Annotated in this window: 34 protein-coding genes, 3 tRNA genes and 2 pseudogenes; 26 read left to right on the plus strand and 13 right to left on the minus strand. The window is 70.1% G+C overall.

Annotated features, from left to right (window positions below):
• The first annotated feature begins 225 nt into the window (after positions 1-225).
• Together KGQ19_RS20230 and KGQ19_RS20235 are read left to right on the plus strand one after the other, a co-directional pair.
• The gene (locus KGQ19_RS20230) at positions 226-1,080 is read left to right on the plus strand and encodes a spermidine synthase (RefSeq protein WP_212010762.1); all 855 of its coding nucleotides are present in this window, start codon (positions 226-228) and stop codon (positions 1,078-1,080) included.
• Positions 1,081-1,205: 125 nt separating this feature from the next.
• Entirely contained in the window at positions 1,206-2,363 is a 1,158-nt protein-coding gene (locus tag KGQ19_RS20235) for an acyl-CoA dehydrogenase family protein (protein ID WP_212010763.1), read from the plus strand.
• Positions 2,364-2,476: 113 nt separating this feature from the next.
• Here the strand turns inward: KGQ19_RS20235 and kynU are convergent, their stop codons facing one another.
• Both kynU and pip read right to left on the minus strand, forming a co-directional pair.
• Entirely contained in the window at positions 2,477-3,748 is a 1,272-nt protein-coding gene (kynU, locus tag KGQ19_RS20240) for a kynureninase (RefSeq protein ID WP_212010764.1), read from the minus strand.
• 110 nt (positions 3,749-3,858) lie between these two features.
• A complete protein-coding gene (gene pip / locus KGQ19_RS20245; RefSeq protein ID WP_230419015.1) occupies positions 3,859-4,821 on the minus strand; it encodes a prolyl aminopeptidase in 963 nt (320 codons plus the stop codon).
• On the opposite strand from pip, the gene KGQ19_RS20250 reads away from it, so the two are divergent.
• Complete coding sequence (locus KGQ19_RS20250; protein WP_212010765.1) at positions 4,820-5,173, plus strand: hypothetical protein; 354 nt, start codon at positions 4,820-4,822, stop codon at positions 5,171-5,173. The genes pip and KGQ19_RS20250 overlap by 2 nt on opposite strands.
• 108 nt (positions 5,174-5,281) lie before the next feature.
• Positions 5,282-6,181, plus strand: coding sequence for a TIGR02452 family protein (locus tag KGQ19_RS20255; RefSeq protein WP_212010766.1), 900 nt, complete (start codon positions 5,282-5,284; stop codon positions 6,179-6,181).
• Here KGQ19_RS20255 and KGQ19_RS20260 read toward each other — a convergent pair.
• A complete protein-coding gene (locus tag KGQ19_RS20260) occupies positions 6,136-7,530 on the minus strand; it encodes a GH1 family beta-glucosidase (protein ID WP_230419018.1) in 1,395 nt (464 codons plus the stop codon). The genes KGQ19_RS20255 and KGQ19_RS20260 overlap by 46 nt on opposite strands.
• A gap of 32 nt (positions 7,531-7,562) precedes the next feature.
• Here KGQ19_RS20260 and KGQ19_RS20265 point away from each other — a divergent pair, with 32 nt between their 5' ends.
• Positions 7,563-8,219 carry a TetR/AcrR family transcriptional regulator gene (locus tag KGQ19_RS20265; protein ID WP_212010768.1) on the plus strand — a complete coding sequence of 219 codons (657 nt, stop codon included), beginning with the start codon at positions 7,563-7,565 and terminating at the stop codon, positions 8,217-8,219.
• 55 nt (positions 8,220-8,274) lie between these two features.
• On the opposite strand, the pseudogene KGQ19_RS53450 reads toward KGQ19_RS20265, so the two are convergent.
• From KGQ19_RS53450 to KGQ19_RS20275, 3 genes and pseudogenes are all read right to left on the minus strand, one after another.
• A pseudogene (locus KGQ19_RS53450) lies at positions 8,275-8,391 on the minus strand (malonyl CoA-ACP transacylase); the annotation flags it as partial.
• Positions 8,392-9,000: 609 nt separating this feature from the next.
• Positions 9,001-9,240 (minus strand): annotated as a pseudogene (locus KGQ19_RS53455) (DUF7158 domain-containing protein); the annotation flags it as partial.
• Complete coding sequence (locus tag KGQ19_RS20275) at positions 9,168-13,559, minus strand: glycoside hydrolase family 38 N-terminal domain-containing protein (RefSeq protein WP_212010770.1); 4,392 nt, start codon at positions 13,557-13,559, stop codon at positions 9,168-9,170. The gene KGQ19_RS20275 and the pseudogene KGQ19_RS53455, both read right to left, overlap by 73 nt.
• A gap of 62 nt (positions 13,560-13,621) precedes the next feature.
• Between KGQ19_RS20275 and KGQ19_RS20280 the strand changes: the two genes are divergently transcribed.
• The 3 genes from KGQ19_RS20280 (at position 13,622) to trxA (ending at position 15,606) form a co-directional block, all read left to right on the plus strand.
• The gene (locus KGQ19_RS20280; protein WP_212010771.1) at positions 13,622-14,719 is read left to right on the plus strand and encodes a LacI family DNA-binding transcriptional regulator; all 1,098 of its coding nucleotides are present in this window, start codon (positions 13,622-13,624) and stop codon (positions 14,717-14,719) included.
• A 116-nt stretch (positions 14,720-14,835) separates the two neighbouring features.
• Positions 14,836-15,165 (plus strand): nucleotide pyrophosphohydrolase, encoded by a 330-nt coding sequence (locus tag KGQ19_RS20285; protein ID WP_212010772.1) that lies wholly within the window; start codon positions 14,836-14,838, stop codon positions 15,163-15,165.
• 48 nt (positions 15,166-15,213) lie between these two features.
• The gene (gene trxA / locus KGQ19_RS20290; RefSeq protein WP_212010773.1) at positions 15,214-15,606 is read left to right on the plus strand and encodes a thioredoxin; all 393 of its coding nucleotides are present in this window, start codon (positions 15,214-15,216) and stop codon (positions 15,604-15,606) included.
• A gap of 92 nt (positions 15,607-15,698) precedes the next feature.
• On the opposite strand, the gene KGQ19_RS20295 is transcribed toward trxA, so the two are convergent.
• The gene (locus KGQ19_RS20295) at positions 15,699-16,598 is read right to left on the minus strand and encodes a LysR family transcriptional regulator (protein WP_212010774.1); all 900 of its coding nucleotides are present in this window, start codon (positions 16,596-16,598) and stop codon (positions 15,699-15,701) included.
• Positions 16,599-16,729: 131 nt separating this feature from the next.
• Here KGQ19_RS20295 and KGQ19_RS20300 point away from each other — a divergent pair, with 131 nt between their 5' ends.
• On the plus strand, positions 16,730-17,899 hold the full coding sequence (locus KGQ19_RS20300) for a YeiH family protein (RefSeq protein ID WP_212010775.1): 1,170 nt from the start codon (positions 16,730-16,732) through the stop codon (positions 17,897-17,899).
• Between the two features lie 137 nt (positions 17,900-18,036).
• On the opposite strand, the gene KGQ19_RS20305 is transcribed toward KGQ19_RS20300, so the two are convergent.
• Entirely contained in the window at positions 18,037-18,330 is a 294-nt protein-coding gene (locus KGQ19_RS20305) for a hypothetical protein (protein WP_212010776.1), read from the minus strand.
• Between the two features lie 71 nt (positions 18,331-18,401).
• On the opposite strand from KGQ19_RS20305, the gene KGQ19_RS20310 reads away from it, so the two are divergent.
• The 8 genes from KGQ19_RS20310 (at position 18,402) to KGQ19_RS20345 (ending at position 24,705) form a co-directional block, all read left to right on the plus strand.
• Positions 18,402-19,034, plus strand: a complete 633-nt coding sequence (locus KGQ19_RS20310; protein ID WP_212010777.1) for a TetR/AcrR family transcriptional regulator — start codon at positions 18,402-18,404, stop codon at positions 19,032-19,034.
• 146 nt (positions 19,035-19,180) lie between these two features.
• Entirely contained in the window at positions 19,181-19,975 is a 795-nt protein-coding gene (locus KGQ19_RS20315; RefSeq protein ID WP_212010778.1) for a fumarylacetoacetate hydrolase family protein, read from the plus strand.
• A gap of 25 nt (positions 19,976-20,000) precedes the next feature.
• Positions 20,001-21,485 carry a glutamate--tRNA ligase gene (gene gltX / locus KGQ19_RS20320; RefSeq protein ID WP_212010796.1) on the plus strand — a complete coding sequence of 495 codons (1,485 nt, stop codon included), beginning with the start codon at positions 20,001-20,003 and terminating at the stop codon, positions 21,483-21,485.
• A gap of 123 nt (positions 21,486-21,608) precedes the next feature.
• Positions 21,609-21,680, plus strand: a tRNA-Gln gene (locus KGQ19_RS20325).
• Between the two features lie 120 nt (positions 21,681-21,800).
• Positions 21,801-22,625 carry a hypothetical protein gene (locus tag KGQ19_RS20330; protein ID WP_212010779.1) on the plus strand — a complete coding sequence of 275 codons (825 nt, stop codon included), beginning with the start codon at positions 21,801-21,803 and terminating at the stop codon, positions 22,623-22,625.
• Positions 22,626-22,754: 129 nt separating this feature from the next.
• Positions 22,755-22,830: transfer RNA gene (locus KGQ19_RS20335), tRNA-Glu, on the plus strand.
• Between the two features lie 294 nt (positions 22,831-23,124).
• Positions 23,125-24,384 (plus strand): DUF1266 domain-containing protein, encoded by a 1,260-nt coding sequence (locus KGQ19_RS51960; RefSeq protein ID WP_212010780.1) that lies wholly within the window; start codon positions 23,125-23,127, stop codon positions 24,382-24,384.
• 248 nt (positions 24,385-24,632) lie between these two features.
• A tRNA-Glu gene (locus KGQ19_RS20345) sits at positions 24,633-24,705 on the plus strand.
• A 62-nt stretch (positions 24,706-24,767) separates the two neighbouring features.
• On the opposite strand, the gene KGQ19_RS20350 is transcribed toward KGQ19_RS20345, so the two are convergent.
• Positions 24,768-25,646, minus strand: coding sequence for a hypothetical protein (locus tag KGQ19_RS20350; RefSeq protein WP_212010781.1), 879 nt, complete (start codon positions 25,644-25,646; stop codon positions 24,768-24,770).
• A 211-nt stretch (positions 25,647-25,857) separates the two neighbouring features.
• Here KGQ19_RS20350 and KGQ19_RS20355 point away from each other — a divergent pair, with 211 nt between their 5' ends.
• From KGQ19_RS20355 to fxsT, 7 genes are all read left to right on the plus strand, one after another.
• Positions 25,858-27,717 carry a RyR domain-containing protein gene (locus tag KGQ19_RS20355; RefSeq protein ID WP_212010782.1) on the plus strand — a complete coding sequence of 620 codons (1,860 nt, stop codon included), beginning with the start codon at positions 25,858-25,860 and terminating at the stop codon, positions 27,715-27,717.
• A gap of 11 nt (positions 27,718-27,728) precedes the next feature.
• The gene (locus tag KGQ19_RS20360; protein WP_212010783.1) at positions 27,729-28,208 is read left to right on the plus strand and encodes a hypothetical protein; all 480 of its coding nucleotides are present in this window, start codon (positions 27,729-27,731) and stop codon (positions 28,206-28,208) included.
• A 108-nt stretch (positions 28,209-28,316) separates the two neighbouring features.
• Positions 28,317-28,457, plus strand: a complete 141-nt coding sequence (locus KGQ19_RS20365) for a hypothetical protein (protein ID WP_212010784.1) — start codon at positions 28,317-28,319, stop codon at positions 28,455-28,457.
• On the plus strand, positions 28,454-30,724 hold the full coding sequence (locus KGQ19_RS51965) for an FxsB family cyclophane-forming radical SAM/SPASM peptide maturase (RefSeq protein ID WP_212010785.1): 2,271 nt from the start codon (positions 28,454-28,456) through the stop codon (positions 30,722-30,724). The genes KGQ19_RS20365 and KGQ19_RS51965 overlap by 4 nt, the downstream gene beginning before the upstream one ends.
• A 116-nt stretch (positions 30,725-30,840) precedes the next feature.
• The gene (locus KGQ19_RS20375) at positions 30,841-31,449 is read left to right on the plus strand and encodes a toll/interleukin-1 receptor domain-containing protein (RefSeq protein ID WP_212010786.1); all 609 of its coding nucleotides are present in this window, start codon (positions 30,841-30,843) and stop codon (positions 31,447-31,449) included.
• Positions 31,446-32,651, plus strand: a complete 1,206-nt coding sequence (gene fsxC / locus KGQ19_RS20380) for an FxsC protein (protein WP_212010787.1) — start codon at positions 31,446-31,448, stop codon at positions 32,649-32,651. Before KGQ19_RS20375 ends, fsxC begins: the two co-directional genes overlap by 4 nt.
• Entirely contained in the window at positions 32,648-36,523 is a 3,876-nt protein-coding gene (gene fxsT, locus KGQ19_RS20385; RefSeq protein ID WP_212010788.1) for an FxSxx-COOH system tetratricopeptide repeat protein, read from the plus strand. The genes fsxC and fxsT overlap by 4 nt, the downstream gene beginning before the upstream one ends.
• Here the strand turns inward: fxsT and KGQ19_RS20390 are convergent.
• Complete coding sequence (locus KGQ19_RS20390; RefSeq protein WP_212010789.1) at positions 36,511-37,503, minus strand: alpha/beta fold hydrolase; 993 nt, start codon at positions 37,501-37,503, stop codon at positions 36,511-36,513. The two genes, fxsT and KGQ19_RS20390, sit on opposite strands and share 13 nt — an antisense overlap.
• Positions 37,504-37,733: 230 nt before the next feature.
• Positions 37,734-38,783, minus strand: a complete 1,050-nt coding sequence (locus KGQ19_RS20395; protein WP_212010790.1) for a LacI family DNA-binding transcriptional regulator — start codon at positions 38,781-38,783, stop codon at positions 37,734-37,736.
• A gap of 182 nt (positions 38,784-38,965) precedes the next feature.
• Between KGQ19_RS20395 and KGQ19_RS20400 the strand changes: the two genes are divergently transcribed.
• Positions 38,966-40,378, plus strand: a complete 1,413-nt coding sequence (locus KGQ19_RS20400; protein WP_212010791.1) for a ricin-type beta-trefoil lectin domain protein — start codon at positions 38,966-38,968, stop codon at positions 40,376-40,378.
• Positions 40,375-42,549: a pectate lyase-like domain-containing protein gene (locus KGQ19_RS20405; RefSeq protein ID WP_230419020.1), complete on the plus strand. Its 2,175-nt coding sequence runs from the start codon at positions 40,375-40,377 to the stop codon at positions 42,547-42,549. The genes KGQ19_RS20400 and KGQ19_RS20405 overlap by 4 nt, the downstream gene beginning before the upstream one ends.
• A 75-nt stretch (positions 42,550-42,624) precedes the next feature.
• Here KGQ19_RS20405 and KGQ19_RS20410 read toward each other — a convergent pair whose 3' ends face one another.
• Both KGQ19_RS20410 and KGQ19_RS20415 read right to left on the minus strand, forming a co-directional pair.
• The gene (locus KGQ19_RS20410; protein WP_212010793.1) at positions 42,625-43,473 is read right to left on the minus strand and encodes an SDR family NAD(P)-dependent oxidoreductase; all 849 of its coding nucleotides are present in this window, start codon (positions 43,471-43,473) and stop codon (positions 42,625-42,627) included.
• 145 nt (positions 43,474-43,618) lie between these two features.
• On the minus strand, positions 43,619-44,389 hold the full coding sequence (locus tag KGQ19_RS20415; RefSeq protein ID WP_212010794.1) for a peptidylprolyl isomerase: 771 nt from the start codon (positions 44,387-44,389) through the stop codon (positions 43,619-43,621).
• Positions 44,390-44,548: the final 159 nt, after the last annotated feature.

The raw sequence follows: 44,548 nt of genomic DNA on the forward strand, positions 1-44,548 counted from the left end.
GACCCCGCACCGGTCCGGCACCGGCTTCGGCGTCGTGGGCCGCGCCCCTGCTCGCGCGGCCCACGACGTCGTCCCCGCCGGCCCGGTCTGACTGCGGTGTCGAACCTTGTGTCTGTGATAGCCGAATTGGGAGGCTAATACCGAAAAGTCCCTCTATCGAGTGGCGCAACGCCACCCGACCTCGGTAAGGCCTCCGGAGGCCGTCGGCCGCCTAGACTTTCGGGCATGCCGCGCGCCAAGACCCCGCAGGAGCCCGCCGACGACGACCAGCCGGACGGCCCGGAGCTGTTGCGCGACCTGGACCGGCGCAACGCCTACCAGCTGATGATCGGCGGCACCCCGCAGTCGCACGTCGATCTGGACGACCCGACGTACCTGGAGTACGAGTACATCCGCCAGATCGCGCACCTGGTGGACCTGGTCGCCGACGAGGGCGCGCCGCTGCGGGTGCTGCACCTGGGCGGCGGCGGCCTGACCCTGCCCCGCTACGTCGCCGTCACCCGCCCGGGCTCGGGCCAGCAGGTCGTGGAGATCGACGGCAAGCTGCTGGACTTCGTCCGCACCAAGCTGCCGCTGCCGCGCAACGCGCGCGTGCGGCTGCGCACCGGCGACGCCCGCGACGTGCTCGGCCGGGTCCCGGCGGGCGCGTTCGACCTGACGGTCACCGACGTCTTCGCCGCCGCCCGCATCCCGAAGCACTTCACGTCGACCGAGTACGTGGCCCTGTCCAAGCGCGCGCTGCGCCCGACCGGAGTGCACCTGGTCAATCTCGCCGACGGAATAGCCGGTACGAGCCTGGCCTTCACCCGCCGCCAAGTCGCCACCGCGAAGGCGCACTTCGCGCACGTCCTGCTGCTCGCCGACCCCGGCATCCTGCGCGGCCGCAAGTTCGGCAACATCGTGCTGATGGCCTCCGACGCCCCGCTCCCGGTGGCCGGCCTGGTCCGGCGCGCGGCCTCCGACCCGTTCCCGAACCGGGTGGTGCGCGGTCAGGAGCTGGACGACTTCCAGGGCGGCGCCAAGCCGGTGACGGACGCCGACGCGGAGGCGTCGCCGGAGCCGCCGGCCGACGCGTTCTAGGCCGGCTCGTTCTAGGGCGTCCCACCGGAGGCCCACCGGCCGCACCGGCGCCGACTCCCGGCCCGGCACCAGCAGGTCGCCGCCCGGCCATGGCCTTTTGCCATACCCGCCGGTAACTTAGCGCCATGCGCCGCACCGTCTACACCGAAGACCACGAAGCCTTCCGCGCCATGCTGCGCGATTTCATCGCCAAGGAGGTGGTGCCGGTCTACCCCGAGTGGGAGCAGGCCGGACACCCGCCGCGCGAGTTCTACCACCGCCTCGGCGAGCTCGGGGTGTTCGGGATCGAGGTGCCGGAGGAGTACGGCGGCGCCGGCATGAGCACGTTCAAGTACCAGTCGATCGTGATCGAGGAGACCACGCGCGCCGGGGTGAGCTTCGGGACGACGACCGTGCACGTCGGGCTGATCCTGCCCTACCTGCTGGCCTACGCCACCGACGAGCAGAAGGCGCGCTGGCTGCCGAAGTTCATCTCCGGGGAGCTGATGACCGCGATCGCCATGACCGAGCCCGGCACCGGCTCGGACCTGGCCGGGATCCAGACCACCGCGAAGCTGTCCGAGGACGGCCGGCACTACGTGCTCAACGGCGCGAAGACCTTCATCACCGGCGGCGTGCTGGCGGATCTGGTCCTGGTGGTGGCGCGCACGGCGCCGGCCACACCGCAGGACCGCCGGGGCGGGCTGTCGATCCTGTGCGTGGACACCAAATCGCCGGGGTACTCGGTCGGGCGCAAGCTGGACAAGATCGGGTTGAAGACCTCTGACACCGCCGAGCTGGCCTTCACCGACGTGCAGGTCCCGGTCGAGAACCTGCTCGGCGAGGCCGGCAAGGGCTTCAGCTACCTGACCCACAACCTGCCGCAGGAGCGGCTGGCGATCGCGGTCGGCGGCTACGCCTCGGCGTCGGCGGCACTGCGCTTCGCGCTGGACTACGTCCGGGAACGCACGGTCTTCGGCACCTCGGTGGCCTCCTTCCAGAACACCAAGTTCGTCCTGGCCGAATGCGCCACCGAGGTCGAGGCGGCCGAGTGCATGATCGACCGCGCGCTGGAGCTGCACGAGGCCGGCGAGCTGTCAGTGGCCGATGCCGCGAAGGTGAAGCTGTTCTGCACCGAGGTGGCCGGGCGCGTCATCGACAAGTGCCTCCAGCTGCACGGCGGCTACGGCTACATCACCGAGTTCCCGATCGCGCGGCTGTACGCGGACACCCGGGTCTCGCGCATCTACGGCGGCACCAGCGAGGTCATGAAGACGATCATCGCGAAGTCGTTGGGCTTGTAGCCGCACGACACCGGGCCACACGTCACTGTGGCCACATGTCACTGTGGCCACATGTCACTGTGGCCACATGTCACTGTGGCCACATGTCACTGTGGCCACATATCACTCTGGCCTCACGTCACTTCGGTGCGCGTCGGGTCGATCTGCTCGTACGCCTTCGTCTCGACGATCCGGCGCATGGCGTCGAAGGCGTCCCACACGTCCACGAACCGCGTCGTGGACGGGGCCATGCCCAGGCGGACCCGGTCCGGCTCCCGGAAGTCCGGGATGACGTCGTGCTGCTCGATCAGCGCGCGGCAGATCCGGTACGCCTCGGGGTGCCGCACCGAGATGTGGCTGCCGCGGACGGCCGCGTCGCGCGGGCTGCCGAGGCTGAAGCCGATCGGGGCCAGCCAGGCGTCGAACAGCTCGATGGCGAACTCGGTGAGCGCCACGCCCTTGTCCCGCAACGGCTTGATGCCGGCCTCGGCCAGCACCCGGGCCCCGGAGTCGACCAGCGAGACCCCGACGACCTGCGGCGTGCCGACCAGGAAACGGCTCGCGGAGGCCACCGGGTCGTAGCCCTGGCCCATCGCGAACTGGTCGCGCTGGCCGTACCAGCCCCAGATCGGCTGGCGGACGGCGTCGATCAGCGAGGCGTTGGCGTAGAGGAACGCCGGGGACCCGGGGCCGCCGTTCAGGTACTTGTAGGTGCAGCCGACGGCGAAGTCGGTGCCGGTGGCGTCCAGTTCGATCGGGACCGAGCCCGCCGAGTGGCACAGGTCCCACAGCGCCAGAGCGCCGGCATCGTGCACCACCTGGTTCACGGACGCCAGATCGGCCAGCGCCGAGGAGCGGTAGTCCACCTGCGAAAGCGAGACCAGCGCGGTGCGGTCGTCCAGGACCGGGCGGAGCTGGTCGGCGGTCGGGCCGAGCAGTTCGTCGAACTCGACCAGCTTGAGCTCCAGGCCCCGGGCGGCGGCCAGGCCCTCCAGGACGTACCGGTCGGTCGGGAAGTTGTTGAGATCGCTGACGATCACGGTCCGGTCGGGACGCGCGTCGAGGGCGGCGGAGGCCAGCTTGTAGAGGTTCACCGACGTGGAGTCGGAGACCACGACCTGTCCGGCGGCGGCGCCGAGGAAGTGCTGTCCGAGGAAGTCGCCGACGGTCTGCGGCAGCGTCTGCCAACGCTCGTTCCAGGACCGGATCAGCCGGTCGCCCCATTCGCCGGCCACGACTTCCTGGACCCGGTCCAAGGAGGCCTTGGGGAGCCGGCCGAGGGAGTTGCCGTCGAGGTAGATGAGCTTTTCGTCGGGGATGACGAACTGGGTACGGAGCGACGCCAAAGGGTCGGTCGCGTCCCGGTTCTCCGCGTCATTGCGGGGGTGAGCTGTGGAGTCGGACACGTGATCAGACTAGGCGAGGGTGTCCGCGCGGGGAATGGGGGCTCGCGGGGCACTGAGGATTCGGGTGGGCGACCGGTGGCGGCCGGCCGCCCCTGGTGGGAGTCATCGGATTACCGCTTCGAGAACTCCTCCGTCGCCTCGTTCAGCGCCTGCCCCATGGCCTGGCTGCCGGTGTGCCCGGAGTCCTCGATGACCACGAGCTTGGCGTCCGGCCACGCCTGCGCCAGCTCCCACGCGGTGTATACGGGACTGCCCAGATCGTGGCGGCCGTGGACGAGGACCGCCGGGATGCCGTGCAGCTTGTGCATGTCGCGCAGGGTCTGGCCCGGCTCCAGCCAGGCGTCGTTGCCGAAGTAGTGCGCGCAGATGCGGACGAAGGCCAGCCGGTCATCGCCGACGAAGTCCTCCTCGTAGGCACCGGGCTTCCCGTTGCTCTCCAACGAGATCACGGCATCCTCCCACCGCATCCACTCGTCCGCCGCCGCTTCGCGCACCGCGCGGTCCGGGTTCTCCATCAGCCGGCTGTACGCCTGCACCAGGTTCCCGTCGCGCTCGGCCTCGGGCACGTGGTTGCGGAAGCGGTCCCAGGCCTCGGGGAAGATCCGCCGGACGCCGTGGTAGAGCCAGTCGGTCTCCTCCGGGCGGGTCGAGGTGACCGCCGGGATGATCATCTCGGTCACCCGCTCCGGGTGCGCCTGCGCGTAGACCAGGGCCAGGCTGGCGCCCCAGGAGCCACCCTTCACCAGCCACTTCTCAATGCCCAGATGCTCGCGCAGGAGCTCGATGTCGCGGACGAGGTGGTGCGTGGTGTTGACGGACATGTCCGTCGCCGGGTCGGACGCGTGCGGCGTGCTGCGCCCGCACCCCCGCTGGTCGAAGCGGATCACGCGCCACTTCTCGGGGTTCCAGCCCCTGGTCGGCCCGACCATCGAGCCGGCGCCGGGGCCGCCGTGCAGGTTCACCGCGGGCTTGCCGTCCGGGTTGCCGAGCTCTTCGTAGTAGATCTGGTTCCCGTCACCGACGTCGAGATATCCGGTGGCGTAAGGACCCATTGGCGGGTAGGAAATAGACATGGACGCGATCGTAGACCAGGGCAGCGAATCCGCACGCGGATCGCGGGACTGGAAGAACTGGTTCGCGGCCTACGACGACCCGGAATCCCCGCTGGTCAAGCGGCTGGCCACGGTCCAGCAGGGCATCCGGCGGGCGCTCGACGAAGCACCTTCAGGCGTGATCAAGGTCCTGAGTCTGTGCGCCGGCGAGGGACGGGACCTGATCCCGGTGCTCGCCGACCACCCGCGCCGCGCATCTGACCGCGCTGGGCGGCACCGCGATCTGGACCCGCCACCGGCACGATCCGGCCGTCATCCCGAGAATCCACGGCTGGTTCGGCGAAGCGGGCTTCTCCGATCTGTGGGAATCTGACGCGGATCTGCCGACCGTCATTTACGTCGCCGCGAATCGGCAGGAGCGGGAACCCGCTCCTCTTCCCGACGACCGCAAGCTTTTCACCTTCGTTCGATAGAACCATTCATGGGGATTTACAAAAGCGTCGCTCTTGAGAACGAGAGCATTGTCGCCGCAGGTCATTATGTGGACGCGCGTGGCGCCCGGGTGGATCTGGCCGCCGATGTGGCCGCGGCTTGCCAGGGGACTCGGTCCTACGACCCCGGCCAGACGCTGCGACTGTTCAACGACCAGACGCACCAGGCCGCCGGCGCACCGCGCCACGAAACAGCCTTCGAAGTCACCGACGAGACCAGCACTCAGGCCGGTCAGCGCTTGGTGCTCGCCGAGGGCGCGACCGACGTCGCGATCCTGAACTTCGCCTCGGCGCGCAACCCCGGCGGCGGGTACCTCGGCGGCGCGCGGGCTCAGGAGGAAGACCTGTGCCGCAGTTCCGCGTTGTACACGACACTGCTTGAGGCTCGTGACTACTACGACGCGCATCGGGCGAATCGCGATACCCGGTACAGCCATCGCGTCATCTTCTCCCCCGCTGTTCCGGTCTACCGTGACAGCGCCACGCGGCTGCTGGACACGCCCTATCAGATCTCTTATTTGACGTCGCCGGCTCCGAACGCCGGAGCGCTGGCCCGGCACGAGCCGTCGGCCCTGGACGAGGTCGAGGGTCTGCTCACCGAGCGTGCGGGGCGGGTGCTCGCGGTCGCGGCACACCACGGCGTCCAGACGCTGGTGCTCGGCGCGTGGGGCTGCGGCGTGTTCCGCAACGATCCGGCGACCGTGGCGCGGGTCTTCCACAGCTATCTCGCGGGCGGTGGCGTATTCGAGGGCAGATTCGCTCGAGTCGTGTTCGGCGTCTATGACACCTCCTCAGCGAGGACAACGCTGGGAGCGTTTCAGACAGCCTTCGCGGACCTTGTGTCTCAGTGCTCTGCTGCCAACTCGGAGAGCCTGTCGCGCAGCCAGTAGTAGGAGTCCTTCGGCGTGCGGGTCTGCGTCTGGTGGTCGACGTGGACCAGGCCGAAGCGCTGGTGGAAACCCTCGGCCCACTCGAAGTTGTCCAGCAGGGTCCAGGTCAGGTAGCCGCGGACGTCCACGCCGGCGGCCATCGCCTCGGACAGGGCCCTGATGTGGCCGTCGAGGTAGGCGATGCGGTCCGGGTCGGCCACGCGGCCGGCGACCAGCTTGTCGTCCACCGAGGTGCCGTTCTCGGTGATGTAGATCGGCGGGAGGGCGGCGCCGTAGCGGTCGGCGAGGCCGACGAGCACTTCGCGCAGGCCGTCAGGAACCACCGGCCAGTCGAAGGCGGTGCGCGGGACGCCTTCGATCGGCAGGTCCTGGAACGGCAGGCCGTGCTCGGGGCCGGGGGCGGCGACGCGGGTCGGGTTGTAGTAGTTGATGCCGAGGCCGTCCAGGGGCGCGGCGATGGTCGCCAGGTCGCCGTCGCGAACAGTGCCGTTCAGGTCGGGGCCGGTGCCATAGGCCGACAGGTCCGGGTAGGTGCCGAGCAGGATCGGGTCGTTGAACAGGCGGTTGTGGAGGGTGTCATACGCCTCGGCGGCCTTGATGTCCTCCGGCGCCCGGCTCGCGGGCCAGACCGGCGTGCAGTTGTTGGCGATCATCACCTTCCGGGCACCCGCGGCTCGCAGGGCACTGACGGCCAGGCCGTGCGCCAGGAGTTGGTGGTGTGCGACCGGGATGGCGTCGGTCATCAGCGCGCGGCCGGGCGCGTGGATGCCGAAGGCGTAGCCGTAGGCGAGGTGGATGAACGGCTCGTTCAGCGTGATCCAGTGCTCGACCCGGCCCGCCAGCCGGTCGGCGAGGAGGGCGGCGTACTCGGCGAAGCGGTAGGCGGTGTCGCGGTCGAGCCAGCCGTCACGATCCTCCAGCGCCTGCGGAAGGTCCCAGTGGAACAGGGTCGGGAACGGCGTGATCCCCTTCTCCAGCAAGGAATCCACGAGCCGTTCGTAGTACGCCAGACCAGCCGGGTTCGCAGGCCCCTCGCCGTCAGGCTGGATCCGCGTCCAGGCCACCGAGAAGCGGTAGGCGTTGACGCCGAGCTCCGCCATCAGCGCTACGTCCTCGGCACTGCGGTGGTAGTGGTCGCAGGCGACGTCGCCGGTCTGGTCGTCCCGGACAGCCCCCGGCCGCCGCACGAAGGTGTCCCAGATCGAGACGCCCTTGCCATCCTCGCTCGGCGCCCCTTCGATTTGGTAAGCGGAGGTGGATGTGCCCCAGTGGAAGCCGGCGGGGAACGACGGGAGCGGGGTGTAGTCGGTCACAGCGGGGCCACCTCCGGGAGGACTAACATGAGTCATCCTCAGGTTAGCGGGCGAGGGAGAATAGGGGAATGGAATCCACGACCGAGACCGCGACGGGACTCCGGCGCCGCCCCATGCAGCGGCGCAGCGCCGAGCGCTACGAGCGGATCCTCAACGTGTGCGCCGAACTCCTCGACGAGCTCGGCTTCGCCGGCCTGACCACCACCGCGGTCGCCAAGCGCGCCGAAGTCCCGATCGGCACCGTGTACCAATTCTTCGCGGACAAGAGCGCCCTGGTACACGCCCTAGCCGCACGAAACCTCGAGAACTACATGGGCCGCCTGGAGCACCGCTACAGCGAGGCGGTGCCAAGATCGGTAGAGGCGGTCGTAGACGTCGCCATCGACGAATTCGTGGACATGCGCCGCACCCAACCCGGCTTCGGCGTCCTGGACTTCGGCGCCGGAAGCGAATGGTCGGAGGCGGACCCCCGCGACCTGTACCTCCTGGACGAGAACGTCGAGAACAACACCGCAGTAGCACGCCGTCTACGAATGCTGACACCCTTCCTGGACTCCTCCCGCGCCGACACCGCCGAGATCGAGCTGGCACTGCGGGTGACGATGGAAGCCGCGGACGCGGTGCTGCAACTGGCCTTCCGGACCGATCCGGAAGGGGACGCGGGACTGATCGCGGAGTGCAAGAAGCTGCTGGTGGCTTATCTGGGGCCTTATTACGTGGGCTGATGCCGGCACAGCTAGGACCGAAGGCCGCAACGAGCTTTGAAACCCACAGCCAGCGCTAGTGCCGATGCGTATTGTCGGGCTGCGAGGGATCACCGGGATGCTCAAAGCCCGGCGCGTACGCGACAAGCGCCCGGCGGCGCTGGTCGAGCCAGCGGTTGAAGGCGGCCAGGCGGGTCGGGTCGGTGGCGTCGGTGCGCGGGGCGGGCTCGGCGGGCCGGACTTCGGTTGCGGTGACGGTCGCGAAGTGCCAGCCGAGGCCGGTGCGGACCGGGCCGACACGGGTGCCGGGCGGCAGGGCGCGGAGCTCGGCGGCGAGGGTGGCCGGGATGTCGTCGAGGGTGGTCCAGCCCAGGGAGACGTCCGGGGCGGTCGCCGCCTCGAACGCGGTGCCGGCGACGGTGTGTGTGACGCGGTACCAGGTGCGGGTGCTGGTGTGTGGCGCGGCAGTGCTCGGCGCCGCGGCTGTGCTCGGCGCGGCGGGCGGGGTCGCGACAGTGACGAGGTTGTAGAGGGCTGACATCTCCGGGGCCGTCGACCAGGCGGCGGCGTTGATGGAGCCCAGGTGCAGGGACTCAGCTTGGGTGAGTGGCCGAGGCGGGGCAGGCACATCCGCCAAGCGCAACGAGCCGGGCACTGGCACTGGCTGGTCGGCCAAGTCCGCAGCCGCCGGAAGTCGCTCTTCCTCGGCGCCCCGCACCCGAGCCGACTCCACCCGACAAAGCTCCTCGGTCAGCAGCACCTGCGCCGTCCATCGCAGAAACTGCCGATCCTCCTTGCTCCCCACCGCCGGCAGGCGCGCGGCCAGGCGCCCGGTGCGCAGCTCGCGGACCCGGGCTTCCAGACGCTCGCGCGGGATCGGCGTGCCGTCGACCCAGCCGATCACCGCTGCCTCGCGTTGTGCTTGCGCGGCGGCAGCGGCGTCGCTGTGGTGGTGCTCGTGCGCGTGCGTCACCGCACCACCACAGCCATCGCCGCCGTGTACTGCGCGCGCCCGAACCACATCAGCTTCACCATCGCCCACCAGTGCCCGGGTTCGGCGCCGGCGGGAATGGCGACCTCGAACTCGATCTCGGTCTCAGCGCCCGGCTCGACGCTGAACGCCTGGGCGTAGGGCCCGATGAAGTCCCACGTCCCCCACGGGCTGACCGGCATGGCTTCGCCGTCAATGCGGCCGCGGGTGCGGTTGGCCAGGCCGACGCGCAGGGTGGTGCGTTCGCCGGGCGACAGTTCGAGCTGCCCGGTGGTGGAAGTGATCTCCAGGCCGGTGGGGCGTGCGGTTTCGCTCTTGGTGCCCTGGGTTTGGACGCCGAGTTCGATCTCGGTCTCGGGGGACGTCGCGGGCGGCGCGTACTCCGGGGCGTCGATCAGAACGCTGATGACGTCCTCGATCGTCGACTCCCCCACCGCGAGCTGCACGCGCACGAAGTACATCCCCGGTGCTGCCGCGGCGGCGTCCGCGGGGGTCACCGTCAGCGGGAACACCGTGTGGCCGCCGGGTTCCAGCGCCACGGGACGCGACTCCGGCTCGACGTGCCAGCCGTCGGGTGCGGAAACCGTCAGCATGCCCTCGAACGTGGTGTCCGTGTACTGACTCGCCACCGCGACCGACACTTCGCCGCCGCTCCACCCCGCGCCCGCGAACCTGCCGGTGAGCGCGGCCGGGGTGGCGGCGACCGACACCGGCAGGAAGCCCATCGGCGCCGGCCCCCGGTTGTGCAGCCAGTACCGCGAGTAGACCGGCTGCGCCGGCTCCGTCGCGCGGCCGAGCACCGGAGCCAGGCCAGAGGACCCAGAGCCCTGATGCGGCACGACGATCGCCGTCGAGATCTGCGACCCGCCCAGCTGCACCGAACCCGCGGCGCGCACCTCGCAGCGCCTGCCGCACTCCTCGAGCAGGTCGGCGCGGTCGCTGGACAGCACGCCCAGGGGGCTGCGCACCGCGACGGTCTGGCCGGTGCCGTTGGCCTCGACCAGCCGCACCATGAAGCCCAGTTCCGGGGACGCCTCCAGCGCCGAACCCACCGACTCCGGGTTCCCGGCCGGCTTGACCGCCGTCACCTGTGCGGCGCGCTCCGGCGTGACCGAGAGCAGCGCGTGCCGGGCCGGCAGTGCGCCGCGGTGCGCCCTCTCCTGCCGGGCCAGCATCGGCGTCGAGAAGGCCGCGCCGGACGCGACCAGCCCGACCGCGCGCCAGTCTCCCGCGCCGCTCACCAGCGCGTAGTCGAAGTCGTGGGTCCAGTGCTGGAGTTGGAACGCCGAGTCGTCCGGCATGCGGCGCAGCGGCGGGTCCAGCCAGACGCCCGACGGCCAGCCGGTGCACGAGCGCATCAGCGACAGGTGCAGCGCGCCGGAGGGGTCGACGGCGAAGCCGGGCAGGCCGTTGTTGATCAGGCCGACGGTGTGGTCGTCGAGCAGCGCGGTGTCGGCGGGGCCGGCGGTGACCGCGCGCAGGGAGGTGTCGGCGGCGAAGGCGGACGCGGCCTCGTGCACCCGCTGCGCCGTGTCCTCCGGACGCTCGCCGGCGATGATCAGGACCGGCAGTGCCCGCGCGGCGCGCAGGTCGGCGTTCGGCACCCACGCCTTCTCGACCGGGAGCTCGGCCGGGATGAAGAAGCGGGCGTGCCCGTCGTTCTTCATCAGCAGGTCGAACTCCTGGCGGACCGAGGGGTCGCAGTGTTCGAAGACCTCGGCGGCCAGCGGGTTGGTGTCCGGCCCGCCGATCACGATGCGCAGGTCCGGCAGGTTGGAGTCGACGTGCAGCCAGCCGTAGCGGGCGCCCTCGGCGGTGGTGGTGGTCGCGGTGACGCCGATCCGGGCCAGCGCCACGACCAGGTCGCGGATCGGGTCGGCGTGCCGGTCCAGATCATCGGCCACGACCTCGGCGATCGAGATCGCGACCTGGCCGAGTTCGGCTTCGGCCCGGTCGCTCAGCCGCAGGGTCGCGGTGCTGCCGAGCGCGAAGAAGGTGTTCGCCGGGTTGTCCAGCGTCCACGGCGCGACGGCCACGTCCGAGTCCGGCAGCGCGAAACCGCGGCCGATGACGGCACCGGCGACTTCGGAGACGGGGCGCGCGCCGGGGACGTCGCAGGGGAACTTGACGCGCAACAGCCGGTCGGCGCCGGTGAAGTCCAGGACCCGGGTGCGGAAGTCGACGCGGTCCAGGCCGTGCCAGAGCGTGATGCGCTGCTCGTAGTCGACCTCGCCGACGGTGCCGGTGACGACGTAGCGGCGGCCGAGCGGTGATTCCTCGGCGCGTACCGAGGTGGCGGCCGCGGCGGCCGAGCCCAGGACGGTCCCGTTCGGGACCAGGTGCCACGGGCCCTCGCCGAACTCGGGGTGCTGCGGGTACTCCTCGCTGACCCGCAGCTCGTTGCCGATCTCGCCGGGCTTGAGCAGCTGACGGCCGGTGGCCAGTTCGCGGATGCCGCTCAGGCCGCCGCCGCGGGCCGGGTCGACGGCGATTTCGAAGTACTCGTTGGCGATGGACGCCGGGAGCTCGGCGATGTCTTTCCAGACAACACTTTCAGTGTCGGCCCCGTTGTCGGCGCCGTACTCCACGAACCAGCTCCGCCACCCCATCCCCGGCACCCCGGCGGCGACGAAAGCCACATCGACGTGCGCGCCGTCCCGGGCCTGGATCACGAACGGCACCGCGGCGCCTTCGTCATCGGTGAGCCGCAGCGCGTCGGCGCCGACGCCCTCGGGCAGCCGCAGCCTCACCCGCACCACATCGGTCCGCTCGAACGCCAGGGTGTTGAACACCCCGACCGTCCCGTTCCCGGCCCCGCCGTAGGTCTCCACGTTCCGGAAGATCGCCTCCAGCGCCGCGTCCCGGGCCTCGACGGCCAGGTCGTGCGCCTCGCGCCAGCCGGTGACCAGGTCGATGTAGACCTGGTCCGACTCCGAGCCGGTGATCGCGTCGTGGTGCGCCCCGTACGCCAGCTGCCGCCACACCTTGTCCAGCGCGGCGCTCGGGTAGCGGCCGTAGCCCAGCAGCGAGGCGAACGTGGCCAGCTTCTCGGCGTCGGCCGCCGCGGTCTCGGCCGCGCGCTGGGCCTGCTTGGTGTCGATGTACGACACGTCCTTGCCGGTGTAGACCGGGTTCATGTCCCGGGTCTGCGGGCTCGGCCGGACGCCGCGCTCGGCGAGTTCGGCGTGCACCGCGGCGAAGAAGTCCCGGGGCAGGCCGGTGACGAAGCGCGGCCAGACGTAGCGCGCGTTCCAGTCGCGGTGGATGGCCGTGACCCACTTGTTCGGCGGGGTGTAGTCGGTGCCGACCGGCAGCAGCGTGTTGCGCGTGGCGGCGGCCTGCTTGAGCCCCAGGAACAGGTCGTAGACCTTCTCCTCGGCCTCCTCCAGCGTCGCCGAGGAGTCCATCCACCAGCCGGCCGAGTAGTGGTTCGGCATGTAGTGGGTGACGACGCCCTGCCCGGACGGCGAGATCCACTCGAACTCTGCCGGGAACTGCATGTTCTGCACGTCGCCCTGGACGCCGTCGAACTTCGTCAGCATCGGGCCCCACTGGTGGTACGGCCCGCGCGCCCAGGACGTGGAGCTCAGCCCGGCGTCGGCGACCAGGCCGGGGAACTGCGGGTCGTGGCCGAAGACGTCCAGCTGCCAGGCGGTCTGCGGGTCGGCGCCCATGATGTCGCGCTGGTAGCCGATGCCGTAGACCAGGTTGCGGATCGTGGTCTCCAGCCCGGTGAGGTTGGTGTTGGGCTCGTTGTAGGTACCGCCCATCACTTCCACCCGCCCGGTGGATATCAGTTCCCGGAGAAGCGCGCGATACTGCGGGTAGACGTCCCAGAACGGCTTCAGATAGTCGACCTCGGCCAGCACGAAGCTGTAGTCGGGGTCGGCGGCGGCGAGATCGAGGTGGGCTTTGACGAGATGGAACGCGTTGTTCTCCCAGACCGGGCGCGTGCTGCCGTCGTTGCCCTGCAGTTCCCAGGTCTGGGTGTAGCCGGCTTGGGTGTTCCACCAGACGGGGTCGTAGTGGAAGTGCGAGACCAGGTACATCGTCCAGCCCGGCTCGGCCACCGTGATGCTGACCTGCTGTTCGGCCAGGATCTGGCCGTCGGCGCCGAGCACTTGCAGCTGCCCGGTCAGGGTCTGGCCCGGGGCCGCGTCGGCCTCGACCGTCATCGGCAGCTCGACGACACTCTCCCCGTCTCCCGGGGCGAGTTCGCAGGCTGCTCGCACCTTCAGAGCGAGAAGCGATACAGTCACCGCACCGTCGGTGACGGCCCGCTCGAGCACGACCCGTAGGACTTGACGCGGTTCCGTATCGGTTCCGACGAAAAGCTCCGTCGAGTCCGCGGACTTGATCTGGACGGCCACGGCCCCTCCTTGAAACCCACCCGAACGAGCAACTAAAGCGCTAAAGCAGCTGGGAGTCATTAATGCCCACCTCTGGCAGCGGTGTCAACAAGCCTGGTGCCGCCGCGGGTCATGGACGGGCGGCGGGCGTCGGAAAGAACAAGACCCGGCTCACCATCGCCGACATCGCCCGCGAGGTCGGGGTGTCGCCGAGCGCGGTCTCCTTCGCGCTCAACGGACGCCCCGGTGTCAGTGAGGCTACCCGGACGCGGATCCTTCAAGCCGCCGAACGTATGAACTGGCATCCGCACAGCGCCGCGCGCGCCCTCGGCGGGGCCCCGGCCGGCGCGGTCGGGCTGGTCCTGGCCCGGCCCACCCGGACCCTCGGCGCCGAGCCGTTCTACGCGCAGCTCATCTACGGCATGCAGTCGGTCCTGTCCGCGCGCTCGGTCGCCCTGCTGTTACAGGTCGTGGACGACACCGACGCCGAGTTGGTCGTCTACCGGCGCTGGGCCGGCGAGCAGCGGGTGGACGGGCTGCTCATCGTGGACCCGCAGACCAAGGACCCGCGGATCTCGGCCGTGGAGGCGCTGGGCGTGCCGGCCATCGTGCTGGGCGGGCACGGCAAGCACGGCGAGTTGCCGACGGTCTGGGCCGACGACCGGGAGGCGATGCTGGAGACGGTGCGCTACCTGGCCGCGCTCGGGCACACCCGGATCGCGCACGTGGCCGGCACCCCGGCGTTCCAGCACACCCAGCGCCGTATCAGGGCTCTGAAGGACGCCGCGGGACAGCTGGGGCTGGTCGAGACCCAGTCGGTGCCCACGGACTTCAGCGACGGCGAGGGGGCCGCGGTGACCCGGCGCCTGCTGTCCCAGCCGGACGCGCCGACCGCGATCGTCTACGACAGCGACCTGATGGCGGTCGCCGGCCTCGGGGTGGCGACCGAGATGGGGGTGCGGGTGCCGGGCGAGTTGTCGATCGTGTCGTTCGACGATTCGGTGCTGACCCGCGTGGTGCATCCGGCGATCACGGCGTTGTCCCGGGACACGCACGCTCTGGGCGTGCAGGTCGCCGAGGCGCTGCTGCGGATCGTGGAGGAGCCGGGGACGGTCGGCGACATAAAGGCCGCCACGCCTCGGTTGACGGTGCGGGAGAGCACGGCGAAGCCGGGGCGGTAGGCGACGGGGGCTGTAAGCGATAAGAGCGGTAGGCGACAAGCGCGGTAGGCGACAAGCGCGGTAGGCGACGGGCAACGACGCGCCGATCGGGTACCACGCGTGATAGAGAGATCGGCATGACTGATCTCGACGTCGCGACCCTGCAACGCCGGCTGGTGGCTTTCGCCGAGGCCCGCGACTGGGGCCCGTTCCACACCCCGAAGAACCTCACGATGGCCTTGAGCGTCGAGGCCTCCGAACTCGCCGAGATCTTCCAGTGGCTCACCCCGGAGGAGTCGGTCGAGGTGATGTCGGACCCTGACAAGGCCTTCCGGGTCCGGGACGAGGTCGCCGACGTACTGGCGTATCTGTTGCAGGTGGCGGCCGCCTGCGACGTGGACGTGTTGCAGGCGCTGTCGGAGAAGATCGACCGCAACGAGCTCCGTTTCCCTGCCGGGCCCAGGTGAACAGAGGGAAACGGGCACTTTGTCCAGTCCCCGCGTAGGGTGGTGCGCATGAGCACTTTGGAACTGACCAAGGACACGTTCGAGCAGGCGGTCACCTCCGACGGGATCGTGCTTGTCGACTTCTGGGCCGAGTGGTGCGGACCGTGCAAGCAGTTCGCGCCGATCTACGACAAGGTGTCGGAGGCCAACCCGGACATCACCTTCGCCAAGGTGGACACCGAGGACCAGCCGGAGCTCGCGGGGGCGTTCGAGATCCGCTCGATCCCGACACTGATGATCTTCCGGGACGGCGTGATGGTCTACGGCCAGCCCGGTGCGCTGCCCGAGGCGCCGCTGGTGGACTTGATCAAGCAGGCGCGGGAACTGGACATGGAAGAAGTGCGCAAGCAGATCGCCGCGCACCAGAACGGCGGGCATGAGGGAGCTGACGCGCAAGCGTAGCCACGACCGGGGTCGGGCGGCGCCGGGGACGGACCCGGCGGGCGCCGCCGGCCCTGGGGAGCATGCGGAGAAACGGTGTCTGGCCAAGCGGTTCAGGCCCTCCCGCGTGCCACCTGAACCAGCCGACCAGCCGCGTCGTTCAGCTCCCGACCCCGCCGCCACACCGCACGCAGCGTCCGGCGCAGCGCGACATCCTCGGCGAGCGACACCTCGACCAGACGACCCGAGGCGATGTCCTCGGCGACCGCCAAGACGCTGAGCACCGCCGGGCCGCTGCCGGCCAGCGCGGCCGAGCGCAGCGGGGCGGTGGCGCCGAGTTCGATCAGCGGCACGGCCGGGCCGTCGTGGGCGGCCAGCGCCGCCTCCAACACCTCTCGCGTCCCGGATCCGGGTTCGCGCAGCAACAGCGGTTCGGCCGCGAGTTCGGCCGCCGTCAACGGTTCTTTGCGCCGGGCCCACGGATGCGCGGGCGCGACCACCACCACCAGCCGGTCCCGGCCCACGACCGCCGAGTGCAGGTCGCGCGGGACCCACGTCCCCTCGACGAAGCCCAGATCCACGTCGCCGGCCCGCAGCGCCGCCACCACTTGGTGAGAGTTCTCCACGGTCAGCCCGACCCGCGTTCCCGGGCGGAGCTGGCGCAGCTCGATGAGCCATTTGGGGACCAGGTGCTCGGCGATGGTGAGGCTGGCGGCGACCGCCAGCCGCTCATCGGCGTGCGTGCGCAGCGCTTCGGCGCCTTCGACCAGCGCCTCGGCCTGCTCCAGGACCCGGCGGGCCCAGTCGGTGACCACGGCCCCGTTGCCGGTCAGGCGGGAGCCGGAGGTGGTGCGCTCCAGCAGTTTCAGGCCGAGGCGGCGTTCCAGCGTCGCCATCCGGGCCGAGGCCGAGGGCTGGCTGATCCCGGTGCGCGCGGCCGCCTTCCCCAGCGAGCCGGTGTCGGCGACGGCCACCAGGAGCTGGAGCGCGTCGAGATCCGGGAGCCGGGTCATAGCGAATCCGGAAGGCGGGTCGGATCCGGAGGGCGGGTCGAATTCGGGAGACGGGTCATAGAGACAGCCTATGAGGTCTTCGGCAATCTCCGGCTACCCGACTGCGTTCCGGGCGACCAGGCTCGTATGACGTGGGAAAGAGTGGATTGCCGGGCCTGGCGCTGACGGCCGGCGCGGTGGCGGTGTCCTGGTTCGCGAACCGGATGTGGCCGACGCTGTCGCCGCTGACGGCCGCCGTCATCCTGGGCGTCCTGGCCGCGAACCTGCTGCCGGCCGCGACGATGAGCGCGGCACGGCCGGGCGCGCAGATCGCCGCGAAACGGCTGATGCGGCTCGGGATCGTGCTGCTGGGGCTGCAACTGGCGCTCGGCGACGTGCTGAAGCTGGGCTGGCAGAGCCTGGTATTGGTGGTCGCGGTCGTGTTCGCGACGTTCTTCGGGACCCAGTGGCTGGGCCGCCGGATGGGCCTGCCCGGCCGCCAGCCGCTGCTGATCGCCACCGGCTTCGCGATCTGCGGCGCGAGCGCGGTGGCGGCGATGGAGGGTGTGACCCGGCGGTCCGGCGACTCCGAGGACGACCCGGACCCGGTACTGGCGGTCGCGCTGGTGACGCTGTGCGGCTCGCTGGCGATTCTGGTGCTGCCGCTGCTGCGCGGACCGCTGGGGCTGCACGACCCGGCGATGTTCGGGCACTGGGTGGGAGCCTCGGTGCACGACGTGGGGCAGGTGGTCGCGACGTCCAGTTCGGGCGGCGCGGTCGCGGTGAACGGCGCGGTGGTGGTGAAGCTGATGCGGGTCGCGATGCTGGCGCCGATGGTGGCCGGGACGGCGGTTGCCTGGCGGCGGCGGGTGGCGGTGCCCACGGCGGAGGTCGCCGCCGCTGAGGCGAAGCTGCCGGTGTCGGTCGGCGTACCGGCGTTGGTCGGCGTAGGCGGCGGCTCCCCCAATACCGCAACGGAGGTGACCCAGCCGAGTGATGTAGCAGCGGACCCGGCGGCTACCGAGGCCCCCGTTGACGCTCCGAGCCCCCCGGTGGCCAAGCACCCCCCGATCGTCCCCCTGTTCGTCGCCGGCTTCCTGGCGATGATCGCCCTGCGCACCACCGGCATCCTCCCGACCTCCGCCCTGAACGCCGGCAAGCAGCTCCAGGACCTCCTGCTGGCCGCCGGCATGTTCGGGCTGGGCACCGGCGTCCGGCTGCGCGAGCTGGCCCGGACCGGGGCCAAACCGCTCGCGTTGGGCCTGGCGTCATGGGCCCTGATCGCCTCAGCGGCCTATATCGGAGTTCGCCTCACTTCCTGACCACTTACGGTTCGGGGAGAGATGGAACGGCGGCGTTCCGGCCGTGACATGCAGGGGGGCGCGCGGGGCCGAGCCCTGGTCCTGGTCCTGGTCCTGGTCCTGATCCTGGTCATGGTCATGGCCTTGCCCCCAGGGGTTCAGGACTCTTCGATGATGTCGCCCAACTCCAGGCTGGGATCCTTGGTGATCGCGAATGCGTTCCCCGCCTCGGGCAGCGTCGGGGCGACGGCGATCACCTCCGCGTATGCGTCCCGCGATGCCCACCGCCAGGCGTCGAACCACGTCTCGTCGTCCACCTTGACGAGCTGCGTGCCGGTCAGGCGGTTCGGGAACGCCTCGTGAACCTTCGCGAGCAGGGTTGTGCGCCGCGCTCGCATCTCCGCCTCGTCGGCGGGATCGATCGTGAATCTCGTGATCCGCAGAACGGCCATGGCCGCATTCCCTTCCTCGGATTTCACTGGAGTTGAACTCCAGCGACTTTCACTAGAGTTAAACTCTAGCCATGGCTGAAGTCAAGAACCCGGGCAGCCGCGCGGCCAAGACCCGGGAGACCCGGCAACGGATGCTGCGTGCGGCACGCGAGCTGTTCGTGGAACGGGGCTACGGCACGACCGCGCTCCAGGACGTCGCCGACCGCGCGGGCGTGGCGGTGCAGACGATCTACTTCACGTTCGGCAACAAGCGAACGATGCTCAAAGAGCTGCTCGACGTGACGATCGCCGGCGACGACGAGCCGTTGGCGACCATGGAACGGCCGGCTTTCCGCCAGGCGCGGGACGCCGACTCCGCCGAGGAGCACGTGCGGCTCCTGGTGCGCGGGACCCGGCCGATCCTCGAACGGTACGCGCCGATGCACAAAGTCCTGCAGACGGCGGCGGCGATGGACCCCGAGGTCGCCGAGGTGCTGCGGCCCGACGTGGACCCGCGCTTCACGGTGATGTCGGCGATGGCCGAGTCCCTTGCCGCCAAGCCGGGCGCCCGCCCCGGACTGCGCGCCGACGTCGCGGCCGACGTGCTGTTCGGGATGCTGAGCCCAGACCTGTACCTCGTGCTCGTCGAGGAACGCCGGTGGTCGCCGACGCGGTGGGAGCAGTGGGTGCTGGAAGTGTTGCTGCCCCAGCTTTGCGACAGCTGACCGGCAGACAGGGGCGTCGTCCGGCACGCCCGGCCGGCAGCGGCGAAGCCGGGCGAAGACACGAGCCCCGAGGAGTTTTCCGTGCGCTGCGGCGGCCGCGCCTCGCCGGATCGGCCACCTGCCCGCGCACACTCTAAAATCGCAGAATGCGCATCGCGAGATTCTCCGTCGACGACGAGGTGAAGTTCGGGCTCGTCGAGGGTGCGGGCGAACAGCCCGACGCCCTCGAGGTGGCCGAGATCCTGGGCCACCCGTTCGGCCCGATCCAGGTCACCCAACGGCGCTGGCCGCTGTCCCGGGTGCGGCTGCTGTCCCCGGTGCTGCCGTCGAAGGTGATCGGCATCGGGCGCAACTACGCCGAGCACGCTGCTGAGCTCGGCAACGAGGCCCCCGGCAAGACCGACCCGGCGGTGGTGTTCCTGAAGCCGTCCACCTCGGTGATCGGCCCGTCCGACGCCATCCAGTACCCGCTCGGCGTGTCCTTCGACGTGCAGCACGAGGCGGAGCTGGCCGTGGTGATCGGGCGGATGTGCCGGCAGGTGCCGGTGGCCCGGGTGCCCGAGGTGGTGCTCGGCTACACCTGCGGCAACGACGTCACCGCGCGCGACCTGCAGCGCGCGGAGAAGCAGTGGGGCCGGGCCAAGGGCTTCGACACGTTCTGCCCGCTCGGCCCGTGGATCGAGACCGAGCTGGACCCCTCCGACCTGGCGATCACCTGCACCGTGGACAACGAGCTGCGGCAGGCCGGGCGCACCGCGCAGATGACGCGGCCGGTCGCGGACCTGGTCTCCTACGTCTCCGAGGCGATGACCCTGCTGCCCGGCGACGTGATCCTCACCGGGACCCCGTCCGGGGTCGGGCCGATCGTGGTGGGACAGCAGGTCTCGGTCGGCATCGAAGGCATTGGCAACTTGACTAACCGGGTGGTGGCTCGTGACTGATACGACAACTGTTCCTGCGCACGCCGTGCCGAACACGGACAAGCCGGTCCGCGTCCGCTTCCCCCCGTCGCCGACCGGCGACCCGCACGTCGGCATGGTCCGCTCGGCGCTGTTCAACTACGCCTTCGCGCGCCACTACGGCGGCACTTTCGTCTTCCGGATCGAGGACACCGACACCGCGCGCAACACCGAGGAGTCCTACAGCGCGCTGCTGTCCACGATGCGCTGGATGGGCTTCGAGTGGGACGAGGGCCCGGAGGTCGGCGGCGCGTACGGCCCCTACCGGCAGTCCGAGCGCATGGACATCTACGCGGACATCGCCAAGAAGCTCCTCGACGGCGGCTACGCCTACCGCTGCTACTGCACGCAGGAAGAGCTGGACGCGGCCAACGCGAAGGCCAAGGCGGAGAAGCGGGCCCCGGGCTACGCCGGCACCTGCCGGAACCTGACCCCCGAGCAGATCGCCGCGCACGAGGCCGCCGGCCGGACCAGCGTCCTCCGCTTCCGGATGCCGGAGGGCACGCTGACCTGGGACGACCTGGTCCGCGGGGAGATCTCGTTCGACACCTCGAACGTGCCGGACTACGTCCTGGTCCGGGCCGACGGCTCGCCGCTGTACACGCTGGTGAACCCGGTCGACGACGCCCTGATGCGGATCACCCACGTCCTGCGCGGCGAGGACCTGCTCTCCAGCACCCCGCGCCAGCTGCCGCTGCACTCCGCGCTGATCGCGCTGGGGCTGTCGGAGACGGTGCCGGTGTTCGGGCACCTGCCGTACGTCATGGGCGAGGGCAACAAGAAGCTGTCGAAGCGGGACCCGGAGGCGTCGTTCTCCTTCTACGTGAAGGAGGGCTACCTGCCCGAGGGTCTGCTGAACTACCTGGCCCTGCTGGGCTGGTCGCCGGGCGGCGACAAGGAGTTCTTCTCCCCCGAGGAGATGTACGCGGCATTCGACGGCACCCACATCAACTCCAACGCGGCGCGCTTCGACCTGAAGAAGTGCCAGGCGATCAACGGCGACCACGTACGCGCCCTGGCCCCCGACGACCTGGCCCGCCGCATCGTGCCCTTCCTGGCCGAGCAGGGCCTGGTCGCCGACCCGCCGCTGCCGGAGCAGGCCGCGACCCTGGCCGCCGCCGTGCCGCTGATCCAGGAGCGGATGGTGGTGCTGCGCGAGTCGGTGGACATGATCGGCTTCCTGTTCGTCCCCGAGCACGCCTTCGCGGTGGACCCGGCGGACGGCGCCAAGGCCCTCGGCGAGGACGCCAAGCCGGTACTGGAGGCCGCGGCCAAGGCCCTGGAGGCACTGCCGGACTGGACGACCGCGGCCATCGACGCCACGCTGCGCGAGACGCTGATCGAGGGACTCGGGCTGAAGCCGAAGAACGCGTTCACCCCGGTCCGGGTCGCGGTGACCGGGCGCCGGGTGTCGCCGCCGCTGTTCGAGTCGATCGAGCTGCTGGGGCGGGAGCGGACGCTGCGGCGGCTGGCCGCGGCGCTGGGCTCCTGACGGTCCTGATGCCGCGCTGAGCTGTATCGGGAGGCCCGTTCGAAAGCCGTTTTGGTGGAAGGGCAGGCCTCCCGTATAGTTATCGACGCAACGCCGCGCGATGAGATCATGTCGGGTGGTCGTTGGGGTATGGTGTAATTGGCAACACGGCTGATTCTGGTTCAGTTGTTCTAGGTTCGAGTCCTGGTACCCCAGCTTTGTGAGCGGATCCTCTAAGGGTCCGCTTTTTTGCTGTACCTCAGCCGCTTGCTACTCACGAGTAATTGAGTACCCGCACTCTCCCTCCGATGCCCCACCCTCCAGCACGCTGAAGGCATGAAGAAGCAATGGGAGACGTTCTGGGGCTTCGTGATCCTCGGCGGTCTCGTGGCGCTGATCGCGTCCTTCGTACATGTCCCCGGGCGGACGGTCCTGGACGTCGGGCTCGGCGCGGTGAGCCTGTACTGGCTCCTGATCATCACCACGGTGCCGTGGAACCTGTACTTCCGGGCCCTGCGGGTCCGGAACGAGATCGGCGTGTCGCGCGAGCGGGGCATCACGGTGCCCGAGGGCCGCGCGGCCGAGGTGCGGCGCTGGGAGCGGGTCCTGCTGCGGCTGGCGCTGGCCGGGCACATCGTGACGGCGGCGATCGTGGCCGGCGTGACCTACGCCTCCGGGCACGTGCTGGGCTACTACTTCGCCGCGTTCTACCTGCTCAGCTGCGCGATCCGACCGATGGCGGCGTACCTGGGCTACGTGAAGGCCCAGATCGCGGGCCTGCTGAAGGAGACGACGCACCCGCGCGACGACGTGCTCGACCTCACCACCCGGATGTCGACGCTGACCGCCGAGGTGGAGGCGCTGCGGGGCGCGACGTCCGAGGCCCAGGAGCGCGCCTTCCGCGAACTGGACGACGTGCGGGGCGACCTGCGGGCCACGGACGTGCGGCTACGGGAGGACGTACGCCTCGCCCGCGAGGCCGTGGACGCCGACCGGGCCGGACTGCGAGCCCGGGTCGAGGAGGCCGAACGGCACGTCGCGGCGATCACCCGGCACTTCGACCAGGCCGTGGACGGCCTCACCGACCAGCGCGAACTGCTCAGCGGACTCCGGGCCTTCGTCCGACTGGTACGCGCGGACGCTGCGGCGATCGGCGAATAGCGATCCGAGGAGAACAAAGGTTCGCAGAACGGCGCCGCCGCGCTGCCGGGCCTGCGATTTGGGCGAACACCGTCGATCGCCTAAGATAGGTCCCGCTGCTCGCGCCCCAGGCGCGGCGGCAGTGCTAGTGGCCCCGTTGTGTAGCGGCCTAGCACGCTGCCCTCTCAAGGCAGTAGCGCGGGTTCGAATCCCGTCGGGGCTACCACCGATAAGGGCTCTTACAAAGATGTAAGAGCCCTTATCGCGTTTTCGGCGGCACTCAGCACCCTGACGGCGCCGGCGGACGCGCACACGCCGCCGGACACCGCCTTCTGCGGGATCACCCCACCCCGCGGTGCGATACCGGAATTGCGATCGGTGATCGGTGATCGGTGATCCGCGCGGCCGACCGGCACCGAGGGCGGCTCCGGGGACGATGCGCCGTCGGCCGCACGCGCGACCGGCCTTTTTGGCATATTGGGGGCCGACCGTATCGGACGGATCCCAGGGGGGAATCAGCGTGACGACCGACAATTGGACGGCGCCCTCGATCGACGACCAGCGGCTGCTGGCCGCGCAGGCGGCGGACGACGAGGACGCGTACCTGGCCGCTCTGGCCCGGCTGGACGTGTACGTGCCGCGCCGGGACCCGGATCAGGCCTCGAAGTTCAGCCTGCGCAAGTCTGTGGTGAAGCTGAACCAGTTCAGCGTGTACGGCCAGCTGAACAACGCGATCCGTGGCACGTCGAAGTCGGCCCTGACGGTCAGCCTGGATTACGACACCCACCGGCGCGGCGCCCGGCTGATCCTGCCGGTCTACACCCGCGCGCTGGTGCCGCCCGAGCAGCCCCAGGGGGTGTACTTCCACCGGGTGCTGTTCCCGTCGTGGGTGCAGAGTATGGCCAAGCAGCGGCAGACGATGCAGCTGGTGATCAACCCGGGCACGCCGGAGGAGCGGGAGCTGAACGTCGGCAAGGCCGCGCAGTGGATGCGCAAGCACCCGCACCTGTTGGGAAGTTGGAACGCGTTGCACGGCACCGTGCGCACCATCTACAACGAGCCGACGCAGGGCGAGCTCGCGCGGGCGATGGCGTGCGGCGCGCACCTGGCGGCGGGCAACGCGGTGCCGTGGAACTCGCTGGGCTACCCGGGGCTGAACTACCACGACGAACGGGAGGCGTTGCAGGAGTGGTGGGGCATCGAGGGCCCGGTGCAGTGGCAGAACCAGGTCGACAGGCTGCTGGACAACGAGAACCCGCAGCCGGTGGACCTGGTCCTCGGAATCCGCAATGAGCGCGGCGCCGGCGTGCGGCCCAGCGGCGACCCGGTCCACGACACCCGGCTGCTCACCGAGGCGGTCGAGGCCTGGTGCCGGGACCGGGGCGCGCCGGAGCCGCTGCGGCAGGACATGATCGACATCGCGCAGTGGGTGGTCCGCTGCGAGACCTGGCTGCGCCGCGACGGCGCCCTCGGCCCGGACCAGATCGTGGTGACCCAGGACAGCTGGGACTGGGGCCGCTGCGTGAACATGGCCCGCTGGGGCGTGGCCTGCGGCTTCTGCGACCGCACCACCGCCGAGCAGATCGTCCTGCGCGCCGGCAGCCTGTGCGCGCGGGCGTACCCCGACTGGGCCGCGCTGTCGGTGGCGTACATACTCGGGCGCGTGATCAAGATGGGGCGCCAGGGGAACCCGGAGGAGTCGTACCGGGATACGTTGCAGATTCACCAGACACTGATGCGGGACCCGGCCAGCCCGTTTCTGACGGTGCCGCTGCACTGAGAGCGGGGACGCCACGCGGCGCGCGGCCGGGGCACGAGGGCGGCGGGGCCGCCCGCCCGGGCCGCGCGACGCCGGGCCCCGCGCCGGGCCGCCCGCACCGGCAGACCCGGAGCTCACAGCCCCGCCCGGACCGACGTGACCCTGGTCACGACCCCGGCCACCGCCCGGTAAATGCGGGATGAGCGGCATCCGAAGTGCGCTATGCTTTCGGGGTCGCGAGGCGCCCCGGGCGCGGACGCGGCAGCTGGGGCCCCGTTGTGTAGCGGCCTAGCACGCTGCCCTCTCAAGGCAGTAGCGCGGGTTCGAATCCCGTCGGGGCTACGGAAAGATAAGGGTTCGTACTCATCGAGTACGAACCCTTATCTCGTTGTCGGGTTCGGGCCTCACGCCCGCGTAGCCTGGTACCCCCGGAACAGCAGGTGGGTGTCGACGATGTCCGAGCCGGCGCTCTCGACCGAGCGGTAGATGCCCCACTTGGGGCGGATGTAGTCGCCCTGGTCGGGGAGGATCACGCCGTGGCGGGTGCCGTCGGCGACGGTCTTGCCGGTGCTGTCCTGGCAGAGGAAGCGGGCGGAGCCGGATTGGCCGATGGTCAGGGTCCACTGGATGGTGATCCACTGGTTCCGTAGGGGTGCCAGGGGCGCGGAGGCGATGGTCGGGGAGCCGGAGTTGGCGTAGGCGCGGGCGCGGAGGGTTTCGGAGACGGCGCTCTCGCGGGTCAGGTCGAGGGTGACGAAGGGTCCTGCGTTGGTGGACGGGACCTTGGTCTGGAAGATGTGGGTGAACCGGCTGGTGCCGTGCAGGGTGTCGGGCATGAACATCTGGTAGGTGATGTTCCAGGTCTGGCCGTTGGTCATCTTCACCGGCCTGCCGTCGGCCACCATGCCCCGGGACTCGGTGCGCTGGCGGTCGCCGCCGCCGGTGGTGTCGCGGTCGTCCTTCCAGATGTTGAAGCGGTAGTGGTCGCCGCCCTCGACGATGATGTAGTCGCCGTGGCGGCCGGGAAACAGGTTGCCTCGGTCGAATTCGAGGCCTTCGAAGGCTTTCAGGCCGTCGGTGGCCGGGTCGGGGTGCCAGACCGGGGTGGCCGCCGGGCTCACGGGGGTCCCCGGAGTCGCGAGAATCCCCGAGGCCGCGAGGTTCCCCCGGGTCGTGGCCGAGGCCTGCTCGCTGAGTGCGAGCGGCACGCCCACGGCCGCGGCGGCCAGGGAGCCCAGCACGGCGCGGCGAGTGAGACGGCGGGGGTCGGAAGGCTGGGACATGAGTGTTCATCTCCTGAAAACGAGTTGCCCGCACGTGGAAACATCCGATGACCGGCATTGTGGTTAAGATACTTAACTCGGTCAAGGGTGGGGGCGCGCGGGGCCCGAGTGGGAGCGCGGCAGAGCCCTGCGATTCGCATACCGGGGGTTTCGTGGTGCCTGACGGCTGACCGCCCTGTCGATCGCGACGTATTCTCACAGGGGAGGGGCCATGACGGTACGGCACAGTGGATCAGCCACACCCCGGTTCGCCTCGGTGGTGCGCGTCTTCTTCATCACCGTGGGTGTCGTCAGCCTGGTGCTCGGCTATCTGGGCCTTGACCGCTATCTCGGCCTTCCCGGCCAGCACTACAGCCACGCCCCCAGCGACCTCATCTACTTCGATCTCGAGCTGTTCCTGATCCAGTCCACTCCCCTGGCCATGGGCGGCCCGTTTCCGTGGCAGCTGTCGGTGGCTCGGTTCAGCGCGCCGAGTGTCGCCCTCTACGCCATCGCGGAGATCGTGGTCGCGGTCTCGGCCCGGCGGGTACGACGCGCCTGGCTGCGGCGCTCCCGCAATCACGCCGTCGTCTTCGGCACGACCCGCATCGCCTCGGTGGTGGTCGAAAGGCTGCGGGCGCAAGGGAAACGGGTCCTGGTGGTGCGACCGGACAGCGCCGCCGACCCGGTCGGGTTCGACAACGTCCTGGACGACCGCTGGACTGTCGTCGGTGTCCCGGCCTCGCAGCGGACGCTGACCGATGCCGGGGTCCGGCGGGCGTCGGCGGTCTACGCGTGCCTGGACCGCATCGAGGACAACTCCGAGGTCGCCTACGCGATCGAGGCGTGGCGGCGCGGGCAGCGCTTCCCGGAGCGGGTCTACGCCTCGATCGACGACCTCGACCTGTGCACGGCGCTGAAGGCCCGCCGCTGGTCGATGGCCGGGGCGGGTCGTTCCCACGTCGACTTCTTCAACCGCGACGAACTCGCCGCGCAGACCGTCGTGCGCCGGGACCGGGCCGCCATCGACGGGCCCGCGCCGCACATAGCGATCTCCGGCACCGGTGCTTTCGCCCGCTCGGCGCTTGTCGAACTGGGACGGCAGCGGCTCAGCCGCACGGACCAGAGCGAGGACCCGATCACCATCGTGCTGGTCGGGGCGGACGCCGATACCGTCGGGTCGCGGCTGCGGGAGCAGTATCCGTTCCTGCGCGAGGTGTGCGTCATCGAGCCCTGGCTCACCTCGCTCTCCCAGCTGTTCGACGCGCGCCGGCAGGCGCACGCGCCGCGCCTGCGCCGGCTGTATCTGTGCCAGAGCGATGAGCGCGACGCCCTTGCCGACGCCTTGACCTGTGGCTCCTATCTGAGCGCGATGGACGGCGTGGTGGTCCGGCTGGACCGGATGTCGCAGATGGCTGACATGTTCCACGGCGGCGGCCGCCCCGGCACCCTGTTCGACGCCCTGGACGGCCGGCTGGAGTTGGTCGACGTCACCGAGGTCGGCTGCGATCCGGACCGCATCGGCGACGACCTCGCCGACAGCCTGGCCCGGTCCATCCATCGCAGGTATCTGACCGACCAGTTGAGCGCCGGCCGGTCCTGGCACTCGACCGCGTCCATGACCGGCTGGGACGAGCTCCCGCCGGATCTGCAACGCGGGAACCGGGAACAGGCCGAGGACGTCGGCCGCAAACTGGCCTCGATCCGCTGTCTGCTGACCCCGCTGCGCCAGAGCGTCGAGCCGTTCCTCTTCCGGCCCGCCGAGATCGAGACCCTGGCCGAGGCCGAGCACGCCCGGTGGGCCGCCGAGCGCCGCCGGAGCGGCTGGCGCCACGGTCCCCGCCGCGACGACGCGCGCCGCGTGCACCCCGGGCTGGTGCCGTGGCCGGTGCTGCCCGAGGACCTGCGGCAGAAGGATCGGTTGTTCATCAGGGCCCTGCCGGCGTTGCTGAGCGACATGGGGCTGGCGGTCGTGCGGGTGCCGGAGCGCCACGACGAGCCCGGCCGACCGGCGCCGCCCCACGCACAGAAGTCCGCCGACACCCCGAGCGCCCACGCGGCGATCCCCATCCTGGGAGTGGATCTGTGGTGAGGTCCAGGATCATGTACCGCATCGGAATCACCGGCCACCGCACCTTCGACGCTCCGACGTCCGACCTGATCGGCGTGGCCCTGCGGCGGATCGTGGAGGCTTATCAGCCTCATGATCTGGTCGGGGTGTCGAGTCTGGCCGAGGGTGCCGACACGATGTTCGCCCAGGCCGTCGCCGACCGGGGCGGCCGGCTGGAAGTGGTCGTGCCGGCGGCCCGCTACCGCGAGTCCCTGTCGGCGTCGCACCGCCGTACCTACGACGATCTGCTGGCTCGGGCCGCGGCCGTGCACCGCCTGGCGTTCATCGAGTCCGACGGCCCCGCCTACCTGGCCGCGGGCGTGCGGATGCTGAAGATGATCGACCGGCTGGTCGCGGTCTGGGACGGGTTGCCGGCCCGGGGATCGGGCGGGACCGCGGAGGTCGTCAGCGGCGCCTGGGAGCGCGGTCTGCCGGTCGACGTGGTGTGGCCGGCGGGCGCCCGGCGGGTGTGATCGCCCCGGGCGAGCCCCACACCTGCGTCTTGTCGCCTCTGGGATGCGGTGCAATGCTGAACTACGAGAAATGCTCGCCATTCGCTCGTATCGGACAGGGAGAGGGCAATGGGCTTCGAGGGGGAACTCCTGGTTTCCAACATCCCGGCGGTGGACGACGTGCCGCTGGCCATGCTGGCCGGCGACGACGACCTGGCGGTGGCCGACGAAACCGACGTCCCGGTGGCCGAGTTCCAGTCGTCGGTGTGAGTTCGCGGCCGGCGAGCGCGCCGGGGACGGTCGGCGTCGTGTTCCGTCAGTTCGTCGTCAAGATCGCCGGACGCTGTGATCTCGCCTGCGATCACTGCTACGTCTTCGAACACGCCGACCAGTCCTGGCGCGGTCGCCCCAATCTCATGCCACCGGAGATCATGACGGCGGTGGCCGCCCGGATCGCCGAACACGCGAGGGCGCACGCGTTGGCCGGCGTGACCGTGATCCTGCACGGCGGGGAGCCGCTGCTGGCCGGGGTGGACCGTATCAGGTTCCTTATCAGGGAGCTGCGGGCGGCGCTGCCGCCGGGCTGCGCGGCCGACTTCCGCATCCAGACCAACGGACTTCGGCTCGACGACGCCTTCTGCGAGCTGTTCCTCCAAGAGGGCGTGGGTGTCGGGATCTCCATCGACGGCGATAAGGGGGCGAACGACCGGCACCGCCGGCACGCGGACGGCCGCACCAGCTACCCCGAGCTCGTCCGGGCGATCCGGCTGATCGGGTCGCAGCGGTACCGGCCGGTCTTCAACGGGCTGCTGTGCACGATCGACGTCGAGAACGATCCGGTCGAGGTCTTCGACGCGCTGTCCGCCTTCGCTCCGCCGCGCGTGGAGTTCCTGCTGCCGCACGCCACGTGGGTGAATCCGCCGCCCGGAGCGGTCGCGGGCGAACCCCGCTACGCGCAGTGGCTGCTGGCCGTCCATCAGCGGTGGGCCGAACGCGGGCGCCCGATGGACGTCCGGCTCTTCCACTCGGTCGCCGACCTGATCGCCGGGCGGACCAGCCGCACCGAGGCCATCGGCTTGGGGCCGACGGACGTCGTGGTCGTGGAGACCGACGGCGAGATCGAACAAGAGGACTCGCTCAAGACCGCCTACGACGGGGCGCCGGCGACCGGCTTCCACGTCAGCCGCGACAGTTTCGACGAGGCGGGATCGCACCCGGGTTTCGACGGGCGGACGGCGAACGCGGCCGCGCCGAGCCCGGTCTGCGAACGCTGCCCCGTCCTGCGGATCTGCGGCGGCGGGTTGTACGCGCACCGCTACGACGGCTCCGGATTCGCCAACCCGTCCGTCTACTGTCGGGACCTCTATACGTTCATCACCAGTCTGGCCAATGAGCGCCACCAGGCCCCGAAGATCGCCCGGCATCGGATGGGCGCCGCCGACTTCGCAGCCCTGGGCCGTGGTCAGGGCACTGAGGACGCGGTCGCCGCGTTGCGGACGGCGCAGCTGAGCAAGGCCCGCGTCAAGCTCGGCCAGTTGTCCAAGCCGCTGCGGGCCGAGCACAGCTGGGCCCTGGTCCAGGAATTCGACACGCGCGACCGCAGCGTGGTCAACCGGGTCCTGGCCGATCCGTTCCTGATGCCGGCCGAGGGCCGGGACGCGCTGGGGCCGGCCGGGACGCTGGCCAGGATCGCCCTGAGCTGCGCGGTGCTGAGTTCGACGCCGGCGGAGCTCGATCTGGTCGCGGCCGAGGACCGGCTCGCGCTTCCGGCCGTGGGCACGCTCGCCACGGCCGCGGGGCCGTGGCACGTCGCGGTGGACGAGAAGGCGGCGATCACCGTGAACGGCCTGAGCGTCGAGCCGATCCGCCACGAGGCGCGCATAGGTCCGATCACCGTACGGCTGGAGGACCACGACCCGGCCCGGGACCGGTTCGGGCATCCGGTGTCCGGGCCGTTGTCCGCCGCCGAGCTCTTCGCCTGGCAGGACGACCTCGACGCGGCCGCCGAAGTGCTCGCCGAGCGGCACCCCGAGGCGCTGGCCGAGATGGCCGAGGGCCTGACGGCCGTCGTCCCGCTGAAGCCGCACCCCGGGCGCCACCGGAGCGCGACGGCGCGCAACGCGTTCGGCGCGCTGGGGGTGGCGCTGCCCGATCCGGCCGCCGACACCGCCGGCGAGGCCCTCACCTGCCTGCTGCTGCACGAGTTCCAGCATCTGAAGCTCGGCGCCGTGCTCGACATGTTCGACTTGCATGACAAGTCCGACGCGAGCAGCTATCCGGTCGGCTGGCGCCGGGATCTGCGCTCCCTGGAGGCCGTGCTCCAGGGTACGTACGCGCACATGGCCGTTGCCGAGTACTGGCAAAGGCGTGCTCTGGCTACGCGCCATCCCGGCAGCCAGGAGTTCGCGCGGCGTTCGGCGCAGGTCGCCGGACACGTCAGGGCGGCCCTGGCCCAGATCACCGCCAGCCCGGCGCTGACCCGGCTGGGCCGGCAATGGGTCGCCGAGATGGCCGCCGGAGCCGCGCGATGGCGCTGAATCGTCGTTCGCCACGACGTTGTGCCAGCCTGCGAGCGTGAATCCGTGCTGGCATCGCAGACTTCGGATACGCTCGCAGACGACGGCACCTTGCCACCGGCATCGAGGAGCGCGCCGTGCCAGCCCGTCCGAATCCGCCGTACCCGGTCTTCTTCAGCTATGCCCATATCTCCGGGGGCGACTTCGACGAGAATCCGAACCGCGCGTTCCACACGTTCTTCGACGACATCGGCAAGATGCTCTACCACCTGACGACGTTCGGCACCGATGTCGCCTTCGCCGACACCTCGATGCGGGCCGGCGACTCCTTCCAGAAAGTCCTGTTCGAACGGCTGGCGCAGTTCCGGGTCTTCGTGCCGCTGCTGTCCCTGCGCTACTTCGAGAGCGAGTGGTGCGGCCGGGAATGGGCCGCGTTCGAGAAGCGCTGCAAGCAGCTGGGTCCGGCCTCGTATCCGCCCATCGTGCCGATCCTGTGGAACGGCCTGGAGGACCTGAGCCTTCCGGAGTGGTTCACCGAGCGGCATCTGTTCGACGACTCGACCCAGGACAGCCGGTACCGGGAGCACGGGTTCTTCGGCTTACAGGTCCTTTACCGCGACGACTACCACGCCATGGTGTACGACCTGGCGCGCCGGATCGGTCAGGTGTCGAAATCCGCGGACCTGCCCGACGGCGACCCTGAAGATCTTCGCATCCTGCCCCCGCGGTTCGGAGGTTCCCCATGACGGACGACCCGGCGAAGCCGTCGGGCGGCGGCCCGGTCTTCTTCCTCAGCTACGCGCGGCCGAGCGTGTCAGAGCGCGTGCAAGGGGATCCCGACCGCGATTTCGCAGCGTTCTACTACGACCTGTGCGCCGCGCTCACGCGGTTCGCGCCGTTGGACCGCCTGCACAGCCTCGGCGCCGTCAGCGGGGAATGGAACGCCCCGGCTGGTTCCGGAGCGACGGACCCGGCGAAGGACATCGCCGAATGCGACGTCTTCGTGCCGCTGCACCAGGAGCGGTACTTCCAGAACGAGCAGTGCGGCAAGGAACTGGCGGCCTTCGAGGCGCGGGTAAGGCTGGCCGGGACGCCGCGCGCCGACGCGATCCTGCCGGTCCTGTGGGCGCCGGTCCCGCCGCAGTGGGCCGCCGCGCAACCGGCGCCGTATCGGACCGGGCAGGCCGACGTCGACGACGAGTACCTGGACAAGGGCCTGTTCTGGTTGCAGGGCGCGTATCCGGCGCGGTACCGGCAGGTCGTGGAGGGCCTGGCGCGGCGGGTCGCGGAGATCGCGGCCGGCCGCACAGTCGGCCGGGTCGCAGCCGCCGATCTGGCCCACGTGCAGAGCTCGCTGCGGCAGGCTGACCGGCAGCCGTTGGTGGTCGTCCTGCTGGCACCGACTCTGCACCGGCCGCGGGAAGCCGCCGGCCGGCAGTTCGGCCCGGCGATCACCGACTGGGCCCCGTTCTCGGCCGAGACTTCCCGGCCGCTGGCCGACATCCTGGTGGGACTGGCCCGGGACAAGGGCTGGGAGCCACAGGTGGTGCCGTTCAGTACCGAGGACGCGCGGCTGTTCGGCGAGACCGAACCCGACTCCCAGGTGGTCCTGGTCGTCAATCCGCTGGTGGTGGACGACGACATCTGGCGGGCGGCGCTCCAGCGCTTCGACCGGATCGACAAGCCGTGGATCGGCGTCGTCGTCGCCTGGGATCCGGCCGGGGTGCCGGATGCGGAACTGCACCGCCTGCGGGCCGAACTCCAGCGCGTCCTGGACCGGAAGTTCGCCCGCCGCAGCCCCTCGCTGCGGATCAACGCCCCGATCGCCACCTCGTTGCAGAGCTTCGACCTGGCTTTGGACGCCACCGCCAACCACACCCGGATACAGCTGGCGAACCACCTGCTCAGCCCTGCCAGCGACCCCGCCGAGGAAGAGAACCACACATGAGCGACCAGTCGGGCGAGATCATCACCTTCTACTCCTACAAAGGCGGCTGCGGACGGACGATGGCCCTGGCCAACGCCGCCTGGATCCTGGCCGCCAACGGGAAACGGGTCCTGACCGTCGACTGGGATCTGGAGGCGCCCGGCCTGGACAAGTTCTACCGGCCGTTCATCGACCAGGCCGCGCTCAGCGAGCACCTGGGGGTCAGCTTCCTGATCACCAACTACGAGTCCGCGATCAAGGAGACGGCCAGCCGCGGCGACCAGCCGCGCGCCGCCCGGCGCACCGCGCCCAGCGTCATCGCCAGCCGGTTCACCCAGCTGGCCGAGCACGTCATCCCGGTCCGCTGGGAGTTCCCCTCGGGCGGCCGGCTCGACTTCCTGCCGGCCGGCGCCAGCAACCGGGAGTACGGCACCGGGATGTCCGGCTTCGAGTGGGACAAGTTCATGCAGGACTTCCACGGCGACGAGTTCATCGAGGCGCTGCGCTCGGCGATGCGGCGGGACTACGACTACACCCTGATCGACAGCCGCACCGGGATGAACGACGTCGGCGACCTGTGCACGGCGCTGCTGCCGGACACCCTGGTGATCGGCTTCGCCCTGAGTGACCAGAGTCTGGAGGGCGCCTCCGACGTGGCCCAGCGGGTCACCGGCTACGACGTCGACGCGACCATAAGGATCCTGCCGGTCCCGATGCGGATCGAGGACGCCGAGACCGACAAGAAGGACGCCGGTCTGGCCAAGGCACAGGCACTGTTCCAGCGTTATGTCACCGGCAAAGCCCCGCACGAGTACTGGGGCAAGGTGCAGATCCCCTACAAGACCTTCTACGCCTACGAGGAAGTCCTGGCCGGGTTCGGCGACCGTCCCGGACAGCCCGGGTCCCTGCTCGCCGCCTTCGAGCGGCTGACCGACGAGATCAGCGACGGCTCGGTGAGCGCGCTGCCGCCGCTGCCGGAGGAGGAACGCACCGACTTCCTGCGGACCAGGTTCACCCGGCGCAAGCCCGAGACGCCCGCGGAGATCCTGCTCAGCTACGTCTCCGAGGACCGGCCCTGGGCCGAGTGGATGACGACGGTCCTGGAGTACTCCGGGCTGCGGGTCCGGACCCAGCGCGAGGCCGAGTTCACGGTCGCGCCGGACGCCTTGGGCCTGGCGGTGAAGTCGGCCAAGCGCATCATCGCCCTGGTATCAGAGTCCTACCGCACCGCACTGGAGCACGACGCGCTGTTGGGCGCGCTCCAGCTGGCGGACCCGGGCAAGACCCGCGGTCTGGTGGTGCCCTGCCGGGTGGACGCGACGACGGTCGAGCAGGCCTTCCCCACCCGGATGCTGGTCGAGCTGGACCAGTTGGACCAGGCCACCGCGTTGCGGCAACTGAGCCAGATCCTGGACGTCACGTTGCGCGCGCCGGCCGCGCTGCGCTATCCCGGCGCGAAGCCGGAGATCTGGCTGGTGCCGGAGAAGAACCCGAACTTCACCGGACGCACCAAGATCATCGATGAGCTGCGCGAACTGCTGCGGGCCGGGAACACCACCTCGTTGCGCGCACTGCACGCCGCCGGCGGGTTCGGCAAGACGCAGATCGCCATCGAGTACGCCGACCGGTTCAAGTCCAGCTACGACATCGTGTGGTGGATCCGCAGCGAGGAGCCGAACCGCGCGGTGGAGGCGATGGCACAGCTCGGCGACCGGCTCGGGCTGCGGGCGGCGACCGACGTGGCGACCGTGGACCGGGTCAAGGACGCGCTGCGCCGGGGCGAGCCGTTCAAGCGGGCGCTGCTGATCTTCGACAACGTGGGGCAGGCGGACACGATCGCGGGCCTGGTGCCGGTCGGCGGCTCGACCCACATCCTGATCACCACCCGGGACCGGGAGGTCGCGGCCGGCAGCACGGCGCCGCTGAACGTCGACACCTTCGCCCGCGAGGAGAGCATCGCGCTGCTGCACCGGCATGTGCCGCAGATGGAGCGGCAGGAGGCGGACCACCTCGCCGAGACACTCGGCGACGTGCCGATCGACATCGACGCGGCCGGCAAGTACATCCGCGAGACCGCGGTGTCGGTGGACGATTACCTGGCCCGGGTGCCGGTGTCGGTCCGGGGGGCGGTGTGGCTCGCGGCGATCGAGCAGGTCCAGACCGCCTCGCCGGCCGCGTTGCGGATGATGGAGCTGTTCGCGTACTTCGGCGGCGAGCCGGTGGACCGCGCGATCCTCTACAGCGAGCAGTTCGCCAAGGTCCTCGCCGACTACGACCCGGTCCTGACCGTCGACCGGGCGCTGCTCGGCGACTACGCCGCCGCGCTCAACCGGTTCGGGCTGCTGCGCATCGACCAGGTCCACGGGTTCACGATGCACCGCGCGCTCCAGGAGTTCCTGCGGCCACGGCTCGTCGAGCAGGGGGTGGCCGAGCGGGCCCGGCTTTCGGTGCAACAGATTCTGGCCCTGTCCCGACCTACGAGCGGGGACACCGACGACCCCGAGAACCGGGCGGCGTTCGCCCGGATCTGGCCGCACCTGAGCGCCTGCGAGGCCGAGACCAGCACCGAGGAGAACGTCCGGCAGCTGCTGATGGACCAGGTGCGGCACCTGTCGCTGACCGGCCAGCTGACCGAGGCCGAGCAGATCGCCGGGAACCTGCTGACGCTGTGGACCGCGCAGTCCGGCGACAACGACCGGACCGTGCTGCGGCTGCGGTTCCTGCTGGCGAACGTGCTTCGGAACGTCGGCCGGGCCCAGGAGTCCTACGAGATCGACATGGACGTCGCCCGCCGGCAGGAGGACATCCTGCCGGAGAACCATCCCGAGCGACTCAACACCCTGGCAAGTGTCGGCGCCGATCTGCGCGCCGTGGGCCGCTTCGGGGACGCGCGGTACATCGACCAGATCTGCTACGACGTGACCCGCAAATCGTCCGAGCACGGCCGGGCGGCCCTGCGCGCCGCGCACAACTACGCCTTCTCACTGGCGGTGACCGGCGACTGTTACGCGGCGCGCGACCTGGACCGGCAGCTGTACAACGACGAGAAGCAGATCTTCGGCTACGAGCACCCGTGGACCCTGAACACCGCCATCAACCTCGGCCGGGACCTGCGCGACTGCGGCGACTACGCGGGCTCCATCCGACTTCTCGAAGCCGTTCTGCGACGGTGCAAGGAACGGCGGGGCGAGTACGACCCCTACACCCTGGAGTCCGCCAAGGGCCTGGCCGTGGCGCTGCGCAAGGCCGGCCGGCACGCGGACGGCCTGGCCCAGACCAAGAACGTGGTGAAGGCGTTCGAGGCGGTGTTCGGCCCGAACGGGGCCGAGACCCTGTCCTGCAAGCTCAACTTCGCCTGCGACCTGTCCGCGGCCGGCAGCCGGGACCTCGCGCTCGAAGCGGCCAGGGAGATGCGCGAGCAGTACGAGAAGCACTTGGGCAGCACGCATCCGCACACGCTCGCCAGCGCCAACAACGTCGCGATCTATCTGCGGACCACCGGCAAACCCGAGGACTCCCGCGAGCTCGCCACGGCGACCTTCGACGGGCTCACGGACGTGCTCGGTGCGGAGCACCCGTTCACCCTCTATTGCGCCGTCAACCTCGCCAACGCGACAGCGGACTGCGACCTCCTCGACGAGGCCGCGGCCCTGCTCGACGCCGCCCTGGAACACCTGGAGGCCGTGCTCGGGCCCGATCACCCCAGCACGATCGTCACCGTGGCGAACCGCGCCGTGGTGACGCACCGCCTGGGTCTGGAGACCGAGGCGGAGGCGGCCAGGAACGCGGCGCTGGAGCAGTTGAAGGCCGCTCTCGGCCCGGACCACACGACCATCGAGACGTTCCTGGAGTGGCGGCTGGCCAACCGCGACCTGGAGCCCTATCGCACCTGAGCCCCGGCCTTGACCATCCAGCCCAACAGATGCGGGAAGTACCGGACCGCACCGAAGTGCGCCTCTCCCGGATCCACGTCCAGCACCGCGTGCGGGATCCGGGAGGCGAGCCAGCGGGAGTGGCCCGGTGGTGAGTGCACGTCGGTGCCGCCGTGCCAGACCAGGGTCGGGCAGCGGATGTCCGCGGGGTCGAAGCCCCACGGGGAGCAGAAGGCGACGTGGTCGTCGAACTGTCCGGCCAGGTAGGTCGGCACCGGCTCGGCCGGATCGAGGGCGAGTTCGGCCGGGTCCAGGGCGATGAGGTTGTCGGGGTTGGTCACCGCGTTGCGGAAGCCGGCGAGCAGCAGGCCCCTGATGCGGCTGTCGGAGACGATCCGGCGGTCGGCGACCGGCAGTTCGTCGAACAGCCGCTCGGCGATGAAGTCGGTGGCCAGCGCGCCGGTGTCGACGGCCAGGCTGAGCTTCATGGCCGGCATCAGGGCCGGGTTGTCCAGCGCGGCGCGGGTCAGTTGGTAGGCCGCCACGTTCGAGTCGATCATGCCGGCGTACCAGTCCAGACCCGGGGCGTCGTATGGCGCGATGCTCACCAGCGCGACCACCGAGCGCACCCGGTCGGGCAACAGCGCGCCGCACGCCAGCGCGTGCGGACCGCCCCCGGAGCGGCCGGACACCGAGAAGGTCTCCAGGCCCAGCTCGTCGGCGACCGCGAGCACGTCCTGGGCGACCGAGGCCACGTCACGGCCGGCGCGGCGGTCGGACATGCCGTATCCGGGGCGGTCGATGGCGATCAGCCGCACCCGGCGGCGGGACAGCTCGAAGGGCCGCGGCAGCACGCCGATCCGGCTGCCCGGGGTGCCGTGCAGGAAGAAGATGGGATAACCGTTCCAGGGCCCTGATTCGGCGAACGCGACCCGCCCGCCGTCGGCCCTGGTGGCCACCCCGGACCGGTTGCCGGCGACGGACTCTGTGAGCTGGGTCATCGGACGCCTCTCAGCGCGGCGGTCGTCGGAGCGGATCCGCTCGACTTCATACGGTAACCGACTTCTGGAATGCGGTAATCCTGCCAGACGATGGAAAGCCGACGCGACACCGGGGCGCACCGCACCGATGGGCCGTCTTAGCCATGGTTACGCCGAACCGCACCGGCCACAACCACCAGAGGCCGCCCTCCTTCGAGCCGGTGATGCAGAGCCCTGTTTCGCGCCCCGCATCATCGGGGCGGGACCGGCCCGGTACTCCCCCGCACGACCAGTTCGGTGGCCAGTTCGAGATGCAGAGCATCAAGGGCTTGTCGCTCCAGAAGCCGGGTCAGCATCGTCACCGCGATGCGCCCGAGCTCGTCAAGGGGTTGCCGGACGGTGGTGAGCATGGGGGCGGTGGCCTGGCTGATCTCGCTGTCGTCGAAGCCGGTCACCGACAGGTCGGCGGGGATGCCCAGGCCGCGTTCAGCGGCGGCCTGGTAGACACCGACCGCCACTTTGTCGTTGAAGCACGCGATCGCCGTGGGTCTGTCGGGGAGGTCCAGAAGTTCACCACCGGCCCGGACACCGGTATGGATCGCGGGTTCGCCGTAGCGAAGCAGCCGCGAGTCGCCGAGCAGGCCGGCTTCGGACAGTGCGGCGAGGTGACCCGCCAGCCGGTCCGAGCCGGAGAGCCAGTCTTCGAACCCGGAGATAACCCCGATCCGGCGGTGGCCGAGATCCAGGAGATGCCGGGTGACGGCGCGGGCGCCGGCGGTGTGGGCCGAGGCTATCGAGACCACGCCGCGAGGCACCGGAGTGCGCGGGTCCACGACGACCAAGGGATAGCGACGGGTCTGGAGGAAGCGGAGGTCTTCGGCCGGCTCCGGCGGGAGGATCAGGATCGCCCCGGACGTCTCGCGGGCCGCCGGGAGTTCGCGGAGCACCGGTGCGTCCACCCGAGAATCGCCGACATCGAGCAGAACTCGGCGGCCGGCGGCGGCCAGAGCCTCAGCGACCGCTGTGACGAGCGCCCCGAAGTAGTCGCTGAGTTTGTAGGGGCAGCGCACCAGAACCGGCAACTCGGCCTTCGGCTGCCGCGGGCGGGTCGCCGGCGCCCGGCCGCCCAGGCCGTCGATCGCCTCCTGCACCCGGCGGCGCGCGCTCTCGGACACCTGGTCCTGGGCGTTGATGACCCTGGACACGGTCGCTATCGACAAGCCTGTTTCCGCGGCGATCGCGCGGACGGTGACCCGTCCGCGGCCCGCCGCGCCCCGCACCGAAACATCATCTTGTTCCATCGGGGCAGGATAGCCCTCCGGTCTCGGCAAAGCCCCCGTAAACCCTCTTTATTCGAGTCTTGACGAAAGTCGGGCGCGGTGCTTCACTCCCCATCGACCAGCAGTGTTACGAGACTGTTTCTGTAACAACTCGGGTCGGTTCAGCTGTATGCCATCTCCACCCCCACAAAGGAGCCAGCACAGTGATCCCACCTCCCAAACGACTCAGACCCCTGCGGACCGCCCTCGCGGGAGCCTGCGTCCTCGGCACCGTCGCGACGGCGGCGGCGCTCAGCACTCCGGCGAACGCGGCCACCACCCACGCCGCAGCCGCCACGCACGCCGCCGCCACCCACCACGCCGCGGCCGCCATCCCCGCCCACTTCGCCGCACCGTATCTCCAGATCAGCGACAGCGACGCCGGCGACATGGCCGCCGACATGAGCTCCTCCGGTGTCTCCCGGTACTCGCTGGCCTTCTTGACATCGCAGTCCGGCTGCACCCTGCAGTGGGAGGACGGCGGCGACGGGGTCGGCGCCTTCACCTCGCAGATCAATTCCCTGAAAGCCGCCGGCGGGGACGTCATCCCCTCCTTCGGCGGGGCGGGCAGCACCGAGCTGGCGCAGTCGTGCACCGACGTATCGTCGTTGACCGCGGCGTACAAGAACGTCGTCGACACCTACGGCGTCACCCGGCTCGACTTCGACATCGAAGGCGACGTGATCAACGACACCGCCTCGACGACCCGCCGCGACCAGGCACTGGCGGCGCTCCAGCAGGAGGAGCCGGGGGTGCAGATCGACTTCACACTCTCGGTCGATCCCGGCGGTCTGCCGCCGGAGGGCCTGAGCCTGCTGCAGGACGCGAAGAACCAGGGCGTGAACGTCAGCGTCGTCAACTTGATGACGATGGACTACGGCGACGGCCAGCCGGTCATCAACGACGCGCTGTCCTCCGCGCAAGGGGGCGCCAGTCAGCTGGCGAACCTGTACGGCATATCCACCGCGGCGGCGTACGCCAAGGAGGGCCTGACCCCGATCGCCGGCACCAACGACGACGGCTCCGTGTTCTCCCAGGGCGACGCCCAGACCCTGGAGAACTTCGCCAGCACCAACGGCGTCGCAGAGCTCTCCTTCTGGGAGGTCGACGCCTACGACAAGGGCGCGGGTTACGCCTACTCCCGGATCTTCAACGCCATCACCGGGACCAGCGGCGGCAATCCGCCCCCGCCGAACGGCTCCGGTCCGATCACCGGCTACCAGGGTCTGTGCCTGGACGACCGCGGCGCCTCGACGGCCAACCTCAACCCGGTCCAGGTCTACACCTGCAACGGGAGCAACGCGCAGAGCTGGACCGTCAACTCCTCGAACAACACCCTCCAGGACCTCGGCAAGTGCCTGGACATCAACAGCGCCGGCACTGCCGACGGCACCACCGTCGACCTCTACGACTGCAACGGAACCGGAGCTCAGGTCTGGGTCCCGCAGTCCAACGGGGAGCTGCGGAACCCGGCGTCCGGGCGCTGCCTGGACGACACCGGCTTCGGCGGATCCGGAACCCAGGCCCAGATCTGGGACTGCGCCGACTCCTCGAACCAGAAGTGGACGCTGCCATGAGAATCCGCATACCCACCGCCGGTCTCGGCGCGCTCGTGCTCACGGCGGGCCTGCTGACGATCGGCCAGGCGGCCGCCGCCCCGAAGGCGCACGCCGCCGATCCGGTCGGGGCGATCACCGGCTATCAGGGCCTGTGCCTGGACGACCGGGGCGCCTCGACCGCCAATCTCAACCCGGTCCAGGTCTACACCTGCAACGGCTCCAACGCGCAGAGCTGGACCGTGGACAGCGCGAGCAGCACCTTGCAGGACCTCGGCAAGTGCCTGGACATCAACAGCGCCGGCACCGCCAACGGGACCACTGTCGACCTGTATGACTGCAACGGATCCGGCGCTCAGGTCTGGGTCCCGCAGTCCAACGGGGAGCTGCTGAACCCGGAGTCCGGCCGTTGTCTGGACGACACCGGCTTCGGCGGATCCGGAACCCAGGCCCAGATCTGGGACTGTGCCGACTCCTCGAACCAGAAGTGGACGCTGCCCACCGGCGGTGGTGGCGGCGGCGGCATCCCGCACCCGGACTTCGGTCCGAACGTCACCATCTTCGACCCGTCGATGCCGACCTCGACCATCCAGGCGGACATCAACAACGTCTACAACCAGCAGGTGGGCAACGAGTTCGGCACGCAGCGCAACGCGTTGCTGTTCGCGCCGGGCTCGTACAACGTCGACATCCCGGTCGGGTACAACACCGAGGTCGCAGGGCTCGGACTGTCCCCGGACGCCGTCGACATCACCGGCGGCACGGTGCACGTGGCCGGACACACCGCCGACGGCAACGCCACCCAGAACTTCTGGCGCGACGCCGAGAACATGGAAGTCAGCCCGCCCTCGGGCAGCACGATGTGGGCGGTCTCCCAGGCCGACCCGTTCCGGCGGATGGACGTCAACGGCGGCATGCTGCTGTACGACAACACCCACGGCAGCGGCGGCAACTGGTCTTCCGGCGGCTACATCGGCGACTCGCGGATCAGCGGGCAGATCGACTCCGGCACCCAGCAGCAGTTCCTGACCCAGGACACCGCGATGAACGGGGGCTGGACCGGCTCGAACTGGAACATGGTCTTCGTCGGCGACACCAACGCGCCGTCCACCTCGTTCCCGAACCCGCCCTACACCACCGTCGCGCAGACCCCGACGGTCCGGGAGAAGCCGTTCATCTACGTCGACTCCAGCGGCACCTGGCAGGTGTTCGTCCCCGCGCTCCGGACGAACGCGCAAGGCCCGGACTGGACCAACGGCACGCCAGCCGGCACGTCCGTCCCGGTCAGCCAGTTCTCCATCGTCAAGCCGGGCGACACCTCGGCCACGATCAACGCCGCGCTGGCGGCCGGCAAGAGCCTGATCGTCACCCCGGGCGTCTACCACCTGGCCTCGGCGCTGAACATCACCAGCCCGAACACCGTGGTGCTGGGCCTGGGGATGGCGACACTGGTGCCGGACAACGGCAACGCCGCGATCACCACGGCCGACGTCGACGGGATCGACATCGCCGGACTGCTGATCAGCGCCAACTCCACCAACTCGGCGGTGCTGATGCGGATCGGCGCGAGCAAGACCGGGGTCAGCCACGCCTCGGACCCGACGGAGTTGCAGGACGTGTTCTTCCGCATCGGCGGCGACCAGCAGGCGCAGGCCACCCAGGCGCTGGTGGTGAACAGCGACAACGTGATCGGCGACGACCTGTGGCTGTGGCGGGCCGACCATACGAACGGGGTCGGCTGGACCGTCAACCCGTCGAACAACGGGCTGGTGGTCCACGGCGACAACGTCACGATGTACGGGCTCGCGGTCGAGCACTTCGAGCAGTACCAGACCGAGTGGTTCGGCAACGGCGGGCGGACGTACTTCTATCAGAGCGAGTGTCCGTATGACGTGCCGGACCAAGGGAGCTGGTCGCCGCCGAACGGGGCCGAGGGGTACGCGTCCTACCTGGTCGATCCTTCGGTGACCTCGCACGAGGCGTGGGGTCTGGGGATCTACGCGTACTTCCGGGACAACCCCTCGGTGATGCTGGACCACGCGATCGAGACGCCGAACACGTCGGGGGTCAAGTTCCACGACATGGTCACGACGGTGCTCGGCGGGGACGGGACGATCAACCACCAGGTCAATGAGACCGGTGGGCAGGTGACGCCCAGCAACAACGTCAGCTACTTGGTGGGCTATCCGTAAAGAGCCATCCCGCAATACATCCCCACAGGGAAGGCCGACCGCTTTGTGCGGTCGGCCTTTTCGGTGGCGCTGCGCTCACCTGGCCGCGTAGCCGCCGTCCACCAGGTGATAGCTGCCGGTGATGAACGACGCGCGGTCGGAGAGCAGGAACGCGACCAGTTCGGCGACCTCGTCGGCTTGTCCCAACCGCCCCACGGGATGCAGGGACACCAGGAATTCATGGGCGTCCGCGTCCGTGTCGGACAGCAGCGGGGTCTCGATGAAGCCGGGGCCGACGGAGTTCACCCGAATGCCGCTGTCGGCGTACTCCAGGGCCGCGGTCTTGGTCAGGCCGACGACACCGTGCTTGGCGGCGCTGTAGGCCGGGGCGCCGGCGAAGCCGTTGGTGCCCAAGATGGAGGCCATGTTGACGATGCTGCCGCCCCCTGCTGCAAGCATCGCGGGGATCTCGTAGCGCATCGAGTAGAAGACCCCGTCGAGGTTGGTGGCGATGACCCGGCGCCAGTCCTCGATCGGGTAGTCGCCGGTGGCGGCGTTGGGGCCGGCGATGCCCGCGTTGTTGACCGCCAGGCGCAGCGGGCCCAGCCCGGCCACCGCGGCGGCCACCGCGGACTCCACGGAGGCCGGGTCGGTCACGTCGAGCCTCACGGCCAGCGCCGGGACGCCGGTCTCGGCCAACTCGGTGGCGGCGCGCTGGGCGCCGTCCAGGTCGTGGTCGGCCAGCGCGACCGCCGCGCCGCCGGCCGCCAGGCGCCGGGCGGTGGCCAGGCCGATTCCGGAGGCGGCACCGGTGACCAGGACGGTCTGGTCGGCGAACTCGATGCCGGCCGGCTCCAGGTCGATGGTCTCGATGGCCGCCGCGGTGTCGTCGCCGGCGGCGGGCTCGATGGTCGAGGCCTCGCCGTTCGTCAGGTCACGATCCATGAGTTGATGCTGCGGGGCGGGCGGGGAGATGGCAACAGGAACGGCGATGGGGAACGGAACTCGGCCTCTGTGCACGAACTATGCGCGCGAGCGGGCCGGTCGGCGACCGCGCCGATCGGCCCGCTTTCAGGCCACGCCCGGTGTGCTACCGGTCGGTGCGGATCCGCACGTGGTGGAACTGCACGAAGTCGTTCGGGTAGCCGTCACCGACCGCGTTCTGGTCGTCCTCGCCGGCGGCGGCGATCTTCTGCAGGACGTCCATACCGCTGGTCACCACACCGAAGGGGGTGTAGTTCGGCTGGAGCTTGGTGTCCTTCCAGGTGAAGAAGAACTGGCTGCCGTTGGTGTTCGGACCGGCGTTGGCCATCGCGACGGTGCCGGCCGGGTAGGTGGCGCCGGCCAGGTTCTCGTCGTTGAAGGAGTAGCCGGGACCGCCGCTGCCGGTACCGGTCGGGTCGCCGCACTGGAGCACCCACAGGCGCTGGGTGGTGAGGCGGTGGCAGTGGGTGCCGTTGTAGTAGCCGTGCTCGATCAGGAAGCGGAAGGAGTTGGTGGTGCACGGCGCGGCCGATGTCAGGGCCTTGACAGTGATGTCGCCCTGCGAAGTGTGGAACACCACCGAGTACGGCTGCGCCGCCTTCTTCGCGTCGAACTGCGGGATGCCCTTGAAGTCATCGGCGGGCACGGACGGCACGTAGCCGCAGGGGTTGGCGGCGGTCGCGGCGGCGGCGTGCACGTCGGGTGCGACACCCGGCGCGGCGGCATCCGCGGCGACCACGGTGGCGTGCCCGGGACGCACCGGCGCGGCACCCCCGGTGGCACCGGCGCCCGAAGCGGCGACGACGCCGACGCCGAGCAGCAGGGCGGCCGCCGCGGCAAAGCGGCCGGACCGGCTGGAAAGGCGGGTTATCCGCATGTTTTCCTCAGCTCCCTGAGAGGTTGGTCAGGACGCATGGAGCATTTCCCAGACGTGGCTGTGCTGTAAACCCCTGATGAGCTAGATGGATCGGCGAATGGCTACTGATTGGGTCGAAGCGGACTTCGGATTCTGGCGGGTTGGGGCGGAGGGTGGGGT

It is taken from the genome of Catenulispora pinistramenti (genome assembly GCF_018274385.1).
In the GTDB taxonomy this organism is placed as follows: Bacteria; Actinomycetota; Actinomycetes; order Streptomycetales; family Catenulisporaceae; genus Catenulispora; species Catenulispora pinistramenti.

Bases quoted from the DNA above. Each gene is read 5' to 3' on its own strand.
- KGQ19_RS20255 (WP_212010766.1), top strand. From the start codon at position 5,282: ATGGGGATTTACAAAAGCGTCGCTCTTGAGAACGAGAGCATTGTCGCC.
- KGQ19_RS20395 (WP_212010790.1), bottom strand. From the start codon at position 38,783: ATGGAACAAGATGATGTTTCGGTGCGGGGCGCGGCGGGCCGCGGACGG.
- KGQ19_RS20280 (WP_212010771.1), top strand. From the start codon at position 13,622: ATGCCCACCTCTGGCAGCGGTGTCAACAAGCCTGGTGCCGCCGCGGGT.
- KGQ19_RS20355 (WP_212010782.1), top strand. From the start codon at position 25,858: ATGACGGTACGGCACAGTGGATCAGCCACACCCCGGTTCGCCTCGGTG.
- KGQ19_RS20365 (WP_212010784.1), top strand. From the start codon at position 28,317: ATGGGCTTCGAGGGGGAACTCCTGGTTTCCAACATCCCGGCGGTGGAC.
- KGQ19_RS20405 (WP_230419020.1), top strand. From the start codon at position 40,375: ATGAGAATCCGCATACCCACCGCCGGTCTCGGCGCGCTCGTGCTCACG.
- KGQ19_RS20265 (WP_212010768.1), top strand. From the start codon at position 7,563: ATGGAATCCACGACCGAGACCGCGACGGGACTCCGGCGCCGCCCCATG.
- KGQ19_RS20390 (WP_212010789.1), bottom strand. From the start codon at position 37,503: ATGACCCAGCTCACAGAGTCCGTCGCCGGCAACCGGTCCGGGGTGGCC.
- KGQ19_RS20260 (WP_230419018.1), bottom strand. From the start codon at position 7,530: ATGACTCATGTTAGTCCTCCCGGAGGTGGCCCCGCTGTGACCGACTAC.
- KGQ19_RS20250 (WP_212010765.1), top strand. From the start codon at position 4,820: ATGGACGCGATCGTAGACCAGGGCAGCGAATCCGCACGCGGATCGCGG.
- KGQ19_RS20295 (WP_212010774.1), bottom strand. From the start codon at position 16,598: ATGACCCGGCTCCCGGATCTCGACGCGCTCCAGCTCCTGGTGGCCGTC.
- KGQ19_RS20310 (WP_212010777.1), top strand. From the start codon at position 18,402: ATGGCTGAAGTCAAGAACCCGGGCAGCCGCGCGGCCAAGACCCGGGAG.
- KGQ19_RS20315 (WP_212010778.1), top strand. From the start codon at position 19,181: ATGCGCATCGCGAGATTCTCCGTCGACGACGAGGTGAAGTTCGGGCTC.
- pip (WP_230419015.1), bottom strand. From the start codon at position 4,821: ATGTCTATTTCCTACCCGCCAATGGGTCCTTACGCCACCGGATATCTC.
- fxsT (WP_212010788.1), top strand. From the start codon at position 32,648: ATGAGCGACCAGTCGGGCGAGATCATCACCTTCTACTCCTACAAAGGC.
- fsxC (WP_212010787.1), top strand. From the start codon at position 31,446: ATGACGGACGACCCGGCGAAGCCGTCGGGCGGCGGCCCGGTCTTCTTC.
- KGQ19_RS20330 (WP_212010779.1), top strand. From the start codon at position 21,801: ATGAAGAAGCAATGGGAGACGTTCTGGGGCTTCGTGATCCTCGGCGGT.
- KGQ19_RS20350 (WP_212010781.1), bottom strand. From the start codon at position 25,646: ATGTCCCAGCCTTCCGACCCCCGCCGTCTCACTCGCCGCGCCGTGCTG.
- KGQ19_RS20285 (WP_212010772.1), top strand. From the start codon at position 14,836: ATGACTGATCTCGACGTCGCGACCCTGCAACGCCGGCTGGTGGCTTTC.
- KGQ19_RS20230 (WP_212010762.1), top strand. From the start codon at position 226: ATGCCGCGCGCCAAGACCCCGCAGGAGCCCGCCGACGACGACCAGCCG.
- KGQ19_RS20360 (WP_212010783.1), top strand. From the start codon at position 27,729: ATGTACCGCATCGGAATCACCGGCCACCGCACCTTCGACGCTCCGACG.
- trxA (WP_212010773.1), top strand. From the start codon at position 15,214: ATGAGCACTTTGGAACTGACCAAGGACACGTTCGAGCAGGCGGTCACC.
- KGQ19_RS20235 (WP_212010763.1), top strand. From the start codon at position 1,206: ATGCGCCGCACCGTCTACACCGAAGACCACGAAGCCTTCCGCGCCATG.
- KGQ19_RS20415 (WP_212010794.1), bottom strand. From the start codon at position 44,389: ATGCGGATAACCCGCCTTTCCAGCCGGTCCGGCCGCTTTGCCGCGGCG.
- KGQ19_RS20305 (WP_212010776.1), bottom strand. From the start codon at position 18,330: ATGGCCGTTCTGCGGATCACGAGATTCACGATCGATCCCGCCGACGAG.
- KGQ19_RS20410 (WP_212010793.1), bottom strand. From the start codon at position 43,473: ATGGATCGTGACCTGACGAACGGCGAGGCCTCGACCATCGAGCCCGCC.